Origin of the sequence: Amycolatopsis sp. MtRt-6 (genome assembly GCF_017308975.1) — a bacterium.
Taxonomy (GTDB): Bacteria; Actinomycetota; Actinomycetes; order Mycobacteriales; family Pseudonocardiaceae; genus Amycolatopsis.
Window position 1 is genome coordinate 57,672 of record NZ_JADWPD010000011.1, and the last position, 56,220, is coordinate 113,891.

Annotated in this window: 54 protein-coding genes and 1 pseudogene (1 of these 55 cut by a window edge); 24 read left to right on the forward strand and 31 right to left on the reverse strand. The window is 70.4% G+C overall.

Annotated elements, in window-relative coordinates; translation table 11 throughout:
• Positions 1-251: 251 nt before the first annotated feature.
• The 3 genes from I4Q55_RS19995 to I4Q55_RS20005 form a co-directional block, all read right to left on the reverse strand.
• Positions 252-806 (reverse strand): carboxymuconolactone decarboxylase family protein, encoded by a 555-nt coding sequence (locus I4Q55_RS19995; protein ID WP_206789670.1) that lies wholly within the window; start codon positions 804-806, stop codon positions 252-254.
• Between the two features lie 94 nt (positions 807-900).
• On the reverse strand, positions 901-1,680 hold the full coding sequence (locus tag I4Q55_RS20000; RefSeq protein WP_206789671.1) for an SDR family NAD(P)-dependent oxidoreductase: 780 nt from the start codon (positions 1,678-1,680) through the stop codon (positions 901-903).
• A gap of 70 nt (positions 1,681-1,750) precedes the next feature.
• Entirely contained in the window at positions 1,751-2,251 is a 501-nt protein-coding gene (locus I4Q55_RS20005; RefSeq protein ID WP_206789672.1) for a TetR/AcrR family transcriptional regulator, read from the reverse strand.
• A gap of 443 nt (positions 2,252-2,694) precedes the next feature.
• Here I4Q55_RS20005 and I4Q55_RS20010 point away from each other — a divergent pair, with 443 nt between their 5' ends.
• Entirely contained in the window at positions 2,695-3,498 is an 804-nt protein-coding gene (locus I4Q55_RS20010) for an IclR family transcriptional regulator (RefSeq protein ID WP_242546357.1), read from the forward strand.
• 19 nt (positions 3,499-3,517) lie between these two features.
• Here I4Q55_RS20010 and I4Q55_RS20015 read toward each other — a convergent pair whose 3' ends face one another.
• A complete protein-coding gene (locus I4Q55_RS20015; RefSeq protein WP_206789673.1) occupies positions 3,518-4,345 on the reverse strand; it encodes a fumarylacetoacetate hydrolase family protein in 828 nt (275 codons plus the stop codon).
• Positions 4,291-5,928: a bifunctional 3-(3-hydroxy-phenyl)propionate/3-hydroxycinnamic acid hydroxylase gene (locus tag I4Q55_RS20020; protein WP_206789674.1), complete on the reverse strand. Its 1,638-nt coding sequence runs from the start codon at positions 5,926-5,928 to the stop codon at positions 4,291-4,293. Before I4Q55_RS20020 ends, I4Q55_RS20015 begins: the two co-directional genes overlap by 55 nt.
• A 120-nt stretch (positions 5,929-6,048) precedes the next feature.
• On the opposite strand from I4Q55_RS20020, the gene I4Q55_RS20025 reads away from it, so the two are divergent.
• Positions 6,049-6,564, forward strand: a complete 516-nt coding sequence (locus tag I4Q55_RS20025) for a VOC family protein (protein WP_206789675.1) — start codon at positions 6,049-6,051, stop codon at positions 6,562-6,564.
• Between the two features lie 54 nt (positions 6,565-6,618).
• On the opposite strand, the gene I4Q55_RS20030 is transcribed toward I4Q55_RS20025, so the two are convergent.
• The 7 genes from I4Q55_RS20030 to I4Q55_RS20060 form a co-directional block, all read right to left on the reverse strand.
• Positions 6,619-8,061, reverse strand: a complete 1,443-nt coding sequence (locus I4Q55_RS20030) for a carotenoid oxygenase family protein (protein WP_206789676.1) — start codon at positions 8,059-8,061, stop codon at positions 6,619-6,621.
• Positions 8,062-8,069: 8 nt separating this feature from the next.
• Complete coding sequence (locus I4Q55_RS20035) at positions 8,070-9,533, reverse strand: aldehyde dehydrogenase family protein (RefSeq protein ID WP_206789677.1); 1,464 nt, start codon at positions 9,531-9,533, stop codon at positions 8,070-8,072.
• A 43-nt stretch (positions 9,534-9,576) separates the two neighbouring features.
• A complete protein-coding gene (locus I4Q55_RS20040) occupies positions 9,577-10,377 on the reverse strand; it encodes an SDR family NAD(P)-dependent oxidoreductase (RefSeq protein ID WP_206789678.1) in 801 nt (266 codons plus the stop codon).
• Between the two features lie 19 nt (positions 10,378-10,396).
• Positions 10,397-11,707, reverse strand: coding sequence for an acyl-CoA dehydrogenase family protein (locus I4Q55_RS20045; protein WP_277991934.1), 1,311 nt, complete (start codon positions 11,705-11,707; stop codon positions 10,397-10,399).
• 72 nt (positions 11,708-11,779) lie between these two features.
• On the reverse strand, positions 11,780-13,141 hold the full coding sequence (locus I4Q55_RS20050; protein ID WP_307793260.1) for an FCD domain-containing protein: 1,362 nt from the start codon (positions 13,139-13,141) through the stop codon (positions 11,780-11,782).
• 111 nt (positions 13,142-13,252) lie between these two features.
• On the reverse strand, positions 13,253-13,675 hold the full coding sequence (locus tag I4Q55_RS20055) for a nuclear transport factor 2 family protein (RefSeq protein ID WP_206789681.1): 423 nt from the start codon (positions 13,673-13,675) through the stop codon (positions 13,253-13,255).
• A 6-nt stretch (positions 13,676-13,681) separates the two neighbouring features.
• Entirely contained in the window at positions 13,682-15,163 is a 1,482-nt protein-coding gene (locus tag I4Q55_RS20060) for a carotenoid oxygenase family protein (protein WP_242546358.1), read from the reverse strand.
• Between the two features lie 244 nt (positions 15,164-15,407).
• On the opposite strand from I4Q55_RS20060, the gene I4Q55_RS20065 reads away from it, so the two are divergent.
• The 7 genes from I4Q55_RS20065 (at position 15,408) to I4Q55_RS20095 (ending at position 22,336) form a co-directional block, all read left to right on the forward strand.
• On the forward strand, positions 15,408-16,640 hold the full coding sequence (locus tag I4Q55_RS20065; protein WP_206789683.1) for an MFS transporter: 1,233 nt from the start codon (positions 15,408-15,410) through the stop codon (positions 16,638-16,640).
• Positions 16,637-17,467, forward strand: a complete 831-nt coding sequence (locus tag I4Q55_RS20070; RefSeq protein ID WP_206789685.1) for a hypothetical protein — start codon at positions 16,637-16,639, stop codon at positions 17,465-17,467. Before I4Q55_RS20065 ends, I4Q55_RS20070 begins: the two co-directional genes overlap by 4 nt.
• A gap of 14 nt (positions 17,468-17,481) precedes the next feature.
• Positions 17,482-17,970 (forward strand): flavin reductase family protein, encoded by a 489-nt coding sequence (locus I4Q55_RS20075; RefSeq protein WP_242546359.1) that lies wholly within the window; start codon positions 17,482-17,484, stop codon positions 17,968-17,970.
• Positions 17,971-18,051: 81 nt separating this feature from the next.
• Entirely contained in the window at positions 18,052-19,116 is a 1,065-nt protein-coding gene (locus I4Q55_RS49245; RefSeq protein WP_206789689.1) for a sensor histidine kinase, read from the forward strand.
• Positions 19,113-19,760 (forward strand): response regulator transcription factor, encoded by a 648-nt coding sequence (locus tag I4Q55_RS20085; protein WP_206789691.1) that lies wholly within the window; start codon positions 19,113-19,115, stop codon positions 19,758-19,760. The genes I4Q55_RS49245 and I4Q55_RS20085 overlap by 4 nt, the downstream gene beginning before the upstream one ends.
• A gap of 82 nt (positions 19,761-19,842) precedes the next feature.
• A complete protein-coding gene (locus tag I4Q55_RS20090; RefSeq protein ID WP_206789692.1) occupies positions 19,843-21,990 on the forward strand; it encodes a hypothetical protein in 2,148 nt (715 codons plus the stop codon).
• Between the two features lie 34 nt (positions 21,991-22,024).
• Positions 22,025-22,336, forward strand: coding sequence for a carboxypeptidase-like regulatory domain-containing protein (locus I4Q55_RS20095; protein ID WP_242546360.1), 312 nt, complete (start codon positions 22,025-22,027; stop codon positions 22,334-22,336).
• A 62-nt stretch (positions 22,337-22,398) separates the two neighbouring features.
• Here the strand turns inward: I4Q55_RS20095 and I4Q55_RS20100 are convergent, their stop codons facing one another.
• Genes I4Q55_RS20100 through I4Q55_RS20115 form a run of 4 tightly spaced genes read right to left on the reverse strand, consistent with a single transcriptional unit; the run spans position 22,399 to position 25,328 of the window.
• Positions 22,399-23,358, reverse strand: a complete 960-nt coding sequence (locus I4Q55_RS20100; RefSeq protein WP_206789693.1) for an LLM class flavin-dependent oxidoreductase — start codon at positions 23,356-23,358, stop codon at positions 22,399-22,401.
• Positions 23,355-23,666, reverse strand: a complete 312-nt coding sequence (locus tag I4Q55_RS20105) for a TIGR04076 family protein (RefSeq protein WP_242546361.1) — start codon at positions 23,664-23,666, stop codon at positions 23,355-23,357. Before I4Q55_RS20105 ends, I4Q55_RS20100 begins: the two co-directional genes overlap by 4 nt.
• Complete coding sequence (locus tag I4Q55_RS20110; protein WP_206789695.1) at positions 23,656-25,116, reverse strand: sodium:solute symporter; 1,461 nt, start codon at positions 25,114-25,116, stop codon at positions 23,656-23,658. Before I4Q55_RS20110 ends, I4Q55_RS20105 begins: the two co-directional genes overlap by 11 nt.
• Positions 25,113-25,328, reverse strand: coding sequence for a DUF3311 domain-containing protein (locus tag I4Q55_RS20115; protein WP_206789696.1), 216 nt, complete (start codon positions 25,326-25,328; stop codon positions 25,113-25,115). Before I4Q55_RS20115 ends, I4Q55_RS20110 begins: the two co-directional genes overlap by 4 nt.
• Positions 25,329-25,428: 100 nt before the next feature.
• On the opposite strand from I4Q55_RS20115, the gene I4Q55_RS20120 reads away from it, so the two are divergent.
• Complete coding sequence (locus I4Q55_RS20120) at positions 25,429-25,968, forward strand: helix-turn-helix domain-containing protein (RefSeq protein ID WP_206789697.1); 540 nt, start codon at positions 25,429-25,431, stop codon at positions 25,966-25,968.
• 5 nt (positions 25,969-25,973) lie between these two features.
• Here I4Q55_RS20120 and I4Q55_RS20125 read toward each other — a convergent pair whose 3' ends face one another.
• The 9 genes from I4Q55_RS20125 to I4Q55_RS20165 all read right to left on the reverse strand — a co-directional run bounded on the left by I4Q55_RS20125 (position 25,974) and on the right by I4Q55_RS20165 (position 34,379).
• On the reverse strand, positions 25,974-26,849 hold the full coding sequence (locus tag I4Q55_RS20125) for a fumarylacetoacetate hydrolase family protein (RefSeq protein ID WP_206789698.1): 876 nt from the start codon (positions 26,847-26,849) through the stop codon (positions 25,974-25,976).
• Positions 26,846-27,244, reverse strand: coding sequence for a RidA family protein (locus I4Q55_RS20130; RefSeq protein ID WP_206789700.1), 399 nt, complete (start codon positions 27,242-27,244; stop codon positions 26,846-26,848). The genes I4Q55_RS20125 and I4Q55_RS20130 overlap by 4 nt, the downstream gene beginning before the upstream one ends.
• A 10-nt stretch (positions 27,245-27,254) precedes the next feature.
• Positions 27,255-27,713: a cupin domain-containing protein gene (locus I4Q55_RS20135; protein ID WP_242546362.1), complete on the reverse strand. Its 459-nt coding sequence runs from the start codon at positions 27,711-27,713 to the stop codon at positions 27,255-27,257.
• Entirely contained in the window at positions 27,710-28,369 is a 660-nt protein-coding gene (locus I4Q55_RS20140) for a hypothetical protein (protein ID WP_206789702.1), read from the reverse strand. The genes I4Q55_RS20135 and I4Q55_RS20140 overlap by 4 nt, the downstream gene beginning before the upstream one ends.
• Positions 28,366-29,970 carry an FAD-dependent monooxygenase gene (locus I4Q55_RS20145; RefSeq protein WP_206789703.1) on the reverse strand — a complete coding sequence of 535 codons (1,605 nt, stop codon included), beginning with the start codon at positions 29,968-29,970 and terminating at the stop codon, positions 28,366-28,368. The genes I4Q55_RS20140 and I4Q55_RS20145 overlap by 4 nt, the downstream gene beginning before the upstream one ends.
• Positions 29,967-30,701: an SDR family NAD(P)-dependent oxidoreductase gene (locus I4Q55_RS20150; RefSeq protein WP_206789705.1), complete on the reverse strand. Its 735-nt coding sequence runs from the start codon at positions 30,699-30,701 to the stop codon at positions 29,967-29,969. Before I4Q55_RS20150 ends, I4Q55_RS20145 begins: the two co-directional genes overlap by 4 nt.
• A gap of 17 nt (positions 30,702-30,718) precedes the next feature.
• Positions 30,719-32,272 (reverse strand): NAD(P)/FAD-dependent oxidoreductase, encoded by a 1,554-nt coding sequence (locus I4Q55_RS20155; RefSeq protein ID WP_206789706.1) that lies wholly within the window; start codon positions 32,270-32,272, stop codon positions 30,719-30,721.
• On the reverse strand, positions 32,269-33,297 hold the full coding sequence (locus tag I4Q55_RS20160; protein ID WP_206789707.1) for an Ldh family oxidoreductase: 1,029 nt from the start codon (positions 33,295-33,297) through the stop codon (positions 32,269-32,271). Before I4Q55_RS20160 ends, I4Q55_RS20155 begins: the two co-directional genes overlap by 4 nt.
• Positions 33,298-33,383: 86 nt before the next feature.
• Entirely contained in the window at positions 33,384-34,379 is a 996-nt protein-coding gene (locus tag I4Q55_RS20165) for an AraC family transcriptional regulator (RefSeq protein WP_206789708.1), read from the reverse strand.
• Between the two features lie 151 nt (positions 34,380-34,530).
• Here I4Q55_RS20165 and I4Q55_RS20170 point away from each other — a divergent pair, with 151 nt between their 5' ends.
• The 10 genes from I4Q55_RS20170 to I4Q55_RS20215 all read left to right on the forward strand — a co-directional run bounded on the left by I4Q55_RS20170 (position 34,531) and on the right by I4Q55_RS20215 (position 44,257).
• A complete protein-coding gene (locus I4Q55_RS20170; protein ID WP_206789709.1) occupies positions 34,531-35,325 on the forward strand; it encodes an SDR family oxidoreductase in 795 nt (264 codons plus the stop codon).
• Between the two features lie 2 nt (positions 35,326-35,327).
• On the forward strand, positions 35,328-36,551 hold the full coding sequence (locus I4Q55_RS20175) for a styrene monooxygenase/indole monooxygenase family protein (RefSeq protein ID WP_206789710.1): 1,224 nt from the start codon (positions 35,328-35,330) through the stop codon (positions 36,549-36,551).
• 14 nt (positions 36,552-36,565) lie between these two features.
• On the forward strand, positions 36,566-37,084 hold the full coding sequence (locus I4Q55_RS20180; protein WP_206789711.1) for a flavin reductase family protein: 519 nt from the start codon (positions 36,566-36,568) through the stop codon (positions 37,082-37,084).
• Positions 37,085-37,109: 25 nt separating this feature from the next.
• Positions 37,110-37,940 carry a xanthine dehydrogenase family protein subunit M gene (locus I4Q55_RS20185; protein WP_206789712.1) on the forward strand — a complete coding sequence of 277 codons (831 nt, stop codon included), beginning with the start codon at positions 37,110-37,112 and terminating at the stop codon, positions 37,938-37,940.
• Positions 37,937-38,407: a (2Fe-2S)-binding protein gene (locus I4Q55_RS20190; protein ID WP_206789714.1), complete on the forward strand. Its 471-nt coding sequence runs from the start codon at positions 37,937-37,939 to the stop codon at positions 38,405-38,407. Before I4Q55_RS20185 ends, I4Q55_RS20190 begins: the two co-directional genes overlap by 4 nt.
• The gene (locus tag I4Q55_RS20195) at positions 38,404-40,851 is read left to right on the forward strand and encodes a xanthine dehydrogenase family protein molybdopterin-binding subunit (RefSeq protein WP_206789716.1); all 2,448 of its coding nucleotides are present in this window, start codon (positions 38,404-38,406) and stop codon (positions 40,849-40,851) included. Before I4Q55_RS20190 ends, I4Q55_RS20195 begins: the two co-directional genes overlap by 4 nt.
• The gene (locus I4Q55_RS20200; RefSeq protein WP_206789718.1) at positions 40,848-41,273 is read left to right on the forward strand and encodes an SRPBCC domain-containing protein; all 426 of its coding nucleotides are present in this window, start codon (positions 40,848-40,850) and stop codon (positions 41,271-41,273) included. Before I4Q55_RS20195 ends, I4Q55_RS20200 begins: the two co-directional genes overlap by 4 nt.
• Positions 41,273-42,184 (forward strand): amidohydrolase family protein, encoded by a 912-nt coding sequence (locus I4Q55_RS20205; RefSeq protein ID WP_206789719.1) that lies wholly within the window; start codon positions 41,273-41,275, stop codon positions 42,182-42,184. The genes I4Q55_RS20200 and I4Q55_RS20205 overlap by 1 nt, the downstream gene beginning before the upstream one ends.
• Positions 42,185-42,246: 62 nt before the next feature.
• Positions 42,247-42,519: a hypothetical protein gene (locus I4Q55_RS20210; RefSeq protein ID WP_206789720.1), complete on the forward strand. Its 273-nt coding sequence runs from the start codon at positions 42,247-42,249 to the stop codon at positions 42,517-42,519.
• Between the two features lie 127 nt (positions 42,520-42,646).
• On the forward strand, positions 42,647-44,257 hold the full coding sequence (locus tag I4Q55_RS20215; protein WP_242546363.1) for a multicopper oxidase family protein: 1,611 nt from the start codon (positions 42,647-42,649) through the stop codon (positions 44,255-44,257).
• Here I4Q55_RS20215 and I4Q55_RS20220 read toward each other — a convergent pair.
• Positions 44,226-44,546 (reverse strand): hypothetical protein, encoded by a 321-nt coding sequence (locus I4Q55_RS20220; protein ID WP_206789721.1) that lies wholly within the window; start codon positions 44,544-44,546, stop codon positions 44,226-44,228. The two genes, I4Q55_RS20215 and I4Q55_RS20220, sit on opposite strands and share 32 nt — an antisense overlap.
• 455 nt (positions 44,547-45,001) lie before the next feature.
• A complete protein-coding gene (locus I4Q55_RS20225) occupies positions 45,002-46,033 on the reverse strand; it encodes a ribosome-inactivating family protein (RefSeq protein ID WP_206789722.1) in 1,032 nt (343 codons plus the stop codon).
• Between the two features lie 1,008 nt (positions 46,034-47,041).
• Here I4Q55_RS20225 and I4Q55_RS20230 point away from each other — a divergent pair.
• Both I4Q55_RS20230 and I4Q55_RS20235 read left to right on the forward strand, forming a co-directional pair.
• Entirely contained in the window at positions 47,042-47,422 is a 381-nt protein-coding gene (locus I4Q55_RS20230; protein WP_242546364.1) for a trypsin-like serine protease, read from the forward strand.
• A 265-nt stretch (positions 47,423-47,687) separates the two neighbouring features.
• Positions 47,688-50,537, forward strand: coding sequence for a LuxR family transcriptional regulator (locus I4Q55_RS20235; protein WP_206789924.1), 2,850 nt, complete (start codon positions 47,688-47,690; stop codon positions 50,535-50,537).
• 342 nt (positions 50,538-50,879) lie between these two features.
• On the opposite strand, the gene I4Q55_RS20240 is transcribed toward I4Q55_RS20235, so the two are convergent.
• Positions 50,880-51,029, reverse strand: a complete 150-nt coding sequence (locus I4Q55_RS20240) for a hypothetical protein (protein ID WP_206789723.1) — start codon at positions 51,027-51,029, stop codon at positions 50,880-50,882.
• Positions 51,026-52,058: pseudogene (locus tag I4Q55_RS50595) on the reverse strand (SDR family oxidoreductase). Before I4Q55_RS50595 ends, I4Q55_RS20240 begins: the two are co-directional and overlap by 4 nt.
• 231 nt (positions 52,059-52,289) lie before the next feature.
• Between I4Q55_RS50595 and I4Q55_RS20250 the strand changes: the two are divergent.
• Positions 52,290-53,597 carry an FAD-dependent oxidoreductase gene (locus I4Q55_RS20250; protein WP_307793261.1) on the forward strand — a complete coding sequence of 436 codons (1,308 nt, stop codon included), beginning with the start codon at positions 52,290-52,292 and terminating at the stop codon, positions 53,595-53,597.
• Here I4Q55_RS20250 and I4Q55_RS20255 read toward each other — a convergent pair.
• Together I4Q55_RS20255 and I4Q55_RS20260 are read right to left on the reverse strand one after the other, a co-directional pair.
• On the reverse strand, positions 53,594-54,769 hold the full coding sequence (locus I4Q55_RS20255; RefSeq protein ID WP_206789724.1) for an FAD-dependent oxidoreductase: 1,176 nt from the start codon (positions 54,767-54,769) through the stop codon (positions 53,594-53,596). The genes I4Q55_RS20250 and I4Q55_RS20255 overlap by 4 nt on opposite strands.
• Positions 54,770-54,778: 9 nt before the next feature.
• Positions 54,779-55,972 (reverse strand): CdaR family transcriptional regulator, encoded by a 1,194-nt coding sequence (locus I4Q55_RS20260; protein WP_206789725.1) that lies wholly within the window; start codon positions 55,970-55,972, stop codon positions 54,779-54,781.
• A gap of 198 nt (positions 55,973-56,170) precedes the next feature.
• Between I4Q55_RS20260 and I4Q55_RS20265 the strand changes: the two genes are divergently transcribed.
• Positions 56,171-56,220: the 5' portion of an aromatic ring-hydroxylating dioxygenase subunit alpha gene (locus tag I4Q55_RS20265; protein WP_307793262.1), read on the forward strand. The gene runs 1,084 nt beyond the window's last position; 50 of the gene's 1,134 nt are visible here — the first part of the coding sequence; it begins with the start codon at positions 56,171-56,173; its stop codon lies off the right edge, out of view.

Genomic DNA, 56,220 nt, shown 5'->3' on the forward strand with positions numbered 1-56,220 from the left:
TCGGCTACCGGCAACCCGGCCGGGTCAGCGAGGCACCCAGGGCGGGGTGTCGTCCGGCCGGCACAGCGGATACTGCCCCCGGTCGCCGTCGAGGGCGACCAGGCGGTACTCGGCAAGCAGGGAGGCGTCGAATGCCTCCGAGGTCGGGGCGGTGGTCGTGAAGTGCAGAGACCACACCTGCCGCGACGGGCCCAATGATCGGCGCGAACGCGATCGGGAACACCACCACGGCGGTTCATCCCGGCGCTTTCTCAAGATGTCGGAATGTGCTGCTGGGAAGTCTTGTATTCGTCCACGATCGTGTTGAGCACCGAGCTGTCGTCGGGTGGGTCGATCTCCAGCTCGAAGACGGTGCTCACGCGGGCAATGAGGAAGTAGAAACCGACCATGATGACGGTCTCGACCAGTTGTCGGTCGGTGTAGTGGCCGCGTGCCGCCTCGAAGATCTCGTCCGGCACCTCGGGTGATCGTGCGGCGCTGTCGGCAAACGCGAGCAGGGTGCGCTGGGCCTCGGTGAACTCGCTGGAAGTGAGGTCGCGGGCGGCCAGCGCGTCGCGCTGGGCGTCGGTGACTCCCGCCGATCGCGAGATGGAGATGTGTTGCTCCCATTCGTACGGGGCCGAGAACGCTACGCCGCTGTTCATGATGACCAGCTCACGGTCGACCGCGGGCAGTGCCCCCGCGGCGAACTGGGCTGCGCCCAGCTTGCTGACGGCGGAGCCGATATCGGGTGAATGCCCGAGCATGCGGACGATGTTGACTGTCACCTCGTCCGAGGGAAGTTCCGGATAGCCGATACGAGCCATGGTTGCCCGCCCTTCAATTCGTGTGTGGTCGATGTGGTTCGGACCGGTCCGGAGCTCGTTCGCGTCGGCCGGTGGGCGGCTTGTGGCCAGGAGTTCAGTAATGGATCGGACCGAGCGCGCCGCCGCTGGCGATGATCGGGTCGCCGTTGAGCGCGACACTGCGCGGGCTGGCCAGGAACGCGATCACTGCGGCGACCTCGTCCGGGGTGACGATCCGGCCGATGGAGATCGTCGCGCTGAACTCGCGTTCGACCTCCTTCAAGGTCAGCCCGCGGGACTCGGCATTGGCGGCGAGCGCCTTGGTTGCGGTGTCGCTGCTGGTGGGGCCGGGGTGGACGACGGTCACGTTCACGCCACGGGGGCCCAGTTCGTCGGCGAGGTTCTTCGTCAGCGCGGCAACGGCGATGTTGCGAACCGAGCCGGTTACCGAACCGGTGCGCCGCGCGGCGATGCCGCCGACGTTGATGATCCGGCCCCAGCCGCGCTCGACCATGCCGGGCGCGAACGACCTGGCACAGCGCAGATAACCCCGCACCTTGACATTGATCTCCGCTTCCAATGCTGACTCCGCGATCACGCCGGGGTTGGTCATGGCCGCGTTGTTGACCAGGATGTCGACGCCGCCCAGTTGCTCGATGGCGGTGGTGGCCATGGCGGCTACCGAGGCGTCGTCACCGGTGTCCGCGCCGATCCCGATCACGCGTGCCCCGGTGTCGGCGGCGAGCAGAGCGGCCTGCTCGACCGCCGTCTGCGCATTGCGGCCGACGAGTGCGACATCGGCGCCTTCCTGGGCGAGCGCCCGGCCCACTGCCAGGCCGATGCCCCGGCTGCCGCCGGTGACCACCGCGCGTTTGTCCTTCAGCCTCAAATCCATGACATGTTCTCCTCAGTTGATCGACACCGCAGTGCGATGAGAGTGGCACTGTCCCGTTAGGACGGTCAATTCAGGGGTGATGGCATAGCGCCTGTAGCACCATGTCCCCATATCGGCGCCAGACTGCGGGGTCACGTTCTCCGAATCGCACCAGCTGCAGTGCCGCGCCGCACAAGAGCACACGCACGTCCCGCGGCGTGGCGTCCGCACGCAGTTTCCCGGTCGTCCGAGCGGTCTCCATGACCTCGATCAGCGGCTCCAGGAGTGGAAGGGCGGTCTGGGAAACAGCATCCGCGAGCCGTTCGGCCAGCAGGCGATCATGGGCCAGGACATCGAAAAGTTCGAAAACATAGACGCGGAACCCCTCGTAGGGGTCGGCCTCGCGCCGCGCCTTCGCTGTGCGTCGTGCGAGCTCGTCCAAGCCCAGTTGCGTGATCGACTCGAGCAAGTCCTCCTTGGTGGGAAAGCTTCGGTACACCGTTGCTTTGCCGACCTGAGCTTTCGCGGCGACCTGGGGAATCGTGACCAACGCCCCGTGTTCGCGGAACAGGTCGATCGCGGCGGTGATCACCCGTTCGTGGTTGCGGCGGGCGTCTGCCCGTCCCGGCGAGGCAGTCGCGTGCCGAGCCGGTCCGGGATTCTTCGGCGAGTTCACAGGACGAAACCCCTGCCCATCAAAGAGTCTGGTCAGGTCGATCGATGTCGAAGCCGCTCTCGCTCAGACGCCGGAAGCGACCATCCTCGGCGAAGGTGCCGAAGACCGCGATCTCGTCGCGGTTCAAAGGCATGACTCATTGCGGGAATCCTCACGCCAGGAGCTCAAGTGGACCCGTGGGTCCGGTTCGATGGTAGCGGACTCACGGGTCCGTTTTGAGGAGGGTTCCCGTGTCGCTCGTCACATGGGGTCGTTCGCGGGCAGGCGGCGCGGGGTGTGCAAAACTCGGCGAGATAAGCCCTGGTTGAAGGTTCGGCGCCCAGGCAGCTTGTGCCGGATTTTCAGCTATGCTGTCCTGTATGCCAGGACAGGTGTCGAGCGGCGGGCCCGCAGCTGCGGGCCATTATCGCGAACGCAATTCGACGGCCGACCGAGCCTTGGACATCCTGGGGTTGTTCTGCGACACCCGGCTGTGCGTCAGTGCCCAGGAGGTTGCGCAGGCGCTGGGTACCGCGCGGTCGACGGCGTACCGTTACGTGCAGAGCCTTGTCGGAGCGGGTTTCCTCGAGGAAGCCCCGGCCGGCGGCTTCCGGCTGGGTCCGCGCGTGCTGGAGCTCGGCCGCCTCGCCCGGCGGAGCTACGGTCTCTCGGACGTGGCGCTGCCGATCATGCTGGAGCTCTGCGAGAAGCTCGGCGAGACGGTGTTGCTCACCAGGCGTGCCGGGGCCCATGCGATCTGCCTGGAGCGGGTGGAGGCCGATCATCCGGTCCGCATCTCGTACGAGCGGGGCAGCACGCTGCCGGTCAACGCGGGCGCCTCCGCGCTCGTCCTGATCGCATACCTGCCTCCCGCGGAAAGCAAGGCGCTGCTGAAGCGGGAGCGGCTGCAACAGTTCACGCCGCGCACGCTCACCAAGGTCGAGGATCTGCTGGCGCGGCTCGAGTCGATCCGGGCGGACGGCTACTGCGTCGCGCGCGGGGAGCTGGACGAGAACATTCTGGGCGTCGCGGCTCCGATCGTCGATGCGAGCGGCGCGGTGACCGCGGCTGTCAGTGTGGCAGCCCTCGAGACCCGGGTCCCCGACGAACGGTTGCCCGAGGTGGTTGCTGCCGTGGCCGACGCCGCGGCCCGCGTCAGCGACCGGCTGGCCCTCGCCGGCTGAGCGGCGGAGGTGGGCGCGGTTAGACCGTCTCCGCGAGGACTCGGTTCTCGATCTTGCCGATGCCGGTGACCTCGACGCTGATCTTGTCGCCGTCCTTGAGGAACAGCTGGGGGTCGCGCCGGTATCCCACGCCGCCGGGTGTCCCGGTGAGGATGACGTCGCCCGGCTCGAGGTTCGTGAACTCCGAGACGGTGCTGATCAGCTCGGGGATCGAGAAGATCAGCAGGTCCAGCGGGGAGGACTGGACGACCTCGCCGTTGAGCATGGTCGTCAGTGTCTGGGACGCGATCTCGACCTCGTCCGGGGTGACGACGACCGGGCCGAGCGGGGTCGAGTGGTCCCAGGCCTTGCCCTGCAGCCACTGGTGTGTCTTGTACTGGTAGTCGCGCATGGTCACGTCGTTGGCCACGCTGTAGCCGAGGATGTGCGAAGCGGCGTCCTTCGCCGGGATGCGGCGGCCCGCCCGGCCGATCACCACGGCGAGTTCGCCCTCGTAGTCCACCTGTCCGGCTTCGGGCGGGAGCAGGATGTCCTCGTGCGCACCGATCAGGGCGGAGGCGAACTTGGTGAACAGGACCGGGTAGGTCGGCAGCTCGCGCTTGGACTCGTCGACGTGGGTCAGGTAGTTGAGCCCTACGCACACGACCCGCCGCGGGTCGGCGATCGGTGCGAGCACCCGTTCCTCGAGCGGGAACCGGCCGGCCTCGTCGCGTGCTGCCGAAGCCAGGCGGTCGATGCCGGTGGTGGCGTCGATCGTGGTGATGCCCTCCAGCGGAGTGACGATCCCGTCGGTCACCTCGCCGATGCGGGTGTTGCCGTTGTCGTCGTAGTAGCGGGTGAGTCGCATTTCTTCTCCTTGTCGTCGATCCACTGGCCCAGCCATGCGCGGACGTCGTCCCCGTCGCCTGGAGTCCATGAGGCTGCGATGAGCCGGTCGGGGCGGATGAGCAGGAACCTGCCGCGGTAGGGCTCGAACTCGCGCACGAGGCCGCCGTCCACGTCGACGAGCACGCGGGCGTTCGCCATCGCGGTGGGGAGCGTCTGGCCGACCACGACGTGCAGGCGTCGGGCACCGGTCATGGCGCAGACGGACTCGGCATCGCTCCACCCTGCCGCGGGGACGTCCACGCCGATCGTCGTCCACCCGCGACCGGCCGGCTCGTCCAGCATCCGGACCTTGCTGGTGGCGGCGTCGAACACGCGTGGCTGGGCCACGGCGGTGCCGGCTCCGAGGTCGCCGCTGCGCATCAGCCCGGCGGCGATGGTGTTGGCGGGCCGGTAGCGCATCTGCTCCAGGTAGTTGCGCCCGTCGTCCGTCTCGAGCATCCGGCGGATGATCCGGTCCCGGCCGGTCGCCAGCCGTTTCGAGGTCGTCATCACGACGCGCCCGAGGCGCTCGGAGACGCGGATGGTGGCGTCCACGTGCGGTCGGCGCTCGGCTTCATACGTCGAGAGCACGCGCTGCTCAAGAGTGCCGCCGAGGACCCCGGCGATTTTCCAGCAGAGGTTCGTCGCGTCCCGGATTCCCGAGTTGAGCCCCTGGCCGGCGAAGGGGGGCATCATGTGTGCCGCGTCGCCCATCAGGAAGACGTTGCCGCGCCGCCACTCGTCGGCGTTGACCGCGTTGAACCGGTAGACCACCGCCCGCTGCACCTGGTCCGGCCTGATGGTCCGATGTGGACCGAGCAGGCGCTCGATCAGGGCGAAACCGGGGTCGGGGCCGGGCTCTGCCTCTCCGGGGTGCAGGGCGAACTCGTAGCGGCACCGCCCGTCCAGGCCGGGCACGATGACGTGCGGCCTTTCCGGGCAGCCGTGGTGCATCGCGTACCGCTCGGTGCGGGTGTCCTCGAGGGTGTCCACGACCAGCCAGTTGTCCTGATAGGACCGTCCGGTCATGTCGATCCCGAGCAGGGTGCGGACGGTCGAGCGCCCGCCGTCCGCCGCGATGAGGTACCGCGCCCGGACGCTACGCGCGATGCCCGCCACCTCGGTCACGGCGCAGACCCGGCGCCGGTCCTGGGTGACGTTCACGACGCGCGCCCCGAACCTCAGATCCACGTGCGGGTTCTCGGTCAGCACGGTGCGCAGCACCTGCTCCAGTTCCGGCTGGGCGAACGGGTTCTTGAAGGGGAAGCCGAGGCGGTACGGCGCCGGGCCGGAGGCCTGGAACAGCCGGCGCCCGTCGTGTCCGAAATAGACGGTGCCGGTGCCCGGCACGGCGATGCGCATGATCCGGTCGGCGATCCCCGCATCCTGGTAGGTCCTGAGTGACTCGTCGTCGATGCTGATCGCCTTCGGCTCGGCGACAGGTTCGGCCTGCGCCTCCAGGACGATGACCGACACGCCCCGCGCTGCCAGCAAGGCCGCGGCCGTCATGCCGACCGGCCCGGCCCCGACGACGATCACGTCGGCGTTCGGCTCTTCGCGCACTACGACACTTCCTTGTCTCGACAAGCAGGATGCGTGTCTCTCATTACAGGACTTGCCCTCTCTTCGTGTCAAGCCGTACGTTCTGTTTGTCAGTCCATATGTCCTGAAAAAGGAGACACCATGTCGATCGTCGAACTGGGCCACACCGGCTTCTGGGTGGAGGATCTGGCCAAGATGCGCGACTTCTACACCCGGGTGCTCGGCCTGACCGTGACGGACGAGGACGAGGAGCTCGGCATCGTCTTCTTCTCGTCCCGCCCGGAGGTCGAGCACCACGAGTTCGTCCTGGCGAACGGTCGGACCGCCCCAGCGGGCTCGCTGCTCACCCACCAGGTCTCGTGGCGGGTGGACTCCCTGGAGGCCATCGTCGAGTACCACAAGCGGTTCCGGGCCGAAGGCGTCCAGGTGCAGCAGGAGGTGACCCACGGCAACGCCATCGGCATCTACTTCTTCGACCCCGAGGGCAACCGCAACGAGGTCTACCTGCGCATCGACAAGGACGTGCGCCAGCCGTTCCGGAAGTCGCTGAACCTCGACCAGGACCTCGAGGCGATCCTCGCCGAGGCCGAGCGGCTGCTGAGCGACGGCGGCGCCGCCTACCAGCCGGTGACGACGCAGCCGGATCCGGCCAGGTGACGTACCGACGGTTTGGGCCGGGCCGTGTTTCACGGCCCGGCCCGAGCGATCCGATCAGCCTTCGTTCCGCCGTGCGACGGCTTGATCGAGCGTCGCCTGACCGGCCCAGGAGCCGTGGAACCCGAACGGAACCCGGCTCGGGAGCATGACCCTGGCCAGCGGTTGGCGGACCAGCTCCGCGGCGTCGTGGACGAGCAGTTCGGTCAGGTCCGTCTCGCGGTTCCACCACAGCGAAAGCAGGTAGCCGTCGTCCTCGCCGATGGCGTCGGCCCGGCTGACGAAGACCGGTTCGCTGGGGCTGGTGAGCGGCCCAGGGCCCTCGACGACGACGGTGGTGTCCCGCAGGTAGTCGTGCTTGGCCAGGCCGTCGCTCATGATGTCGCGCGAGACGCCCCGGGTGGTGACGAAGTACCCGTACCGGTGGCGCCGCCCGGTGTAGTCGTCGTTGATCTTCGGGAACTCGCCGGCGAGCCCGCTGACCCTCTCCTCCTTCACGGTGCCGGTGGCCAGGTTTATGGTCCAGCGGTGCGGGATCGCGGGCGGGAACCACGAGTGTGACGAGGGTGGGGTGTCGAGCTGGTCGGCGGGTGTGCCGAGCCGCGTGATCCGGTGCCCGTCGATGATCAGGCGGCCGTTGTCTTCGTAGGCGTTGTAGAAGTGCGTGTTGGCCCAGTGCCCGCCCACCTCGTGCCACGTGACGGTGTGGGTGCGCCGGTCCAGCAGCACGATCTGCACGCCGTGCGGCAACGATTTCTCGTCCCACACCACCCCGGGCTTGCCCTGCATGATGTAGTCCAGCCGGAACTGCGCCGGGGTGACGAAGAAAACCGCGTAATTGTCGCTGACCGCGAAGTCGTGCATCAACACGGGGACCTTGATGTCGAAGCTGTGGCTGTCGATCACGGTCCCGGTCTTCGCGTCCGCCCGGAACCACGTGATGGTCGGCCCGGTCGCGGCGAAGAACAGCATGTCGCCGCCGGCGGGGTCGATCTTGTAGTGGGCGGTGCAGAGAACGTCGATGCCGCCGTGGAAGTCATAGGTGCCATACGTTTCCAGGGTTTCGGGGTGCATCGAGTGGGGCAGCCCGCCTTCGAAATAGACCAGCAGGTGGTCGTCGAAGAGGCCCACGTTCGTGTTCGCGACGTTCTTGCCCGGCGGGGCGCCGGGCGGGAGCGGGCGCGGGTTTCCGCCGTTGGCGAAGCCACTGTAGACAGCTTCACCGCGGGCGACCTCGAACCTCATCGAGTCGGTCTCGACCCAGCGGGTGCGGTAGGCGGCGCGGCCGTCACGCAGGTAGATGCCGCATACCATGCCGTCGCCCTCCCACCAGTGATACCGGTCCAGATCCAGCGGCGCGAAACGCGGGTTCGAAGAGATCCGGAACAGCGCCCCGGCGAGATCTTCGGGAATCTGCCCCTCGACGTCCAGGTCGTAGGCCTCGCTCTCCTCGGCCCACGGCGCGAACGGTCCGGCCAGGAACTTGTTGTCGGTGTCCACGTGAGTCCTCAGAAGGGGTAGGCGGGGATCTCGCCGTGGACGGTCACCCACTGCAGCTCGGTGAAGGCCTCGAGGTTCGCCGTGGCGCCGCCGTGCCGGGAGCCGTTGCCGGACTCGCCGACACCGCCGAACGGGACGGTGGCCTCGTCGTTGACGGTCTGGTCGTTGATGTGGACCAGACCGGTCGGGATCCGCTCGGCCAGCGCCAACCCCTTGGCCACGTCCCGCGTCAGGATGCCGAGGGAGAGCCCGTACTCGGTGTCGGCGGCGAGCCGGGCCGCCTCGTCGAGGTCACCGAACGCGACCACGGGCGCGACCGGGCCGAAGATCTCCTCGGCGTAGGCACGGGCCGTCAGCGGGACGTCGGTGAGCACCGTCGGCCGGTAGAACAAGCCCTCGTAGGCGCCGCCGGCGGCCAGCCGCGCCCCGGCCGCCACACTGTCGGTGACGATGCCGTGCGCGGCCAGCAGCTGCCGCTCGTCGATCATCGGACCCACCGCCACCGGGCCGCCCGCCGGGTCACCCACCGGCGCACCGTTCGCCCGCTCGACCAGCAGTTCGGCGTACTGGTCGGCGACCGAGGCATGCACCAGGTGACGGCTGGAAGCCATGCACACCTGTCCGGCGTGGTGGAAGGATCCGAACGCCCCGGCGGAGGCCGCCTTCTCCAGATCCGCGTCATCGAGGACGATCAGCGCGGAATTGCCACCGAGCTCGAGGTGCACCCGCTTGAGCCGCTGCGCCGCCGCCGCCGCGATCGCCTTGCCCGCCCGGGTCGAACCGGTGAACGCCAGCACCGGCACACGCGGATGATCCACCAGCGCCGCACCCACCTCCGCACCACCCGGCAGCACGTGCAGCACGCCTTCGGGCAGACCGGCCTCCTCGAACACACGCGCGATGGTGACGCCGCCGCAGATCGCAGTACGCGGGTCCGGCTTGAGGACGACCGCGTTACCCAGGGCCAGCGCCGGGGCGAGCGCGCGCATCGCCAGCACCATCGGCGCGTTGAACGGGGAGATCACACCCACCACGCCGACCGGGCGCCTGCGCGAGAACGACAGCCGCTGCTCCACCGAACGCAGCACCTCACCGTACGGCGCGGCGGCCAGCGCCGCCGCCTCATAGCACTCCTCGGCCGCGCCGTTGGAGGTCTGGAAGGCCGCGAACCCCGGGTGCGTGCCCGCCTCCCGCACAATCCACTCCGCAATCTCCTCCTGATACTCCTCGAAAATCTGTCCCGCCCGGCGCAGCACCCGCGCCCGCCCCGCGTACGGCAACGCAGCCCACTCGGCCTGGGCCCGCCCCGCCCCAGCCACCGCACGGTCCACATCGGACGGAGCCGCCGCGCCGACCCGCCCCAGGGTCTTGCCGGTGGCCGGTTCCGTCGAGTCGTACACCTCACCGGAGCCTTCCACCCACCCGGAGGAGAAAATCCGCCCCTGCCAATCACCGGAATCAAGAAGAGCCATGATATTCCCTTTCACGTCGTTGTGCGGTTTGGATGGCCGGCGGTCAGTCGGTTCCGCCGTCCACCACCAGGTTCACGCCGGTGACGAAGTCGGCCCGCGGGCTGGCCAGGTAGCACGCGGCGGCGGCGATGTCCTCGGGGCGCCCCACACGCCCGGTCGTCTGCTGGAAGACCTCCACGGCGATGTGGCGCTCGTTGGCCCGCCATCCGCCGTCGAGCCGGAGTTCCGCGGCGATGTCGTCGAGTTCCGCGGCCGAGCCGGGGGTGTGGATGATCCCGGCGCTGATGCAGTTGGCCGTGACGCCGGTGCCGGCCAGGCTCCTGGAGAGGCTGCGCGTCAGGTTGATCTCCGCGGCCTTCGCCGCCTGGTAGTCCGGGAAGTGCGGCGGCTGGTGCAGGGCCACGGCGCTGGCGATCTGGATGACCCGCCCCCAGCCGCGCTCCGCCATGACCGGCGCGAGCCGGTTGATCAGGGTGGCGGTCGAGACGACGTTCAGCTTGTACGTCTCGAGCCAGGAGCCCGGCGGGGTCGCCAGCCAGCCGTTGCGTTCCCAGCCGCCGTACCGGCCGCCCGCGTTGTTCACCAGGATGTCGACGCCGCCCGAGGCGAGGATCTGTTCGCAGGCCTCCGCGGCTTCCGACTCGACCGTGAGGTCGCCGAGCACCTCGTCGGCCCGTCCGCCGTGGTCGCGGATCGTGGCGGCGGTCTCGGCGGTGCGCTCTTTGTCCCGGCCGTGCACGACGACGTGGGCGCCCTCGGCTGCCAGCATCAGGGCGATGCCGGCGCCGATGCCGGAGCTGCTGCCGGTGACGAGGGCGCGCTTACCGGAAAGTCCGAGGTCCATCTGGGTTCTCCTGCCCGGTTCAGGCGACGGGGACGGGGATGGCGGTCTGGGCGGTCTCGGCTGCCTTCGCCACACCCGGCACCGCCGCCATGCCGTCCGTGAAGGGCGGTTGCCCGAGCAGATGCCGCCCGCTGATCTCGGCGGACGGGTCGAGCCGGGTCGAGCCGTGCGTCAGGGCGACGCGGACGTCGCGGGCGAAGCGCTGGATCGGGTTGCGCAGGCTGACGGTCGAGGAGCCGAGGGTGAGCTGAAGGGTGTCGATGGCCGCACCGCACACGTTCCCGGCGTGGACGAGGTCCATCATGATCGCGGACTCCTCGGCGGCCGTGAACGGCTCCCGGGCCTGCGCCTTCCGGTCGATGTGGTCCGCCCGGCCGAACAGCAGGCATTCCGCGGCGTTGATCATCGCGTGCGTCTTGCCCGCGGCGACCTGGACGGACGGGGTGGCGGCCAGCGTGTCGTAAGGCAGGTTGAACGGCTTTTTCCGGCGGGACTGGTCGAGGAAGCACTCGAAGGCGCCCTGGGCCATCCCCAGCGTGACGGCCATGGTCTCCAACGCGGGAATCAGCATCTGGCCGCGTCCGTCGAGCTGGTAGCCGAGCCCCTCGTAGTGCTCGTGAAGCTGATCGAGGCGCTCCGGCATCCGGGCCAGGTCGGCGACGCGCTGCTCGGGAACGAAGATCTCCTCCGTCGTCCGGACGCTGTTGCTCGACGAGCCCCGCAGGCCCATGACGTGCCAGTCGTCGACGATCTCGTACTGGCCCTTCTCCAGCAGCGCCATGGCCCGCAGCACCGAACCGTGGCCGGTCGGCACCTCGATGCCGACGACGACGTACGCGGCGTGCTTGCAGCCGCTGCCGAAACCCCATTTGCCGCCGGCGGGGATCAGATAGCCGTCCGGGACGCGGCTCGCCTGCTGGATCCGCTCGGAGAACAGCGATGCGCTGGCCACGACCGGCCCCGGCCATTCGAGCGACCGTGCGTAGACCTCGCGGACGGCGTCCTCGGGGAACGTCAGCATGACCCGGGCGAATCCGCTGGCGATCATCGCCAGCCACGCCGCGGACCCGTCGCCGGTCGCGACCGCGGCCACGATCTCGGCGAGGTCGCGGGCTCCGAGGGCGTAGCCGCCGAATTCCGTCGGCACCGAGGCGCGGAACAGACCCGTCCGGTGCAGCGCGTCGAGCGTCGCCGGGGGCAGACAGCCGAGTTCCTCGCCGGCCGCAGCGTTTTCGCGGATCAACGGAACGAGTTCGCGCACCTCGTCGCGGATGCGGCGCCCCTCGGGCGTGCTGAAAGGTGACTCGTGAACAGACGGTATTCCAACCATTTTTTGCCTTTCGAAGCCGCTTTTCTCTGATGCTAGAGTCGGGCTTCCCGGGAAAAAAGACGGTGGAATTCCTCAGAGATCGGCGTCGGGCAGGCCGTGCTCTGCAGTGAGCAGCATGTGGCGGCACTCGGCGAGCGTTTTCAGTTTCACCGCCTGGAGGCGCTCGGCCTCCGCGGGGTCGCCGCGGCCGATGGCACGCAGGACGTTCTCGGTGGACCGGGCGTACAAATCGATGACCCAGGACGGCGCGTACAGCTCATCGCGCATGCTCCACGACAGATACGCCTTGATGCCGTCCACGAAAAGGGACAGCAGGGCATTGTGCGCGAGCCGGTTCTGCACTCTCTCGATCGGCTGGACGGTGGAGATCGGCGCCGCCTGGGCCGGTTCGCGCAGCCGGTCGTAGGCCGCGTCGAGCAGGGCGGCGTCGGCCGGACCGGCCTTGCGCGCCGCGAGCTCCGCCAGCTCGATCATCAGGCCGCCCAGCGCCCGCGCGGTCTGGTCCCACGGTTCGCCACGGGCGGCGAGGTGGATGCACAGCTGGCGGCTGAGCGGTCCCGAACTGGGGCAGCGGGTCATCAGGCCGCGCCCGCGCCCGGGCAGGGGCACCGCGGTCTCCGCGTCCTCCATGATGCGGATGGCCTGGCGGATCACGCTGCGATCGACGCGGAGCCGCTCGGCGAGATCGAACTCGTTGCCCAGCGGCCGGCCCTTGACCCACTCGGCCGGGGTGATTTCCGACATCAGTTCGCGCACGATCCGGAACGCCGGTATCCGGAGCTGGTCGAGCGGTGCCGGCACCCCCGTGCCGGACCAGCTCGCCGATCGGCCCAGCGTTTCGCGCGCCGCGGCACGCAGCAGGACGCGGGTCCGCCGCGCGGCCTCGTCGCCGCGGCCGCGCTCGAGGTCGCGGATGATCAGCTCCGGAGCGGCATCGGCTCGGTCCAGGCCCATCGACGGCAGCAGCGGGGCGATGATGTCGCGCAGGCGCCGGAGCACGCCGCTCCCGCTCCCCTCGATGACTTGGGCGGCGAACTGCTCGATGTCCGCGCCGGAGGGCGTCGCACCGGGTCGGTGCGCACCGATCAGACGCACGGCCGTGACATGAATGGCGACCCAGGCCTCGACGATTTCCGGCAGCTCGATGCCGGTGAGGTGCGCGTAGCCGCCGACCATGACCCGCAGGTGGGTTCCGGACGGCTTCGCGACCGCGAGACCGCCGCGCGGGCCGCGCCGCACCTGGAGCGCTTGACGCGCTTCGAGCACGCGCGCGGCTTCGCGCATCACATCGCGGCCCACCCCGTAGTGCGCGGCCATCTCGGCCTCGCTGCCGTAGACCCGGCCCACCGGCCAGCCGTCCCGGATGAACCGCTCCTCGATGTCCCGGGCCACGAGCAGCGGCAGTTTCGTCTGCGCCTCCTCGGCGCCGACCACGCTGGAATACAGGTCGGAGATCGTCGGCCCGGGCTTCGCGTCCGCACCCGGCCGGGACGGGCGGCGGGAGACCTCGATGCTGCTCATGGCCGCCTCACTCCGTTCTGCGATCTACTCGGTACTCACCGGAGCGCCGTCCCAATGTTCGGCGAGCTTGCCGTCCTCGACGCGCCACATGTCGAACCAGTAGGACCGGTAGGTCTTGCCCGGATGCCGCGGGTCGGGCAGGTCCCGGCTGATCATCATCACGACCTTGTCGCCTTCGGCCACCATAACCGGAGGTTCGGGTGCGGGACGCATCGATTCCCGCGCGTGCCGTGCCTCCTCGGTCTTCGTCCAGGCGATGATCGCGTCCGCTCCCGAGGCGATGTTCGGGTTGTGCTGGACGTAGGTCTCGGTGAGGTAGGCGCGTGCCTGCTCGGAGGTCGCGGGATCGGTCAAAAGCGACATCATGGTCAGCACGGTCTCCTTGTGCGCCGCGAGCTGGGCCGCGACGGGATCGGTGATCGGTGCTTCGGTGTGGTCGACGGTCATGGCGGGCTACCTCCAGGTGGGGATTTCGGCGCCGTCGAACCACGTGGCGTGGATGCCGAGGCGCATGCGGACGGGAAGCCGGAGCCGGGCGACCGGCCCGCGGGCGAGGTCGAGCGTGTCGAGGATGACGAGCTCGCTGCGCCGCTCCAACGGCCAGTTGAGCGTGGCGATCAGGTAGCCGTCGTGTTCGGGCGCGTCGGCGGACTTGGTGAAGTACACCGGGTCCTGGAACGTCGCGGCCGGCCCCGGGAACCAGTCCTCGCGGGTGCCCGCCTCCAGGTCGAAGTGGCTGAGCTGGTTGAACATCACCGGGTAGGGGCGGCCGTTGACGTCCGTGGCGAGCTTGCCGCGGTCCAGGGTCGGCACGAACATGTGCCGGTACGGCCTCAACTGGCGCCGGGGGTCGATGTGTGGCCCCTCGCCGTTCACGATCGCCAGCACCTCCCGCTCCACCAGGTGCTCGTCGTCGGCGCGGTAGTCGATGCGCCAGCGCACGTGGCGCGTGGTGAGGCCGTCCGGGCCCATCGGCGCGCCGTTCTTGTCGGGCACCACCGGGGCGAAGCCGTTGCCGTCGGTCTCCAGCAGGTCGAAGACGATCCTGCCGTCCTCCTCGTAGGCGTTGATCGTGTGGCCGGGGAACGCGTGCGGCGCCTGGAACCAGCGCACCTCGTCGGCGCTCCCGTAGCGGGGCATGACGCCGAAGACCTGCGGGAGGTCCGCGTCGTAGACGAAGTGCGGGCCGCCGGCCTTCAGCCGGTCGAGATCGCTGGTGATCGGCATGATCGGAAACAGCATGTAGTTCTCGGTCAACGCGCAGTCGTGGATCATGGCCGAGTACGGTGCCTCGAACCACGCCTCGTGGGTGACCTTGCCCGCGGCGTCGATCACGTAGTACGCGATGTCCCGGGTCGTCTCGCCCCGGGCCGCGTAGCCGAAGCCGAACATCTCGCCGGTGTCCGGGTCGAACTTGGGATGCGCGGTGAAGGTGTGGCTGGTGATGGCCCCGTACGCGTTCCAGACCCCTCGGGTCTCCAGCGTGACCGGGTCGACCTCGTAGGGCAGCCCGTCCTCTTTGGAAGCGAGCATCCGGCCCGCGTGCCAGTAGATGGCGGTGTTCGCGGTGGTCCGGTCCTTGCCGGCGACGCTGGGGTCGTCGGAGAACGGGTCCCGGTAGTTCCCGAACAGGGGTCGGCGCGCCTTGCGCTCCAGTTCGAACCGTTCCGTGCGCACGTAGCGTGTCCGGAAGTCCACGCAGCCGTCCTTGATCCGGAACGCCCGGACCGCGCCGTCCCCGCCCGCCGCGATGGTCATCGGGTAGAGCACCGGGACGTCCGGCAGGTACACCTGGTCCGGCACGGCCTGGACGAACAGCCCGTCGATGTCCGCCGGCACCTCGCCCTCCACGACTTCCAGGTCGAACACCTCGAGATCGAACCGGCACGGCTCGTCCATCCCCGAGGTGAGCTCCGGCGGGAAAGCCTTTGCCATGACGCCGTCTCCTTTGACTGACCTGGGTGGTACGTGCCGCTCCCTGCGGCTTGCGTCACGGTAGGACGCATCCTGGAGTCAAACCAGACGGCGGATTGGAGTCCCGGCGCCCCCGGGTTTCGCCGCCTTGTTTGGGCGAGTACCCCACCTACCATCGTGGAGCACGGTCGCCCCACGACGAAGTGGCAGGAAAACAATGGCGAAATCACTGCGTATTCAGGCTACGGTAGCCACGTTCATCTGCATGACATTCAGCATGTCCGGTATTTTCGTGGGCTCTTTCTCGGTCTTCCTGCCCGCGGTCTCGCAGGCGATGCACTGGGGACTGCCCGTCTTCACGCTCGTGTTCACCGTTTCCCAGTACGTCACCGCCGCGGCCTGCCCGCTCGGCGGCCGCATCATCAGACTCGTCGGGGTGCGCATCACGGCCACCACCGGCGTGGTGTTGTTCGCGGGTGGACTGCTCGCCCTGTCGCAAATGGACTCGGCCGGGCCGCTCTACTGGCTGGGCATCGTCTGCATCGGGCTCGGCGCGGGCCTGTCCGGCCCGGTCGTCTACGCGCGGGTCGTCTCGTCCTGGTACGACGCGAACCGGGCGCTCATGCTGGCCCTGGTGACCGCCGTCGCGGTGCAGCTGTCACAGACGTGGGTCGCGCCGGTCGCACGCTGGCTGATCGACATCCACGACTGGCGGTTCGCCTTGCGTGTGCTCGCCCTGGCGGTGCTCGTCTGCGCGGGCGGCGCGGCGGCGTTCCTGCTCCGGCTGAACCCGGCCGAGCCGCTCGGCGCCCCGGCCACGGACGGTGCCGACCCCGCCACCGTCGCGGCAGCAGACGCGGGAGCTTCGGGGACGAAGGCGATGCGCACGCGGACCTACTGGGCCCTGACCTTGGCCGACTGCCTGGCGGCGGGGGCGCTGGTCGGCACCCAGACCCACCTGGTTCCCTGGCTGGCGGGCCGCGGGGTCTCGGCGGACCGCACCACCATCCTGGCATCGGTGCTGGCGTTCTCGGGCATGGCCGGCGTGGTGTTCTGCGCGTTCTTCGCCGACCGCATTCAGTCGCAGCGCTTCATCGCCGCCCTGTACCTGATTCCCGTCGCCGGCACGATGCTCCTGTTCTTCTCCGGGACGTCGTTCGCTCTCCAGTTCCTCGGAGCCGTTCTCTCCGGGGTCGCGCTGAGTACCGTGACCATGCTGCTGCCGTACCTGGTGACCCGGTACTTCGGCCTCAAGGCGTCCGCGGAGATCTTCGGCTTCAGCCTCGGGCTCAACGTCGTGAGCATCGGGACGGCGACCCTGCTCATCAGCGACGGTTTCGACGCCACCGGCAGCTTCACGGTGCCCATGGCGCTGGTCATCGGCGCCACCGTGGTCGCCTTCCTGCTCATGGCGACGCTCAAGCCCTTCACCTACACGGTGTCGCGGCCGCCGGCGCGCAGCGAGAGCGCCGTCCTGGCTTCCCCGGCCGAGCGATGACCGCCGCGCCCGTCCAGGAAGCCGAGCGGATGCTCCGCGGACACGGTGATCGCTTCCTGGAGAGCCTGGTCCGCCACGACCCCGGCTTCACCCGGTGGAACAGCTCCTTCCGGGTGACGGAGAACGCCGTCGAAATCAAGCTCGGCGAAGGGCTCTGGGAGACGGCCGGCGACTTCCTCGGCTTGCAGACGTTCGTCGACGTCGAACAGGGGCAGCTCGCGACGACGGGAGTCGCGGTCTGCGCCGGGCAGCGCCGTCCGTTCGCGCTCCGGCTCAAGGTGGTGGACGACGCGGTGAGCGAAGCGGAGTTGCTCGTCAGCACCGACACGGCCGGGCACTTCGCCGACGTCGACCGGCTGCTGGCCCCCGACGTGCTCTACGACGCACCGGTGCCGCCCGAACGAGCCTGCGACCGGGACGCGCTCGCGGCGGTGGCCGGCGGCTACTGGTCGGCCCTCGGGGAGAGCGACGGCAGCCTGGCGCGGATCGGCTACCGCTGCGACCGCTACGACAACGGCAAGAAGGTGACGAACACGCTCACGACGCTGCTGTCACCCGACGCGACGGTGCACACCGTCGCCAGCTGCCTCAACCAGACCCGAGGGGCCAGGCCGACGGTCCGCGGAGGTCACTTCCCCGTTCTCGATCCGGCCCGTGGCGTCGCCGTCAGCACGGTCATGGTCGATTTCCACCCGGTTCCGGACAGTCCGAGACCCGACAACGGGACGTTCTACATGGTGGCGGTCTTCAAAGTGGTCGACAACGAGATCCGCAGCATCGACGAGATCCGGGAGATCCTGCCGCTCGGAACGCCGCAGGCATGGTGACGAAGGAGAGGCCCATGGCAGTCAGTCCGAACGCGTCGCGCGAACTGCGCGACGCCTACGGCCACACCGCGTCAGGGGTGGTGGCGGTCTGCGGGCTCGTGGACGGCGAGCCGGTCGGGATGGTGGCGAGCTCTTTCGTCCCGGTCTCCCTCGACCCTCCGTTGGTCTCGTTCTGCGCCATGCGCACTTCGCGCACGTGGAGTGTGCTGCGCGCAGCGCCGGGCCTCGGCGTCAGCGTGCTGGGGGAGAACCACGGCGACCTGTGCCGCCAGCTGTCCGCCCCGGTGGGGGACCGTTTCGCGGGCATCCGCTGGGAGGCGGGGGAGTCCGGTGCGGTCTTCCTGCACGAGACGGCGCTGTGGCTCGAATGCTCGCTCGACGCCGAGGTGGATGCGGGCGACCACGTGATCGCCCTGCTGCGTCTGCGACGGGTGACTCCGTTCCCTCGGATCCGGCCGCTGGTTTTCCACCGCGGGCGTTTCGAAAGGTTGGCGCCTGCATGAGATCGTTTGGAGGTCGCCCGGTTCGCCGGGCGAGTCCGGGTGGCAAGCGAGTCCTTCCGGCCGGCTGTCAAACTGGTGGCCGTGGACAGTTCCGTTGTCGAGTGGTTCGGGGCCCGGTGGCGTGGTCTCGGCCGACGCAGCCGGGAGCTGATCGTCGATGCGGCGGTCACCGGGATCTGCGTCACGCTGGGTGTCGTGCTGGCGGGCGGGGCCGAGGAGGCGTGGTGGAACGCCGGCGCTGCCGCCTTGCTGGGGGCGCGACGGAAGGCGCCCTCGGCGGTGCTGCTCGCGATCGCGGCGCTCGTTCAGTTCTCGCCCTCCGACGCCATCGTCGTGCCGATGTGCGCCCTGTACGCGGTCGGCGCCTTCGGGCGTGTGGTTCCCGGCGCCCTTGCGGTCGTCGCGACCGCTGTGGTGTTCGCGCTGCCGGCGCCGGATACACCGGATACTGATGGCACCCTGTTCGTGGTCGAGGTGGGGGTCCAGGTGCTGGTGCCGCTCCTGGCAGGCGCCTACGTCCGCCGTTCCCGGCGGCTGGCGGCGATCCAGCGGGACCTGGTGCTCACGCAGGAGCGCGACCGGATCGCCCGCGAGATGCACGACGTCCTCGGGCACAAGCTCAGCCTCATCGCGCTGCACGCCGGACGGCTCGAACTCGGCGGCGCCGCGGACGCCGAGACCGCGCGGCTGCTGGGCGGGACCAGCCGCGCCGCCATGCAGGACCTGCGGCAGATCCTCCGGGTGCTCGACGCCGAACCGGTCACAGTGGACAACCTCATCGACTCCTCCCGCCGCGCGGGCTTGCGCATCGAGTCCAATTTGTCCGGTGACCTCCACGAACTTCCTCCCGAACTGGCCGACGTCGTGCGGCGCGTCGTCCAGGAGGCGCTGACGAACGTGCACAAGCACGCCGGACCGGTGGACGTCGTCGTCGAGTTCCGGGTGGTCGACGGTCGGGCGAGGCTGCTGATCCGCAACTGTGCCCCGGAACGGGCGCCGAGCACGCGGGGCACCGGCACCGGCCGGGGGCTGCGCACGCTGGCCGCGCAGGTCGCGGCGCGCGGAGGCCGGCTGACCTGGGGCGCCGACGCGGACGGCGGCTTCGAGGTCGCCGCGGAATTCCCGGCGATGGTGGGTGCCCGGTGATCTCGGTGGTCGTCGCGGACGACGAGCAGCTGATCAGGGCCGGGGTCCGGGGGCTGCTGGAGACGGCGGGGGACATCAAGGTCGTGGCGGAAGCCGGGAGCGGGTCCGAAGCGCTGCGGCTGGCGCACCGCCACCAGCCGGACGTCCTGCTGCTGGACATCCACATGCCCGACGGCGACGGCCTGGCCACGGCCGAACTGGTGGGCCGGCACGTGCCCACCACGGCGGTCGCCATGCTGACCGCCTTTTCCCACGATCGGTATGTCCTGCGCGCGCTGCACGCCGGCGCTGTCGGGTTCCTGCTCAAGGACACCGAACCGCGGGTGTTCCTCGACGCCGTGCGGGCGATCGCCGCCGGCAAGGGGTACCTCTCGCCGCAGGTGACCTGTGCGGTGCTCGCGCGGTTCCGGGACCGCGACCCACGGCGTGCCGAACGCGCCCAGGCCCGGCTCGCCTTGCTGACCGCCCGCGAACGGGAAGTCCTGCAGCCGCTCGCTCAGGGCCAGTCCAACGCGGAGATCGCCCGTACCTGCCGGATGGGCGAGGGCTCGGTCAAGGCACACATCAGCCGCATGCTGGTGAAGCTCGAGTGTGCCAACCGCGTGCAGCTGGCGCTGATCGCCTACGAGGCTGCCGAAAGCTGACCGGCCGTTCGTCGGGTACGGACTGGAGGATAGTTACATTCGACTGCGCGGGAACGCGCGATCGTGAAAAGTCGAATTCGTGATGAGCGGGCGGCGCCTTCCCAGCCTGCGGGCGCCTTGGGTCGCCGGGCTGATGTCGTTCCTGGTGCTGGCGTCCGCCGCGGGAATCTGCCTGTCCCGGACTGGGGATTCCGCTCCGGTTCCCCAGTCGGTGCTCGACAGCAGACAGGAAAGCATGGAGGCGGCGCAGGAGGCGATTTCCCGGTCACTCGACGGCGGGATGGGCAGCCTGGCGAAGATCGCCGCGGTCGTCGACGAATCGATGAGCCGGCCGGACCGCGCTTTGCCGATCCTGTCCAAGGGCCGGACCTGGAAGTCGCTCTACGTCGTCGATCGGGCCAGCCGCGTGGTCGTGGCCCAGGTCGGTGCCCCGGCACAGCCCGCGGTTCTCGGCGATCCGGCCCCCGGTGAGGCCGGTATGCGGCTGGCCCAGGTCGGCACCGGACGACAGATCGTGGAGTACACGCCGATCGGCAAGGCGGCCGACGCGAAGTACCTGCTCGTCGGGCATTTTGATCCGGACCGGCTCGGCGAGCTGCTCGCCGCCGCCGGGCCGGAAGGCGCTTGGCTGCTGGACAAGTCCGGCTCGGTGATCGCCGGCCCGGGCAACCGCAAGCCCCCTCTGGGAGTCATCGATCCGGGGCTGGAGCCCGGCGCAGCTTCCTCCGGCAGCCGGGCTCAGCACGGTGCCGGCCAGGAGGAGGTGGTCGCCTGGGCAGCCATGGGTGGCAAGCCTTCTTCGACCGCGCTCGGCTGGACCGTGGCGTCGGAACAGGCAACCACCGAGGCGACCGCGCTCACCGAGACGGCTCACCGGCGTGCCGTCACGGTCGGCGCCGGGCTGGCTGTGCTCACCGTGATCGTCTTCGCAGTCCTCCACCTTCTGCTGTTGCGGCCGATCCGGATGCTCAGCCGCGTCGCGGAGTCGTCCCGCCGCACCGTGCCGAAGGCACCGAAGTACGGGGAAGCCGGACGCATCGCGCTGGTGCTGACCCGCGCCCGGGCCGGGCATTCGGGACGATATCGTCCGCTGGCCCTGCTGACCTGGTCCGCCGGCGCCGCCCTCTTCCTCGGCGCTGCGGCCACCGTCGCGATCGTTCCGTCATTCCAGCCGGTCGACGCGGTCCCGGCGGGCGTCGCAGCGGAACAACAGTCGCGATCGTCACTGGCTGCTCACCAGGTGCAAACCTTGCTGGACAGCGGCATAGCCGACCTGACCGCCGTGGCCACGGGAGTCCGGATGTCGAAGGACACCGAAACACCGGCGACGCTGCTGTCCCGGCTGATGTCCACCCGGGACCGGTATCGCGGCGTCGCCCACCTCGCACCGAACGGCGAGCTGCGAGCCAAGGCCGGAGAGGACGTCGACGCCGCGGCGGTCAAGGCCGCCGACGAACCGGCTCTCGCGGTCGACACCCGGCAGGGCGGCTCACCGCGGGTGTTCGTCTCCGCTCCCGTCACCGGCGAGAACGCCGGCCGGCTGATCGCCGAGTTCGCCCCGAGCGCGTTCAGCGGACCGCTGTCGTTGGCAGGACCCGGCAACACCTGGCTCCTCGACGCCGACCGGAAGGTCATCGCGACGACCGCCGCGTCCGGACTCTCGAGCCGCCCGGACCTGGCGCCGGCCGTCCGGGATGCCGCCGGCGGGCCGGGCCACGCGCTGCGCGAGGTGGACGGCGGGCGGCACCTGGTGAGCTGGGCGCCGGTCTCCAGCATCCTGCCGGCCGGCCTCGCGGTCGTCACCGACCGGCCGGAAACGTCGCCGACGCCGGCCCACCCGAACGAACAACGCGAGATGATCCTGCTCGGGGTGCTGATCGCCGTGCTGACCATCGTCATCTTCGCCTGGCTCTACGTGGTGGTCGTCAGGCCGTTGTCCGCGCTGGCGGAGGTGGCGGGGCGACTCGGCCGTGGCGATATCGGCGTCCCGGTGATCGTCCGTGGTTACGACCAGCTCGGCCTGGTCGCGCGCGGCCTGGAACGGATCCGGCGCGACCTGATCCGCTCGATCGCGACGACACCACCCGCCGCTCGCCGCGCGACGCCTCGCCCGCGGTCGAGGCCGGCGACCGGCACCCACTCGCGCGCCGCCGCAGCGCCGCCCCCGCCCAGCTCGCGGAGGACGCCTCGATCACCCGCGCAGACGACCATCCGGCGACCGAGGCGCTGACCCGCCGCGGCTGCGGACCGGACGCCACCGCGGCATGGGGTACTTCGCCGCGGCGACCGACGGCGACGACATCCAGCCGGTCGAGGACTTCTCCATGCCACCGGCGGCGGACACCCCGCGCGGGACGCTCACCGGCACGGTCACCGACCAGGACAGCGGTGCACCGATCGCCGGGGTCACGGTCGCCTTCGGCGGGCACGCTTCCGGCTTCGCGGGCGGGCTGGTGGCCACCACGGCCGCGGACGGCACGTACACGATCTCCGGAATCCTGCCCGGCACGTCCACGCTCGGCTGCTTCTTCATCAGCAGCACCGAGCTGGCGGTCTACGGGACGCCTGCGGCGTAGGCGCGAGCCCGGCACTTTCACGTGAAAGTGCCGGGCTGCCGATGTCCACAAGTTCAGTCGGCTCACCGCAGCAATGGCAGGACCCTGCTGCCCAGCAGATGGACACCGTGGTCGTCGGCCAAGCCGTGTGGCGGCCCGAACTCCACCCGCCCCGCACCGGCGGCGATGAGCGCCCGGGCCTGCTCCGCGACCTCCTCCGGCGTTCCGGCGAACGCGAACCGCGACAGCAGGTTCCGGGGGATCAGCTCGCCGGCACCGGCCTCGTCGCCCTGGGCGATCCTGTTCTGGAGCGCGGGCATCAGGTCTTCGGGGAGGTCCAGCGTCGGGTCGAGTCCGGCGACCACCGCCACGTATTTGGCCACTTCGGTGCGTGCCCGGGCTCGGGCCCGGCTGCCGTCCTCGTCCACGACCGTGACCGCGCCGACGACGATCCCGACGTGCGGTGTGCCGATCCGGTCGCGCATCACGCCCACGACAGCCGGGTTCGCGGTGCCGCCGATCTTGACTTCGTCGGCGATTTCCCCGGCGAGTGCCGCGGTCCGGGCGCCCCAGGTGCCGATCAGCACCGGGACGTCGGTCCGCTGGGGCCGGTAGTTCAGGTGCGTGCCGGGGGCGAGCCGGAAGACCCGCCCCGCATAGGGTTCGCCGGCCAGCAGGGCGCGGATGAACCCCGTGGCTTCCCGGAGGTGCTGCAGCGGCGCCGGCTGGCCCACGCCGATCTGCCCGAGCCAGCTCCCGCGCGCGAGCCCGAGGTAGGCGCGGCCTCCCGACGCGAGGTCCAGCGCGGCGAATTGGCCGCCGATCTCGTAGGGGTGCTGCGTGTACGGGTTCCAGCACGCCGCGCCGAGCCGCACCCTGGTGGTGACCGCGGCCATCTCCAGCAGGGGGAAGATCGGCGGCTGGTCCATCAGGTCGCCGAACACCGACAGCACGTCGAACCCGGAGTCCTCGGCGGCGACGGCGAGCCGGGCGTAGTCGCCGGGGCGTTTGTCGCTGCGGAAACCCAGCCCGAACTCGGTCACGTGAGGTCCCCGGTCGCCAGCCGGCACCGGCCGATCCGGTCGATCCGCATGATGACGCGTTCTTCCGGATCCGGGCAGCACACCAGGTTGTCGCGGTCGAGCCAGTCCCCGGTGGGCAGGTCCCGTTGCTTGGCGGGCAGCAGCGGGAGCACGGCCTGCAGCGCGTAGACGCAGAAATGCTTGCCTTCCGGGATGCGCAGGTGGGAGCTGTCGACGAGCTCGAAGTAGTCCCCGGCCGCCATCCCGCATACCGATCGGCCTTCGATCCTCTCCACGGTGACCCGCAGGTCATACAGCTCAGTGTGCAACGGCTTTCCCTTCCTTGGCAGGTGCATTCCGCCGCGGGAGCACCAGGCTCACCGCCACCACCACGACAGCGTTGATGATCAACGCGATCAGGCCGGGCTCCCACTCCGTCATCCTGGCCGCCCAGAAATCTTTCGCGAACGGCGCGAGCAGTGCCACGAAACCGGCAGTGATGCCGAGTACCACGGCCACCGCGGACGTCCGGCGCCAGAGGAAGGCGAGGAACACGCCCGGCGCGAGCATCCCGATCGCCGAGTAGGCCGACAGCAGGATGTCCACAAGGGACTGCTGCCGGCCGAGGGTGAGCCAGACGGCCACGAGCGCGAAGGCGGCCATCGACGTCCTGGACACCAGCAAGGTGGCCCGGTCGGACATCCCCGGCCGGAACGGCAGTACGACGTTGCGCGCGAACAGCGAACCGGAGGTGAGCAGCAGCACCGAACCGGGCGCCAGCGCGAGCAGGAACGCCGTCCCCGCGACGAGCCCGACCAGCCAGGCGGGGAACTTGTCGGCCACGAACTGCAGCAGCGCGGCGTTGAGGTTGCCGCCTTCCGGCCGCGTGTTCGCGATCAGCGCCGCGAAGCCCAGCATGATGATGAAGAAGTAGGCCAGCGAGTACAGCGGCTGCCAGATGGCGTTGCGCCGGATCGACGTGCCGGACGCGGCCGAGTAGGAGACCTGGAACAGGTGGGGGAACACCCAGTTGCCCAGCGCGACGTTCAGCGCCGAAGTCATCAGCCACACCGACGTCGTCGGCGACGACGGATCGAGCCCAGGCAGCTTGCCGATACCGGGGTGCTGCTGCTCGGCGATCCGGAAGATGTCCAACGGCGACGCCGCGCCCACCTTGCTCGCGGCGGTGACGGCCAGGACCACCACGACGACGACCATCAGCACGTCCTTGACACCGGCGGAGAACGCGGCGGACCTCAGCCCGGCCAGCAGCACGAACATCAGCATCAGCACGGCACCGATGACCACGGCGAGGTCGGCCGAGACCGTGCTGCCCAAGGTCAGCCGGACGATCAGGCTCAGGCTGACGAGCTGGATCTGGACGTACACCACGAGGGCGGCGATGCCGACGATCGCGGTGATCACGCCGAGCCAGGGCGCGGAGTACCGCTCGGCGAAGAAGTCGGCCTGGGTGATCAGGCCGTCCCGGCGCCCGGCCTGCCAGATCTTGGGCATCAGCCAGTAGCCGATGGCGTAGCTCAGCGAGACGCTCGTGAACGCGAGGTAGGCCGGAGCGCCGAGCGCCCATGCGTAGCCGGAGATCCCCAGCACGGCGAAGGTCGTGTACACCTCCCCGGCGTTCATGAACCAGAACAGCAAGGTGCCGAACCGGCGGCCGCCGACCGCCCAGTTCGTCATGTCCGCCGTGGCGCGCCGGCCGAACGCCAGCGCACCGGCGACTGTGCCCAGGACGATGACCAGCGCGATCGTGAGGATCATGACGCATCCTCGTCGGTCACGCCCGCCCGCTTGTCCAGCCGGAACACCAGGGCGATGACCAGGCTCGTGAACACGACGCCGAGCATCTGCCACAGCATCGGAAACGGGACGTGCAGTGGTGCGTACGGGATATCGTTGACCACCGGGATCAAGCCCACCTGCCAGACGAACGGCAGGACGAGCAGCCAGCGGTGTTTCCGGGACGAAGGCATGATCACTCCCAGCCGTGCAGTGTGACTGCACGAGTGGTAGGACTGTAGGTGAAATGGCCCGGATACTCAACAGGGAAGCCAGGTGAGGTGTGCAGTGGCAATGCACAGTCTCGGATCCCAGCTGAAGACGCTGCGGACCAGGCACGGGATGAGCCTGCGCGACCTGGCCGCTCGCTCCGGCGTCTCCGCGACGATGCTCAGCCAAGTCGAGCGCGGAGTGACCGAACCGAGCCTGTCGACCCTGCGGCGGCTGGCCGAAGTGTTCGGCGAGTCGGTGGCGTCCCTGTTCGACTCGTCGCCCCCGGCCGTCTGGATCAGCCGGCCCGGCACGCGATCCACACTGGCCGGCCCCCGCGGCCTGGTCCGCTACGAACGCCTGACCCCGGGCAACGGTCAGCTCGAGGTGTTGCGCGCGGTCCTGCCGCCGGGCACCGCCACCAGCGAGGAACCGTGGGCGCACGCGTCCACGGAATGCGCGTACGTCGTTGCCGGAACACTCACCGTGCAGATCGGCGATGCCACCCACGAGGTACTGGCCGGGGAGTCGATCACGTTCGACTCCAACCGGCCCCACCTCTACCGGAACTCGACCGGTTCGCCCGTCGAGTATCTGGTCTCGATCACGCCCCCGTCTCCCTAGTGGTGCTACGGCTGTCCGCTGAGGTCGGTCGCGACAACCCGGTTGCGAAGCTCACCGAGACCGCTCACGAAGGTGACGACCTCGTCCCCGGACGCGAGGAACACCTGCGGTTCGCGGGCGTTGCCGATTCCGCTGGGGGTTCCGGTGAGGATCACGTCGCCGGCCCGCAGGGTCATGCCCCAGCTCAGTTCGGCGATGATGCGCTCGAAGCGGAACGCGACCTGGCGCGTGGAGGCCTCCTGCAGGACCTCGCCGTTCAGGGTGCAGCGCACGGTGAGGTCGTACGGGTCCGCGACCTCGTCGGCCGTGGTGATCCAGGGGCCCAGCGGCATGGTCGCGTCGATGCTCTTGCCCTTGAGCCATTGGCCGCCGTGGCGGCGCTGGAGGTCGCGCTGGGACACGTCGTTGGCGACGCACAGGCCGAACACGTGCTCCCAGGCCCGCTCTTCCGGGATGGACCGGCCGTCCTTGCCGATGATCAGCGCGACTTCGGCTTCGTAGTCCCACTTGGCCGAGATCGCCGGGTCGAACGCGATGTCGTCGTGCGGGCCGATCACCGTGTCCGGGCCCTTGGTGAAGAACGTCGGATGCTGCGGCCGGTCGACCGGGTCCTGGCCGTCGCGTTTCCCCCGGGATTCCTCGAAGTGGTCCCAGTAGTTCCAGCCCGTGCACAGGATGTCGCGGTTGAACCGGCGCAGCGGTGCGACGATCTCGACCGCGTCCAACGTGACGCGCGTGCCGTGGCGCAGGTCCACCAGGTCGCCGCGGACGACGTCGTCGAGCGTCGGGGCCGCGGCGGGCAGGATCGTCACCGTGCCTTCCTCCGGCTCCACCGCGCCGAGGTGGTCCCTGCCGTCGACGCGGACCGTGGCCAGCTTCATCGCGCGTCCTCCGGGAGGACGGCGATCGCGTTGATCTCGATCAGGTAGTCCTTGTTCACGAACTTCGAGACTTCGACCATGGTCGACGCGGGGGCCACGCCGGTGAAGTACTGCCGGCGCACGGCGTGGATGGCGTCGAAGTCCTCCATGTTGCGGACGTAGACGTCGACACGCGCGATGTCGTCGAGCGCGCCGCCGGCGGCCTTGACCGCGGCTTCGAGGTTCTGGCACACCTGGTGGGTCTGGGCGCTGACGTCGCCGACGCCGGTGACGCCGCCGGTGGCGTTGCGAGCGGTCATGCCGGAGATGAAGACCAGTCGGCCCGCGCGGGTCGCCTGCGCGAAGTGTCCATTGGGGACGGCCAGGTCCGGGGAGACGATTTCCTGTTTGGGCATGGGAGTTCCTTCAGCGGGCGTCGGCGGGGTCGTCATACCAGTCGGGCTGGGTCGGGTAGTGCGGGCCGTCGTAGATCTCGAGCAGCACGGACTCCTCGTCGGCGTGCGTCGGGCCGTGCTCGGATCCCTTGGGGTTCCAGTAGAAGGCGCCTTCGGTGAGGGTGATGCCGGTCGGCACGTACGTGTAGCGGCCCTTGAGGCAGAACATGAACTGGTTCGACGCGTGGGCGTGCCGGGACGGAATGCCCGCGCCCTTCCGGAACCGGACGAGCGCGATCGACGCGCCGGTCTCGTCGTCGCGCCAGAGCATCTTGTGGGACAGGCCGTCCAGGGTCTTGTCGATCCAGTCCAGGTCGTGGGTCTGGACGAGGATCTCCCGGAAGCGGCTGAGCGCGCCGGATGCGCCGACGCGAGCGCGGTCGGCGGCTTCGCCGGAGTACGCGGCGGGGGCCGAGAGGTTGGTCGTCATCGGTTCTCTCCCAGGTATTTCAGCTCGATCAGGCGGCTGCGGTAACGCGTCGGCCCGACGTTGACGAGGGTCTGGACGCCGCCGGGCTCGCGGTACCGGACGTCGCCGGGTGCCTCGGTCTCCACCGGGCCCGGCCCGTCGGTGGTGTCGATGCGGGTGTCGGAACCATCGAGGGTGATCACGACGTGCGGGTGCCGGTGCCGGTGGCCCGCGAGCGAGGCGCCCGGGTCGAGGACGATTTCCCACGCCCGCACCAGGTCGGTTTCGAACACGACGTGGTGGCCGACCGGCTCGGCGGGCACCGGGGCGGCTCGTTCGCCGAGGTCGAGCAGTTCGACGAGCCGGTTGCGGTACCGGGTCGGGCCGACGTTCGTCAGCATGTGCACCGGCGACGTCGGCCGGAAGATCACGCCGCCGACGTGCTCGTCGACGAACCGGGGCGGCGAGCCGTCCAGCCAGTCCATCCGCCCGGGTGACGCTTCGAGGTTCACGACCAGGTACGGGTGGTGGTGCAGGTGCCACGGCTGCGACTCGCCGGGCTCCAGGGCCACCTCCCAGACGCGCACGTGGTCGTTGACGAGGAGTTCCGTCTGGCCGATTTCGGCCAGCACGACCGGCGTTCCGTCCGGTGCGTGCACGGTGGTTCCCGCGGTCACGTCAGGGCTCCTTCCGCCGGGACCCGGCCGGTGATCCGCGCGTGGGCGGCTCTGAGCGGGTCGACGTCGATGGTGGGGTCGAAGGCGGCGATCGCCGCCACGTGGCCGTCCGGCCGCAGCAGCACCGCCGTGTCCGGCCAGACGCCCAGCCGCCGCATGGCTCGCGAACCGGGGTCGAACAACGCGCGGTCGCGCAGGGGCGAGTCCAGCGGGGCGTCCCACCGGCTGACCACGACGCGGCGCAGTCCGGGCGTGTCGTCGGCGGGCAGCCGCGGGGTGCGGCGCGCGTCGGTGAAGTACAGGCCGACGAACGTGTCGGCGCAGAGGTCGTGCGCGTGCACGGCGCCGTCCGGGCCGAACAGGCGGACGTCCGGCAGCCGGTCGCCGGCCCGGAGCGGGCGCGGCTCCTCGCCGGTGGCGATCATCGACCAGTCTCCGGTGCCGTCGACGTCGAGGCGGACGCCGAGCAGGGAGCGGGTCACCGCGACGCCCCAGCCGCCGCCGGCCATGGCGGACACGCCGTCGTCGCGGCGGTCCATGTAGGCGCGGGCCGCTTCGGCCATCTCGCCGGAGCCGCGGACCGCGACCGGGGCCTGCTCGCGCTCGTAGCCGTCCAAAAGGGACTCGTCAGCCCAGCCGCGGAGCACCCAGGCCAGCCGCCAGGGCAGGTTCGACGCGTCGAGCACCCCGGTGTTGAGGCCGAGCGCCCACATCGGGGTGATGAGGTGGGCGGCGTCGCCCATCAGGAAGACGCGGCCGGCGCGCCAGCGGTCGGCGACCCGGTGGTGCACGGGGTAGACGTTGGTGCCGAGCACGCGCAGCCCGTCGACATCGCCGATGAACCGCTTCGCCTTCGCGGCGAGTTCGGCCCGGTCCGGCTCCGGCGCGCCGGGCTCCAGCGGATACAGGAACCGCCAGCAGTGCGGCTGCCGCACGAGGATCATCCACTCGGCGGGGTCGCCGAAGTAGGCGAGGTAGGGGTAGTCGCGCGGATTGGCGACGTCGAGGTCGGCCTCCAGGTCGACGAGCATGTACCGCTGGTCCAGCGTGTGGCCTTCGACGGTGATGCCGAGCTGTTCCCGGGTCTGGGACCGGCCGCCGTCGCAGGCCAGCAGGTACCGCGCAGCGACCCGCCGCTCTCCCGTGGGCGTGTCCAGCCGGAGCGAAACGTGGTCGTCGTGCTGGTCGAAGCCGGTCATCCGGTGTCCCATGTGGACGACTCCGGGGGCGAGCTCCTCCAGCCTGCGCCGCAGCACCGGTTCCAGGTGGTGCTGCGGGATGTTGACCACGAAGGGAAAGCGCGTGTCGTCACCGAGGAGGCCGGTGTGGACGCTCGCGCGGGCGGTGCCGGTGGCGCGGTCGATGTCGCCGATCTCGTCGATCCGCAGTGACGCGCGCAGCACGTCGTCCACGGCGTCGTAGCGGTGCAGGACTTCGAGGGTGCGGGTGAGCACGGTGCCCGCCTTGGTGTCCAGCGACAGCGTCTCGTCCTCTTCGAACACCACGACCGGGATGCCGTAACGGACCAGACCCAGCGCCGTGATGAGCCCGATCGGACCGCCGCCGACGACCGCGACCGGCAGGGATTCCTGTTCGCTCACAACGCCTCCTGCGCGAACGCCCGGTCGCGGGTCAGCGTGGACCCGGTCATCGTGGCCGCGTCCGAGAGCAGGAAGAGCAGGCAGCCGACGACGTCCTCGGGGGTGCCGATCCCGGTCGTCGCGGCCCAGTGCTCGCGTTCGCCGCCGGCCGGGTTGGCGGCGCGGAACTGGGGTGTGTCGATCACGCCGGGGAAGATCGTGTTGACCCGCACGCGGTAGTCGGCGACCTCGGCGGCCAGGGATTTCGCGAACGACGTCAACGCGCCCTTGCTCGCCGCGTAGGCGGAAGCCTGGGCGCGGCCGGCGTGGGCGAGCCCGGAGGAGAACACGACGATGCTGCCGGCCCGGCGGGCGATCATGCCGGGCAGCACGGCCTGCGCGCACCAGACGACGCCGTCGAGGTTCACGGCCAGGGTCTGCCGCCACGTGTAGGGGTCCATGCCGACGACGTCGCAGCGCGGCTGGATCGCGGCGCCCGCCACCAGTGCGTCGATCCGGCCGTGCCGGAGCAGGACGGTGTCGACGGCATCCTGCACGCGCTCGCGGTCGGAGACGTCGACGCGGTGCTGTTCGATCCGGTCGTGGCCCTGGAGGTCCGGGGCGTGGACGACGTCGAAGACGATGGCCGTGCCGCCGCGTTCGGCGAAGGCCCGGGCGGTGGCGGCGCCGATGCCGTGGGCGCCACCGGTCACGACCAGGACCTCGTCCTGGGCGTCGAAGGTGGATTTCATGGCTCCTCCTGGAGTGGTCAGCGGTGGCGGAGCAGGCGCTGGGCGACCAGGTGACCCGAGCCGCCGCCGAGGCCTGGGCCCGGGTGGGTCGAAGCACCGATGTGCCAGAGACCGGGCACCGGCGTGGCGTGCCGGGCGCCGGCAGGCGTCGGGCGCCAGAGGAAGTTCTGGTCGAGCTCGGCCGAGCCGCCATACGGGTCGCCGTGGACGGCGTTGACGTTGTGGGCGGCCAGGTCCACCGGCGTGACGACGTCGATCGCGCGGACGAGGTCCGTCAGCCCGGGGCAGTGCGCGGCGACCTTGTCGAGCACGCGCTGCGCGAACGCCCGGGCCAGCTCGGGCGTCCAGCCGCCGGTGGTGTCCAGCTCGCCGGCGGCGTCCCCGGCCGGCGCGAACGGCACCTCCTGCAGCTGGAGCCACAGGGCGGCCGCACCGGCCGGCACGCGCGCCGGGTCGAGGACGTCCTGCCGGCCCACCACGACGGTCGGTTTCGCGGGCAGCAGCCCGGCTTCGGCCTGGGCGCAGGCGATCCCGGTGCTCGCCGAGCCGTCGGCGAGGTGGATCAGCGGGACCTCGGCGAGCCGGTCCTCCCGCCACCGCGGCGGCCCGGAAAGGGCGACGTGGATCTGCATCGCGCCACGTCCGTGGCGGAACCGCTCGGCCTCGCCGGTGAACCGGCCGTCGACCGCGCCGGGTGGCAGCAGGTCGCGGACCAGCGCGGTCGGGGTGCAGGAAGCCAGCACCGTCTTGGCCTTCAACCGGCGGCCGCCGGCGATGACGCCGACGGCGCGCTTGCCCTCGACGAGGATGTGCTCGACCTCCGTGCCGGTGTGGACTTCGACGCCGAGTTCGGCGAACAGCTTGCCGAACGCGTCGACCAGCCGGGCCGAGCCGCCCGCCACCACCGGCAGGCCGAAGCCGTGCATGGTCGCGGCGAGCACCGGGACCATCAGCCCGCCCCCGGCGTGGTCGGGGGACAGCCCGGCGTGCAGCAGCCACGGCGTCCACAGGTGGTCGACCTCGGGCCCGCGGAACTCGCGACGGCAGAACGACCGCCCGCTCGTCACCGCGTCACGGAGCAGCCGCGTCCGGCGAGCCAGTTTCGCCCCGGCCCGCAACGCCGCCACGGACTTGAGCTCGGACGCCATCAGCGTGCCGAAGGGTTCCGCGATCTCCAGGAAGCCGTTCAGCGCGGCCAGGTACGTGTCCCGGTCGCGGCCGTCGGCGAAGCGGGCGGCGGTGCGCTCGGGGTCGCGGTGGGCGTAGGTCGTGCGGCCGTCGTCGGCGACGCTGGCGGTCACCCAGCCGTCGGTGTTGCGGTACTCGAGGCCCAGCCGGTGTAAGTCGTCGCCGAGCGCCGCGTAGGCGGGGCCGGAGACGAACAGCGGGTGCCACGACGAATACGTGTCGTGCACATAGCCGGGCAAGGTGCGTTCCTCCGACGCGATGAAGCCGCCGAGCGTGTCGTTGCGCTCGGCCACCGCGACCGACCAGCCCTCCCGGGCCAGCTCGGCGGCGGCGACCAGGCCGTTGATGCCGGAACCGATGATGACGGCGTCGTACTCGATCATCGCGCCCCCACCTCCTCCGCCAGCGCGGCCCGGACCGCCGGGGTCAGCCGGATGCCTTCGGCCCGCGCCTGCTCGTGCCGCAGGGCCTCCAGCTCACCAGGCAGGTAGACGCGGTCGTACCCCGGCGCGACCGGCGAGGCCGCGAGCCGGTCGGCGAACGTCCGCATCCGCTCGTGGAAGCCGTCGCCGAAGTGGGCGGGGTCGAGCGCGAGGAAGAAGTGGGCGCAGTCGTTCGGCACGGCCGTGTCGGCGTAGAGCCCGGCCACCTCCGGGCCTGACGCACCGCCGGAGAGGACACCGGTGAGGACGTCGACCAGCACGGCGAGGCCGTAGCCCTTCGGCCCGCTGGCAGGCAGCAGCATCCCGGCCAGCGCGGCGACCGGGTCGGTGGTGGGGATGCCGTCGGCGTCGGTGCTCCAGGTCGCGGGGATCGTCCGACCGTCGGCCGCGGCGAGCCGGATCTTGCCGAGCGCGGCTTCGGACAGGGCCATGTCGAGGACGATCGGCGCGCGACCGGGAACCGGGGCAGCCAGGGCCAAGGGGTTGTTGCCGACGACCGGCGCCGCGCCACCCGGGGCGGGCATCAGCGGCCGGGTGTTCGCGGCGGCGACCCCGATGCAGCCGCGCGCCGCGGCGGCGAGGGCGTAACGGAAGGCGCCACCGAAGTGGAACGCATGCCGCACGGTGACGGCACCGATGCCGTACTGCTTCGCCTTCTCCACCGCCAGCCGCATCGCCTGGTCACCGGTGAGCTGCCCGAGCGCGTTACGACCGTCCAAAGTGGCCACAGCACCGACGTCGGAGACGACGACCGCGGTTTCCTCCGTGCTGACCGAGCCGCGGCGGATCCGCTCGAGGTACATCGGGACGAGCATCGTGCCGTGCGAAGGGATCCCGCGGGCATCGGCGTCCACAAGGGACTCCGCCACGACGCGGGCGGCAGGTTCGGACAGCCCCGCGGCGGTGAAGATCCGGGCGATTTCACCGGTCAGCTCCTCGATCGGCACCGGGTCGGTTGCGTCCACCGTGCACCTCGCTCCTTCGTCGGCCGGGTCGTTCCGGCAAACGGTAGGAGCGCGGAGAACGGGCGGCTATCCGCTCAGCGAGGCCGTTAGCCGCGCAGCGTGGCCGACGGCGATTCGCCGAACCGCTGCCGGTACTGCACCGAGAAGCGGCCCGCGTGCAGGAAACCCCACCGCACGGCGACCTCCGTGACGTTCGTCCGGGCCGGGTCGGCGAGCCGCAGCTCCTCGTGGACGCGCCGCAGCCGCACCTCGCGCAGGTGGTTCATCGGCGTCGTGTCGAGGAACCGCCGGAACCCCTCCTGCAGCGCCCGCACGCCGAGCCCGACCGCCTCCGCGACGTCCTCCACGGTCAGCGGCTCGGCCGCGTGCGCCTCGATCAGCTCGACGGCCTGCTTGATCACCTTGGGCGCGCTCGGCAACGGCTCGCGGTGCAGCACCGAGCTGTAGTTGTTCGGCTGGGCGAGCAGGAGCTGGCTGAACAGCAGCCGCTGCAGTTCGGTCATCGCCAGCGGCTCGGCGGGGATGCCGCCCTCGGTGTCGACCTCGCGGCGCAGCAGGTCGACGACGTTGCGCCACGACCGCACGGCCTGCTGGGACATGTCCATCCCGAGGTCGAACCGCAGCGGCCGGGCCAGGGGCTTGCCGAGCATCCGGCTCAGGTGCTCTTCGAGACCGGCGCGGTCGATCCAGACGATGAGCTGCGGGTTGTCCGCGCCCCACCGCATGACGAGGTCCTCGTCGGGTGCCGGGACCGACGCGGTCAGCGGGTCGGACACCACGGACTCCTTGCCGCAGGTGATCTCGGCGCGGCCGGCCAGGGGCATCTGGACCAGGAAGAAGTCCTGCAACTGCCCGGGCGCGATGCGGACCTCGGCGCCGTAGTCGAGGTAGTGCAGCCCGACCTGCCCGAGCCGCACGGAGTGGAAGCGCGCGTCGACACTGCGCCGGCCGTCGAGCGGCACGAGCTGGTGCGTGCAGAAGGCGCGGGCCACCAGCTCACGAGCTTCGTCGACGTCGCGGGTGCTGAGGTGCTCGCCGTGCGCGAGGGGCAGGACGGCACCCGGTTCCGCCTGGTCGGTCATGGGTCACCTCCGCTGACCCGTAACTATCCGCTTTCCGGGCGCCCGACGCGACAGGTGACCGCGCAAAACGCACAGCGGCCGCGCCGAGCGGATAGCTGAGGCCGCCGTCACAGACCTACCTTCCCTGGCAACCCGGACACAGGGAGGTGCCATGCAGGGACTCGCCGGACGGACCGCCGTCGTCACCGGCGGCGCGACGATCATCGGCCAGGCCGTGGTGCGCGCGCTGCACACCGCCGGCGCCAGGGTCGTCATCGCCGACATCGACGACGCCGGCGCCAAGGCCGTCGCCGCCGAACTGGGTGACGACGTCGTCGCCGTGCCCACCGACATCACCGACGACACGGCGATCGGCCGGTGCGTCGAAACCGCGGTCGACCGGTTCAGCGGCATCGACATCCTGGTCAACCTCGCCTGTTCCTACGTCGACGAGGGTGCGGACTCGACCCGCGCGCAGTGGGCGCAGGCCCTGGACGTCAACGTCGTGAGCGCGGCGATGTTCGCCCAGGCCGTCCGCCCGCACCTGGCCGCCCGCGGCGGCGCGATCGTCAACTTCACGTCCATCTCGGCCAAGGTCGCCCAAACCGGGCGCTGGCTCTACCCGGTGAGCAAGGCCGCGATGGTCCAGCTGACCCGGAACATGGCCCTCGACCTGGCCGGCGACGGCATCCGGGTGAACTCGGTCAGCCCCGGCTGGACCTGGTCGAAGGTCATGGACGAGCTCACCGGCTCCGACCGCGCCCGGACCGACCGGGTCGCGGCCCCCTTCCACGTCCTGCGCCGGGTCGGCGACCCGGAAGAGGTCGCGAACGTCGTGGCCTTCCTCTGCTCCGACGCGGCGTCCTTCGTCACCGGAGCCGACTGGGCCGTCGACGGCGGCTACTCGGCGATGGGTCCCGAACAGGCCGTCCCGGCCATCCCCCAGCTCAGCGACCCACGGAGGTAGCGATGCGCACGATCACCATCGTCGGCGCCGGCCAGGCCGGGCTCCAGCTCGGCATCGGCCTGCTCGACCACGGCTACGACGTCACGATCGTCTCGAACCGGACCCCGGACGAGATCCGGGCCGGCAAGGTCATGTCCAGCCAGTGCATGTTCGGCGGCGCCCTCACCCGCGAACGCAGCCTGGGCCTCAACCGCTGGGACGACGCCTGCCCACCGGTCGAGGGCATCTCGTTCACCGTGCCCGACGGCAGCGGCGGCAAGGCGATCTCGTGGGCCTCGCGGCTGGACGTGCCCGCGCAGTCGGTCGACCAGCGCGTGAAGATGCCCGCCTGGATGAACGAGTTCGAGCTGCGCGGCGGCAAGCTCGACTTCACCGACGCCGGCGTCGAGCACCTGGAGAGCTACGCACGGTCGTCCGACCTGGTGATCGTGGCCGCGGGCAAGGGCGACATCGCGCGCCTCTTCGAGCGCGACGCCGAGCGGTCGACGTACGACGCTCCGCAGCGGTCGCTCGCGCTCACCTACGTCACCGGGATGCGCCCGCGCGAGGAACACTCCGCCGTCTCGTTCAACCTCATCCCCGGCGTCGGCGAGTACTTCGTCTTCCCGGCGCTGACCACGAGCGGGCCGTGCGAAATCATGGTCTTCGAAGGCGTCCCGGGCGGCCCGCTGGACTGCTGGCGCGACGTCCGTTCCCCCGCCGAGCACCTCGAGACGTCCTTGCGGCTGGTCCGGCAGTTCCTGCCGTGGGAGGCCGAACGCTGCGGCGACCTCGCCCTGACCGACGACAACGGCGTGCTCGCCGGCCGCTTCCCGCCCACCGTCCGCAAGCCCGTCGGCGTGCTGCCGTCGGGCGCCACCGTGCTGGGGCTGGCCGACGTCGTCGTGCTCAACGACCCGATCACCGGCCAGGGCTCCAACAACGCGAGCAAATGCGCCACCTCGTACCTGTCCAGCATCCTCGAACACGGCGACCGGCCGTTCGACCGCGAGTTCCAGCAGCAGACCTTCGAGCGGTACTGGGACTACGCGCAGTACGTCGCCGGATGGACGAACGCCCTGCTGGCCCCGCCCCCGCCGCACGCGCTGGAGCTGCTCGGCGCCGCCGGGGCGCACCCGCGGATCGCGCGCCGGTTCGCCAACGGCTTCGACGACCCGCGCGACTTCTTCCACTGGTTCATGGACCCCGCGCTCGCGCAGGGCTACCTGGCCACCGTCACGGCCTGACCCGGAGGACTGCCATGACCGCCATGACGGAGCTGCCCACGTCCCGCGAGTTCGGCCCGCGCGAACTGCGCTCGGCCCTCGGCCGGTACGCCACCGGCGTCACCGTGATCACCGCCCGCGCTCCCGGCGGGCGCCGGATCGGTGTCACCGCGAACTCGTTCACGTCGGTGTCGCTGGAGCCGCCGCTGGTCTCCTGGTGCCCGGCCAAACGCGCGCCGAGCCTGCCCGACCTGCAGCGGGCGACGCACTTCGCGGTCAACGTGCTCGCCGCGGACCAGCACCACCTGTCCGGGCAGTTCGCGACCGGCGCTCCGGACAAGTTCGCCGGGGTGGCCCTGGCAGAAGGCCTTGGCGGGGTGCCGCTGATCGAGGGCGCGCTGGTCCGGTTCGAATGCCGGACCGTGCGCTGGGTCGACGCCGGCGACCACCTGATCTGCCTCGGCGAGGTCGAGCGCTTCGACACCGGCGACGGCGAGCCCCTGGTGTTCCACGCCGGGGCGTACCACGTGGCCGCACGCCACCCCGAGTTCTGAGGCGGTCCCCGTGATCCTCCCACCCGTGCGGTACCTGCGCCCCGCCAGCGCGGCCGAGGCCGTCACCATGCTGTCCGACGTGGCCGGAAGCGTCGTGCTCGCCGGCGGGCAGACGTTGCTCAACATGCTGAAGCTCGACCTCGCGCAGCCGTCGGCGCTGGTCGACGTCCACCGGATCGACGGGCTCCGCGGGGTCCGGACCGCCGACGACGGCACGCTCGTCGTCGGCGCGGCGACGACCTACGCCTCGCTGGCCGCCGTGCGCGGCCACCCGGTGGCCGACATGGCGGCGGGCCTGGTGGACCGGCAGGTCCGCAACCGCGGCACGATCGGCGGCAACTGCTGCCTCAACGACCCGACGAACAACTTCCCGCCGCTGCTCTCGGCGCTCGGCGCGCGGTTCCGGATTCTCGGACCCGGGGGTGAGCGGGTACTGCCCGCTGCCGAGTTCTTCCTCGGCACCCTGGCCACCGCGGTCCGGCCCGGCGAACTGCTCACGGCGATCGAGATCCCGCCGTTGCCGTCGAACGCTGTCGTCGCGCACGAGCACCTGCAGGTCGGGGCCGATTCGTGGGCACTGGCGCGGGCGGTCGTGCGGCTCGACGTCGTCGACGGCGTCGTCATCGACGCGCGTGTCTTCCTCGGCGCTGTCTACGGTTCGCCGCTGCGGCTGCCCGAGGTCGAACGGCACCTGGTCGGAGCGGCGGTGACGTCGTCGCTGGCGGACGTGGCCGGAGCGGTCCGAGACGTCGACGCCGCCGACGACGTGCACTGCTCGGCGGCCTACCGCCGGGAGATGGCCGAAGTCCAGCTACGGCGGGCCCTGCTCGCCGCCGTGCAGAGGAGCACCCGATGACCAGGGACATCACCGTCACCGTGGACGGCAAGCCCGAGACCGCCGCGGCCCAGGACCGCACACTGCTGGTCCACTGGCTGCGCGACACGCTCGACAAACGCGGCCCGAAGATCGGCTGCGACACCGGCAACTGCGGCGCCTGCACGGTGCGCTGGGACGACACGCTCGTCAAGTCGTGCATGGTGCTCGCCGTGCAGGCCGACGGCGGAACGGTCGAGACAGCCGCGTCACTGTCCGAAGAGGACGGTTCGCTCAACCCGCTGCAGCAGTCGTTCAAGGACCACCACGCCCTGCAGTGCGGCTACTGCACGTCCGGAATGCTCATGACGGCGACCGATTTCCTCGACTCCGGCGAGGAAGTCACCGAGGAGACCACCCGCCGGGCGCTCAAGGGCAACATCTGCCGCTGCACCGGCTACCACAACATCGTGTGCGCCGTCCGCGCCGCCGCCGAGGAGCGCCCGTGACCACCGAACAGATCGCGCGGCCGGCCACCCGCAGGTTCACCGGGAAGCCGATGCCGCGCAAGGAGGACGACCGGCTGCTCAAGGCCCAGGGCGAGTTCGGCGACGACACCCCGGTCGCGCATCTCGGCTACCTCGCCTTCGTCCGGTCCCCGTACGCGCGCGCCCGGATCACCGCGATCGACGTCTCCGCGGCCGAGCGCGTCGACGGCTACCTCGGCTGCCTGCTGCCCGAAGAGGTCGAGACACTCACCGACCCGTACATGGAACTGCAGGGTCCGCCCGGCGACGCCGAAGTGGACCGCTGCCTGGCCTCCGGCGGCACCGTGCGGTTCTCCGGCGAGCCGGTCGTCGCGGTGGCGGGCGACTCCCGCGAGGCCGCACGGGATGCCGCCGCCGCGGTCGTCGTCGAGTACGAGCCGCTGCCGCACGTCGTCGACGCGCGTGAAGCCGTCCGTGAAGACGCGCCGCTCGTCCACCCGCAAATCGGGTCGAACATCGCCTTCGACACGCTCTACGACTGGGGCGACATCGAGTTCGCGCTGGCGAACGCCGACCACGTCATCGAGGTCGACGAGCTGCACTTTCACCGGTTCTCCTCGACACCCCTGGAATGCAGCGCGATCACCGTCGAGTACGACGCCGGCGTCGACACGTTCACCTTCACCGGCGGATTCGCGACCCCGCAGCTCGCGACGTTCAACCTGGCCGTCGCCCTGCGGCACCCGGCGAACAAGCTGCGCGTGCTGAGCAAGGACTTCGGCGGCTCGTTCGGCGTCAAGCTCAACACCCACATCCCCGCCACCGCCGCGGCGTTGCTGTCGCGCAAGCTCAGCCGGCCGGTCCGCTGGACCGAGACCCGTTCCGAGCAGCACCTGATGGGCGGGCACGGCAACGAGCGCTGGTTCCGGAACGTCAAGATGGCGCTCCAGGCCGACGGCACCGTCCTCGGCCTGACCTACGACGCGCTCGACGACGTCGGCGCCTACACCCGCTACGAACCGCTCGGCGGCGTCATCTGGACCCAGGTCGCCAACGCCTGCTACCAGCTCAAGCACCTCAAGGTGCGCTACCGGTCGGTCTACACGAACAAAGGCCCGGTGCACCCGAACCGGGGCTACTCCCGGATGCAGCACCTGTGGCTGGTCGAGCGGATGATGGACATCGCCGCGCACCGGCTCGGCTTCGACCCGGTCGAGTTCCGCCTGCACAACTACGTCCAGCCCGACCAGTACCCGTACACCACGGTCAACGGCTGCGTCTACGACTCCGGCGACCTCCCGCTGTCGCTGCGCAAGGCCCTCGACCTCATCGACTACCCGGGAGCGCGTCGCCTGCAGAAGGAGGTCGCCGGTACGGGCAAGCGGATCGGGATCGGCATCGGATCCACCTTGGACTCCGGGACGAACAACTTCGGCCAGGCCCGGCTGCTCAACGCGCACCTGCCCTTCGGCGGCAACACCGAGGGCGGCCTGGTGAAACTCGGCGCGGACGGGTCCGTCTACGCCACCACCGGCGGCGTCGCGTTCGGCCAGGGCCACGAGACCACCGTCGCGCAGGTGGTCGCGGACACGCTGGGCGTCGGCTACGACGACGTCCACGTGCAGCGTGGCAGTGACTCGGCGTTGTCGGCTCAGACCGGCTTCTCGGGCTCGTACGCGTCCCAGTTCGCGGTCACCGGCATCGGCGCGATCCTCAACGCCACCAAACGGCTGATCCGGGAGATCTCCCTGGTCGCCGCGGCCACGCTCGGCTGCACACCGGAAGAGATCGAACTCGCCGACGGCACCGCCCGAGTCGCCGGTGACCCGGAACGCGCGCTGCCGCTCGCCGCCGTCGCCGGGATCGTCCACTTTTCCCCGGCCGACCTGCCCGCCGACGTCGCCGAAGAGGTCGGCCTGGTGGCCAGGTCGGTGTACCGGGCGCCGTTCGAACTGCCCGACCTCGACCGGAAGTACGGCAACCTCACCCTCACCTACGCCACCCAGATCCACGCCTGCGTCGTCGAGATCGACGAGGCGACCGGGCACACGAAGCTGCTGCGGTACGCGATGGTCGACGACTGCGGCACCCCGATCAACCCGATGGTGATCGAGGGTCAGGTCCACGGCGCGACCGTGCACGGCATCTCCGCCGCGCTGTTCGAGCACTTCGCCTACGACGGCGACGGGCAGCTCGCCGCCGGCAACTTCTACGACTACCACGCCGCCACCGCGCTCGACCTGCCCAGCTTCGCCTACGGCAGCGTCGTGAGCCCGTCGCCGTTCACCCCGATCGGCGCCAAGGGCATGGGGGAGGGCGGCGGCGCCCCGCTGCACGCGCTGAGTGCCGCCATCCAGGACGCCGTCGGTGACCACGGCATGGTGCTCGAATCGTTCAACCCGCCCGAACGCGTCCTGGCGCTTCTGCGCGGCCTCGACGCGGAGAAGGTCAAGGTGTCCCGATGAAACTGACCGGCCGGTTCGAAACGACGGCGAGTGCCGCCGCGCTGCTCTCCCTGCACGGCGGGACCGAGGCGCTGGCCGCGGTGCCGAGCCTGAGCGAGGTCCGCTTGGACACCTCGGGCACGCTGCGCGCCGTCTTCACCCCGCGCAGCACTTTCGTGCCGATGCCGTTCGCGGTCACCATCGCGGTCCAGCGAACCGGCTCGGCGGGCGCGGTGCTGTCCGTGCACGGCACCCGGGGCCCGACTGCGCTGGACGTCCAGCTGAGGCTCGAGTTCACGCATTCCGGCACGGCCACGGTCGTGTCCTGGGCCGCCGATGTCGCCGTCCGCGGGCCGGGCGCGACCGTCGGCCAGCGGGTCGTCCGCGACCTCGTCGCGGCGGCTCTCGACGAAGTCCTGCGCGACACCGCGGCGGTGGCTTGATGACGTCGATCGACCTGCACGTCCACCTCGCTCCTCGCGGCCTGGATCCGCTGGGGCCGCCGTTGCTCCAGCAGCCCGGCGAGGCCGTGGCCCACCTCGACCGCGCGGGCCTGGACGAGGGCGTCGTGTCCATCCCGCCGTCGTACTTCCGGCAGCCCGCCACGGCGGAGTGGGTGCGCGCGGTCAACGACGGGATCCTGCGCGCGGTCGACGGGCGGCCGCGCCTGCGACCGCTGGCCTACCTTCCCTTGGAGGAGCCGGAACTCGCGGCCGCCGAGTACGACCGCGTCCGGACCGAACCGCGGTTCGCCGGGGTCTGCGGTGCCGCGGGCGGCCGCTCCCTGTCTCTCGCGGACGCCCGATTCAGTCCACTGTGGAAAGTCCTGGACACGGACTCGCGGCTGCTCCTGCTGCATCCCGGCGCGTCGCCGGACGAGCGGCTTTCCCCGTTCTACCTGCACAACCTGCTCGGCAACCCGGTCGAGACGGCAGTCGCGGCCGCGCAGCTCGTCTTCGGCGACGTCCTCGCCACCCACCCGGGACTGCGGGTGCTGCTCGTGCACTGCGGCGGCGCCGTGCCCACGGTCGCGGGACGCTGGCAACGCGGCGTCGACACAGCCCGGCCGGGCGTCGCGCCGCTGACCGAGAACCCCCTCGTCGCGTTGCGACGCGTGTTCGTCGACTGCCTCGCCCACGACCCCGCGCTCGTGGACCAGGCCGTCGCGGTGTTCGGGGAGGACCGGATGGTGCTCGGCAGCGACTGGCCGTTCGCGATGGGCGCCGACGACCCGCGTGGTCAAGTTTCCCACCGCGGCACGGAGTTCGTGCGGAAGGTCGCCTCGGCGAACGCGGCTTCCGCGCTGGCGTCGCACAACGGACAGCCGGACGCGCTCAGCGGATATCGGCAGTGACCCCGGTCACCTAACGTCGGTGGGGTCAGCAGCCCAGCGGACGAACCGAGTGGTGATCCACCATGACGAACCCCCAGCTCACCCACCGAGCCCACGCCATCCTCCGCGCGACGGCGTGCGGCCGCGTCCACGTGTCGCTCAGCTGCGAACCGGACGTCTTCGTCGACGGTCTGGCCTTCAGCGACCAACCCGGCGCCCGCGCCCTGGTCCACGCCGGGCTGATCAGCCCGGCCAGGCCCGGACGGATCGGCGAGCAGGTCCCGGCGAGATTGACCGACACCGGCCGGGGCGTCCTGGCCGACGCCGGCTTCGGCGCCCGGGGCACCGCTGCCTGAAGGCAGGCCGTGGCACGGTCCTCACACCTTCGGGTTGTGTCAGGTGGCATGACCCGGAAGGTCCACCCGGCGACCTTATGATCTTCCCGTTCATCGGGACGATGTCTGTTCCGTCGCCCGGAGAGGAATGCCCTTCTTGACCGCACGTTCAATCGCGCCTCGATCGCGCATTGTCCGCTTTGGAGCCCTCGCTGCCGGGGCCGCACTGTTGTCCGCTTGCCTCGCGGGGTGCGAGAGCGGCGGGCCGCAGCCGGGGACCGGCGGAAAGGTGCCGGCTGCCGAGGAGCAGGCGTCCGGCATGGTTCCCGGCGCCGCGCTGGCGGATCCGCCCGACCTCAATCCGGCAACCCCGGGGGACCTGACGGTCGAGCTGACGGCCGTTCAGCAGGAGGTGATGATCTCGGGCAAGAAGGTGATGGCGGAGACCTACAACGGGAGCCTCGTCGGGCCGACGCTGCACGTGGTGCCCGGCCAGCGGGTCACCCTGAACCTGGTCAACAAGCTGGGCACGTCGACCAACCTGCACTTCCACGGGCTGCACCTGTCCCCGGAGGGGAACGCGGACAACATCTTCCTGTCCGGCAAGCCAGGCCGGACTCTGACCTACCAGCTCGACATTCCCGCGAACCAGCCGCCGGGGACGTACTGGTACCACGACCACGACATGTGCCCCAAGAGCGGCCAGTCGATGCCCGGGATGACGATGCCCGCCGACCCGGCGAACGGCCGCTGCGACGGAACCGAGAGCCAGATCGGGGCCGGGCTGTCGGGAACCATCATCGTCGGGGACAACCGCGAATCGCTGCCGCCCGCCTACCGCGGCGTCACCGCGCACACCCTGGCACTCAAGGACGCCCAGCTCAAAGACGGCAGTTCGATCGTCTACCCGGACGGGGTCCTCGAGCCCGCCTCGGCGACGGTTCGCCTGGTCAACGGCCAATACCAGCCGACGCTGACCATGGCGGCCGGGGAAACCCAGTTGTGGCGGATCGCCAACGAGGGCTACGCCATCGCCTACGACCTCCAGCTCGACGGCGGCAGCTTCACGATCGTCGGCCAGGACGGAAACCCCTCCGCGGCACCGGCTCAGGTCAACCACCTCCTGCTGCCACCCGGCGGACGTTTCGACGTCCTGGTGACGGCCGGAGCCCCCGGATCGACCTGGCTGCGAACCCTGGCCTACTCGACCGGCCCGACCGCCGACAACTACCCCGACACCACCCTGATGAAGGTCGACGTCCAACAGGGCGACGGTGCTGGACCCGCGGGCATGAGCGCCTCGCCCCAGATCGCCGGGCCGCTTCCCGGATCCCTGCCCGATCTGTCCGGTGAACCCGTCGCCCGGTCTCGCAGCGTGGAACTCAACGACGACGGCGGCAACAACTTCTCCATCAACGGCAAGCTGTTCGACATGCAGCCGACGTTCGCGGAACCGGCCGCACTCGGCACGGTCGAAGAATGGACGCTCACGAACACCAGTGGCCAGAACCATCCGTTCCACATCCACACCGCACCGTTCCAGGTCCTCAGCGTGAACGGTGTTGCCCAGCCGCCTGCTGATTACCGGGATGGCGTGACCGTTCCCCACGCGGTCGACGGCGTGGCCGGAAAAGTGGTGATCCGGATCCGCTTCAGCGACTTCACCGGGAAGTGGATGTTCCACTGCCACATCACCGGCCACGAGGACAACGGCATGATGGGCTACGTCAACGTGAGTGCCGCCGGCGGCACTGGATAGGCTTCCTGAATATGGCCGCCGGGTCGTCGGTGGCGCGCTGCTGTTCCAGGCGCTGAGCAACGCGTTCGGCGACCACTACTACGGCGGCCCGGACCCCGGCGGCTGGAACGACGGCGACGTGTGGTGAGTGACCGCCGCGGTGCTGCGGAGGCCGGTGAGGCAGCGACGTCGCCTCATCCCTGGTTGATGCCCGGACCACGATCACATCTCCAGCGTCCTCGACCCCCTCGATCGACAGCGCCGAAAGCCCCGAGAACACCGCACCGACCATGTCCGCCATCTCAGCCACAAACGATCATGGCAACCCCGCAACCCCGTCCGACCCGGGGACCCACCGAACCACCACCGAAAGTGCGCCAGAGCCGCTCGTTTTACAGTCCCCTGGTGGGACGACTGGGCCGACCTCATCCGCCCGTGACCCCACACCCGGTGCCCGCCGCGCTCCCACCCGGCGGGCACTGGGTCACCTCCCTCGCTGTCGTCCGGCTGCTGATCAAGGCGATGCGGTGAAGGGAGCAGGCGGACCGCGCGAGATTCCCGCTGCGCTCGTCGCAGTGCGCTTTGTCACCGTGAGGCCGGGCGGTCGTCCCGTGCTCCACGATCGCGCCCAGCCCGGATGTAGTGGTCGTCCGACGACTGTCAGGGTCACTCGCGGGTGGGAATGCTCGGCTTGGCCGCTCTTCGGCTGACCCGGTGGGCACGACGGATCTCCCCAGGGCAGCCCCTGGGGAGATCTGTTCGTTGTCACTGCCGGCGACCGGGGAAGCCCTTGACGAGGTTGAACACCAGCCCGTAGTCGGCCATGGTGATCAGGAGCCGGCTGGCGATGGAGCCGTCCGGGTTCCGCCAGAACCCGGTGAACGCGTTGCCAGGGCTGTCCTGCGCGTTGTTCTCCAGCATCCAGTCGAAGCGCTCACTCATCTGCCCCCAGTTGTTCTCCATGTCGACGAGCTGCGACGGGATGTTGGTGTTGAACTGCCAGTTGTCCGCCGACCGGTCGGCGAACCCGCCCCAGCCGATCGTGTCCGAGATGCCACGGAACCGCGTGGCTTCCGAGATGAACTGCACCAGCACGAGCAGCGCCTGCCCGATGAGTTCCGGGTGGTTGAAATCGGCGTTCCAGAGGTTGTCCGCGGAAGCGCTGACGACGTCCTGGTTGAACCGCGCTGTGTAGCGCGAGCGCCACTGGCCGGGGTTGCCGAGGTTCGCCATCCGTTCGATTCCGTCGTAGGACGGCGTGTCCAGGGCCTGGTGGATGTTGCTGCCGCCCGGGCCGTTGGCTTCGGTCCAGTTCCCGAGGTACTGGTACGTGCCATTCCGGTCGAACCAGCCGAGGACGTACATGTCGGAGCGGCGCAGCCGGATGCGAACCTGATGGCCGTTCCGGGACCCGACGACGACGTCCAAGGAGCCGCTGCGGTTCCACGGGTCGGTGTGATCGATGGTGTTGCTGGAACCCGGCACATAGTTGTTGTAGACGTTCATGGAACGACGGATCGCGTTGATGAAGCCGAAGTAGTCCCACCGGCTTCCGTTCCACCAGAAGATCGGGGTCTGGTCCTGGACCAGCTTGATGCTCGGGCTGCTACCGGGGACACCGCCGGCCTGCACCGTGGGTGTGGCCGGGATGTGGACCTCGGAGACGAGGGTCGCGACGGCGAGCGTCGCCGCCAGGAACGTCGTGGGGAGGAGCCTGCGGAACGCCCTCGCGGGCGCGGGCTTCTTGACGGAGGTGACCGCCGGTTCAGCGGCCGTCGTGACGTCGGGGTGGGACATGGTTCTCGAACTCTCCAGCTGTTTGGGGACCAGAGACCGATGTCTGCCTCTGGAAGCGTCCGGGACTGACGCTTGTGGACGGCATTGACGATGCGAGCCTGGGCAGGTCGAAACAATGGGGACGCATTTCAGTGGGTAGCTGCGCCCAATAGATGGGCAGAACCGATGACGCCTGCCCAGCCCTGATTACTGCACGTGACCGACCGGGGGCAGGGTGCCCGCAAAGGACGGTGATGCGGAGGCCGACCGGCAGTTCCTCGTCGAGAACTCCCGCATGCCGCTGCTCAGCCGAGCACCAGCGCACCAGGTCAACCAGACCTTGGGCAGCCCCGGCGGCGCCCTGCCACTGTCAGTTCCGTCCGAATGCTCACGGGTTCTCGCTACATAGGTGGCCCGGGGTCCAGCCGGGTTTGACCGAACAGCTCACCGACGGTGACAAAGTCGTATCCGGCCTCTTTCAGTCCATTGAGGATTCGGTGCGGCCGCGACCGTCGTGGGGCGGATGTCGTGCATGAGCACGATGTCGCCGGGGTTTTGACCCGATCAGGGACGGATTGGGCCACTTTCTCGCTGTCGCGGATCCTCCAGTCGAGGGTGTCCACACTCCGCATTGCCGTCGGCCGGTCCAGGACGCCGCGTACCGTGTCGTTGATGGCTCCGTGCGGGGCCGGACGATCTCGTGACCGTCCACAGTTTCGGTCTTCGGGGCCGTCACCGGAGGAGTTCTCGAGTTCGACCCCGATCACGCTGTCCGACGCGGCCGGGAAGCGGAAGCTGATGTCGGTCTCCGGACCTGCCTGCGCGGGGCAGGGTGAATCATCTCCGTCGCCGTGGTCCTCCGGCTTCCGGCCAAGGTGGCTCGCCACCTTGCTCAGCAGGGTCTCGTTGAGTTCTGGGACAAAGTCATGCCGGACCTGGCGACCACAGCTCCTTGATCAGGAACTACGAAGAAGGTAACGGGGGGCAGTGGTCGGCGGGGCGCCCGCACAGCGGGTGGAGGATATCGCGATGCTCAAGCTGGATCACCCGGTCAACGTGCAGCCGATCCAGTTCGCCGGACACGCAGGCCGCCCCGGGGACCCGGTGACGCTCTATGGCTGGGGCGCCGACAAGCCCGACGGGGACACCAGCGACCTGCCGAAGCGGCTTCAACAACTGCACACGACGGTGCCGGCACCGGACCAGTGCGCCGACGCGCAGCAGTCCGCCGGGGAGATTTGCCACGACAACCCGCACGGCACCGACGGCCCCGGCGGCGGGGACTCCGGCGGCCCCGCCGCCGTGGTGGACGGAGTGCCGCAACTGGTCGGCACCTGCAGCCGCGCCGCCGACGAGTACCTGGGCGTCTCGCCGACCGCCTACACCAGTTCGCCGGACTTCCGGACCTAGATCTACGACACGGCTCGCGGCGTGTCTGCGGGCGTGTAGTGCACGTGCGCCGCGCCCGGGCCTGGTGGTGCGCTGTGAGGCAGCAAGCGTGCGGGCCTCCGACGCGAACAGCGAGTCGATCATGGTGTTTCCGCTCCGCTTGCACGGTGTGGAGTGAGCGTGATCGCGCCGTCGGCCTCTCGAACGATCCAGACGATGCGGGTCATGCGCAGGCCGAAGGCAATGGGGAACGAATTTGAGTGGGTAGTATGCGCAAAAGATGGGTATGCGGGAGGGCGGTGACACGGTGGATCGGAATGCCGGATTTGGCCGGGGTTTCGCATTCGTCGGCCGCCGTCACGAACTAGGGCAGCTGGTCGACGCCGTCCGGCGCGCGCCGGCCGTGGTCGTGGTCGAAGGCGATGCCGGCATGGGTAAGTCCCGGCTGGTGCGTGAGGCCATCACGATCCTGGAGCGGGAGGGGTGGCGGGTGGTGACCGGCTTCTGCCACCCGCTGCGCGAGCCGTTACCCTACGGGCCGGTGGTGGAAGCGCTGCGCAAGGTCGGCCCCTGGCTGCCGGGTGCCGAGCTGCCGCCCACAGCCGGTGCGCTGGCACCGCTGCTCCCGGACCTCGCCGGCCTGCTGCCGCCCGCACCGTCGACACCGGACGATCCGGGCGTCGCCCGGCACCAGCTGATCCAGGCCGTGCGGTCGGTGCTCGCCTCGCTCGGCCGGGTGATTGTGGTCGTCGAGGACCTGCACTGGGTCGACGACGCCACCCGCGAGCTGCTCCTGATGCTGGCCCGCGACCTGCCCGGCCACCTCGCCCTGGTGCTGACCTGGCGCGCCGAGGACCGGTCCTGTGTGCTCGGTGGCGCCTGCCGCCCCACGGTGATCCGGCTGGCGCCGCTGACCGAGACCGACGTCGCCGAGCTGGCCGGGGCCGTGCTCGGTGCCAGGGCCACGCCGGAGCTCTGTGCTGTGCTGCACCGCCGCAGCGAGGGGTTGCCGCTGGTCGCCGAGGAAGATCTGCTGACCTTCCGCCACCAGGAGCGGCAGGACGCCGCCGCGCTGGAGCACGCCGACGTGCCACTGGGACTGCGTGCGGCGGTCACCGAGCGGCTCGTCGCCCTGTCACCGGCCGGGGCGGCGGTGGTCGAAGCGGCGGCCGTGCTCGCCGTCCCCGCCACCGAAGCCCTGCTGGCGGAGATCGCCGGGCTGGATCCCGAGCAGGGCGCTCAGGGCATCATCGACGTACTGGACGCCGCCGTGCTGAGGGAGGTCGGCACGGGCCGATACGGCTTCCGGCACGTGCTGGCGCAGCAGGTCGCCTACCGGCACATCCCCGGCCCGCGTCGCATCCGCCTGCACCGGCGGGCCGTCGAGGTGTTCGAGACCCACGATCCGGCGCCGCTGGTGCAGGTCGCGCACCACACGCTCGCCGCGGGTGACCACGAAACCTGGCTCGTGCGCGTGGAACAAGCGGCCGACCAGGCCGTGGCGCTCGGTGACACCGGCACCACCGCCACCCTCCTGCGCCAGATCCTGAACCGGCAGGACATCGGCGCCGACCGGCGGTCCAGGGCCGCGCTCGGGCTCGCCAGAATTGCCAGTGCCGGCGTCGACTACGCCGCGACCGCCTCCGTGCTCACCGCCGTGCTCGCCGACTACCGGCTGCCGGAGGAGATCCGCGGCGAGATCCGCCTCGGTCTGGGGCTGATCATGCTCAACCTTGCGGGCGACCCGGCGGGTTTTTGCGAGCTCGAACGCGCCGTCGACGAGCTGGGCACGCTCCCGCACAAAGCGGCCAGAGCCATGATCGCGCTGGCACTGAACGAGTACGACGGTGCCGCCGCGCACGCGTGGGAGTGGCTCGACCGGGCCGAGCAGGCCGTGCGTGACAGCACTGACGAGCTGGCCCGGACAGATGTCCAGGTCACCCGGCTCATGCTGATGGCCAGGGCCGGCGATCCGGCCGTGTGGCCGCTGGTGGACCGGCTGCCACGCCGGGACGCGGCCGAGCCCGTGCTGCGTCGGATGTGCCAAGCGCTGTACAACCTCAGCGAGGCGGCCCTCCAGCTCGGCCACGACCGGCGCGCCCGCGCCCTGATGCTGGAGAGCCAGGACCTGGCTGCCCGCACGGAGAACGCCCCGCTCGAGTGCCTCACTCGGGTCAGGCTGCTGCGCGCGGACTGGCTGGCGGGTCGCTGGGCCGGTCTGGACGAGCAGTACGACGTGCTGTGCCGGACCTATCCCGACGTCCGGCAGGCCGACCTCGACCGCGCCCTGTATCGGGGGCATCTTGCGCTCGCCCAGGGCAAACATTCCCAGGCGCTTGAGCACTTCGCCGCCGCCGGGCGTGGACGTGAGACGTCCGAGGCGGACGTGAGCATGAGCATCGCCGCCGGCCTCACCGCGGTGCGACTCGCACAGAAGGACCCGCGGGCGGCATGGGCGAGCGCCGAACCAGCGGTGACCATGCTGCGCCGGCTCGGCAGCTGGACGCGAACCACGGGCCTGGTCCCGGTCGCGGTCGAAGCCGCACTGGCCGATGGACACCGCGAGGAAGCCGAGCGGCTCGTGGCCGATGCCGCACGCGGGGCACGGGGCCGGGACGCTCCCGCTGCCACGGCCGAACTGGAGCTCGCCACCGGACTGCTCGTGCGGGACAGCGCACCGGCCACCGCCGCCGAGCACTTCGCCGCGGCCCGCGCCGCATGGCAGGACATCGGCAGGCCCTACCACGCAGCACAGGCCGCGGAACACCTCGCGAACGCCTTGGCGCCCTCCCATCCCGAGGACGCGGCCACGCATCTCACCGACGCCGCGCGTGTCCACACCGGACTCGGCGCGATCGCGGATGCCTTGCGCTGCCAGCACACTCTGCGTGCGCTGGGGGTCGAGGAATCAGGCCGGCGCGGACGCCGGGGGTACGGCGACGAGCTGTCACCCCGCGAGCTGGAGGTCGCCGAACTCCTCAGCCGCAGTGCCACCAACTCCGACATCGCCGAGACCCTGTTCCTCTCGCCCCGCACGGTCGAGAAACACGTGGCCCGGATCCTGGCGAAGCTGGGCACGGACCGCAAGGGCGTCCGCACCACTCTGTCCCGTCCGGACGGCCCCGCCCGCACCTGAATGGTCCAGTTCGTTGCTCGCCTTGGCGACATGGCCGGCAGGGCTGCTGGCCGCGACGGCGACGGCCCCGCGTGTCCCGCCTATCGATCAGGCGGAGTTGTTGAGATCGATGGTATGCAACTGGAACGAGAGCACGCTCAGCCCGCGGACGTTCGGCGTCGCCGCCGGCACCAACTCGCCGATCTGGTTGCGCGTCGCTGGACTCGACCGCACGCGCCACGCCCAGCAGTACGCGAACCGGACTCGCGTGATTCACCCGAGTCCGGTTCACCTTCCATTGTGCCTCGCATGCTCCGCGAGGTCTTCAGTGGCCCGAGGGGTTCGGATTTTCGTTGACGCCGCTCACGGAGCGGACCTGGGAGTGCCGCGGATCCGGTAGGCGGACTGCGTCGTGGCGCCGGCGGGGAGCCACCAGGACAGCCGTGGCCGGGCGAGACTGGTGCCCAGCGGGTTTTCGAGGTGCTCGACGCGCAGGTGAGTGGGTGCGGTCACTGGTGGGTTCCGCCGTCGACGCGGATTTCGGTGCCGGTGATGAACGACCCGTCTTCGGAGGCGAGCATGGCGATCACACCGGTGACGGACTCGGGCGGGGCGAAGCCTTCGCCGATGGCCGGCTGGAGCTTGCCGAACAGCTGCCAGTCGACGTCTTCGGGCAGGTGCTGGATCGTGGTTTCGGTGATGCCGCTGCGGATGCTGCCGGGGGCGACGCACACCGCACGCAGGCCTTGCTTGGAGTACTCCTGCGCGATGGCGTGGGTGAACGACTGAATGCCGCCCTTGCTGGCCGGCGCGGGTGACCAGGAACGTGCCGGTCAGGTTGACCTCGATGATCCGGTTCCACATCTCGAGCTCGCACTCGTGGGTGTGAGCGCCGCGGAGGATGCCCGCGGCGTTGACGAGCACGTCGAGGCCACCAAGCAGGTCGATGCTCTCCGCGACGACGGTCTTGACCGCCGCCTCGTCCGAGATGTCGAGCACGCGGGCGGTCAGCCGGTCGCTGTCGGCGCGGTCAGTGGTCTCCTTGAGGCCGCTTTCGGCGACGTCCACCGCAACGACGTGCGCGCCCTCGGAGAGAAGGCGCAAGACGGTCGCCTGGCCGATCGCGTCGAGGACGGTGTCGACGCGGGTCGGGTTGACGTGCGAGCTGCCGCCACCCTGGAACCGTGCCTCCACGGCGAACTCGCCGATGACGGCGACCCGGGTTTCGGGGGTGCCGGTCGCGGGCGTGACCCGTTCGGTGAGGGCGAGCACCCGCTGCACGCTGCGGTCCACCACCGCTTCGTCGAGTTCACCGCGCTGCACCGCCGCCATGATCTCGGCGTCGGTGACCCCACCGCTGCCCGGCATTTCGAGACCGGCTTCCAGGGCGGCGACCCGGTCGCTGACGGCCCCCAGTCGGAGACGACGGCGCCCTCGAACCCCACTCGTCGCGCAGGACCTGGGTGAGCAGCTCTTCCGCACTCTCCAGCAACACCACAGCACCGCACCTGCAATCCCTATGACGCCACATAGCAGCGTCATAGGGACACCCCTCGCCGACAAGCACGCCTGGAACAGCGCCACGCCTCGGCGTCCGTAGCGCGGTCTCTGGCGCGGCGGCCGGTAGACAAGGTACTCGATCGCGGAGCGTACGCGGCAGGCCGCCGCCGTGATCGGGACGACCTCCTACAGGTGTCGGAGAACTCCTCGGCAAGCTTCGGCAGCGACCTGAAGCCGGTCGTGTGACGGGTCGTGACACTGCAAGGACGACCGGTGGGAAGGAAGTCGAGCATGCGCGCGGACGTCGTGGTGATCGGGGCGGGGGTGGTGGGCGCGTCGGTCGCCTTCGAGTTGGCCAAGGCCGGATACGGCGTGGTCGTCGTGGACAAGGCGGCCGGTGTCGGGCACGGCTCGACCAGCGCGTCGAGCGCGGTGGTGCGCTTCAACTTCTCGACCGCGGCCGGTGTCGACGCCGCCTGGGAGTCGCGGGCCTGCTGGGAGAGCTGGGCGGATCACCTCGAGCTGCCGGCCGGCCACGACCTCGCCCGGTATGTCCGGACCGGGCTGGCGATGCTCGACGTCGACCTCGCGCCGCGGAAGACCTACCTCCCCCTGTTCGACGCGGCCGGGATCCCTTATGAGGAATGGGATTCGGCCACGCTGGCCGCGCGGGTGCCGGGGATCGACGTCGGCAAGTACTGGCCGCCCAAACGCGTCGACGACGACGCTTTCTGGAAGGACGCCGAGGCGACGCTGGGCGCGGTGTACACGCCCGACGGTGGTTACGTGAACGATCCGCAGCTCGCCGCGCGGAACCTCGCGGACGCGGCCGCCACGCGCGGCGCCGAGTTCCGGCTGGGCCGCGAGGTCGTCGGCATCGACCGGGGCGAGCGGGTCACCGGTGTCCGGCTCGCCGGCGGGGAACGGCTCGCGTGCGCCATCGTGGTGAACGCGGCCGGGCCGTGGTCGAGCCGGGTGAACGCGCTCGCCGGGGTCGGCGGGGACTTCACCGTGGGGCTGCGGCCGATGCGGCAGGAGGTGCACCACGTGCCGGCGCCGGAGCCGTTGCGCACCAAGGGGATCTGCTTCGCCGACATGGATCTCGGCACCTACGTCCGCCCCGAGACCGGCGGCGGTCTCCTGGTGGGCGGGACCGAGCCGGAGTGCGACCCGGTGCAGTGGCTCGACGACCCGGACGCGCTGAACCCGAACCCGACGCAAGCGGTGTTCGACGCGCAGGTGACCCGGGCCGCGCGGCGGCTGCCGGAGCTGGCGGTGCCGAACCGGGCCAGGGGAGTGGCCGGTGTCTACGACGTCGCCGACGACTGGACGCCGATCTACGACCAGAGCGATCTCCCCGGGTTCTACGTGGCGATCGGGACCAGTGGCAACCAGTTCAAGAACGCGCCGGTCGTGGGCCGGTTCCTCGCCGCGATCGTCGAGCAGGTCGAGAACGGCCGCAGCCACGACGAGTTCCCGGTGCGGTTCCACGCCCCGCACACCGGCGCGGAGATCGATCTGGCGGCTTTCTCACGCCGGCGGCCGCTCAACTCCGGCAGTTCCGGCACGGTGATGGGTTAGAGCGCGAAGACCGGCGTGAACGACGGGTCGGTGAGCGCCGGCCGGTCGGCTGCGAAGGGGGCGATCGGGTAGCGGGACCGGCCCGCGACGACGAGTTCGGAGAGGATCTCCCCGAACAGTCCGGCGAACTTCCCGGCGTGTCCGGCGCCGATCCCGACGACGACCCGGGGGTGGCCGGGCATGGTGTCGAGGACGAAGTTGCGGTCCGGGGGCATGTCGTAGACGCACGTCTTGCTGTACAGCTCGAACCCGGCCGCATCCGGCAGCCGCTCGCGCAAAAACCCTTCCAGCAAAGCGGTTTCCTCGGGTACGGGGTCGAACGACCGGGTCGACGTGGTGACGAACCGGCCGGACATGTCGCGGGCGATCTTGACCGCGACCTCGCCGTGGATCGGGAAACCGTAGAACAGCGTCGGACCGTACCAGCCCCACACCGGGAACACGTCGGGAGTGAACTGCCGCAGTGCCTTGGGGACGAAGTAGGCGACCTGTTCCTGGCTGACGGTGGTCCGCCAGGTCTGGCCGGCCCCGGCGAGGACCGAGTCGGTCCAGGCTCCGGCCGTGACGACCACATGCCGGGCCAGCAGCGAACCGGAGCCGGTGTGGACCCGCACGGCGTCGTCGAGGCTTTCGAGGCGGGTCACGGTGGTGCGCGGCCGGAACGTCACGCCGGACGCGGCGGCGAGCGCGCGGTGGGTCTGCCCGGCCTTGCCGATGTCGACGAGTCCCATGTCGGGCTGGAAGGTCACCGTGGCGGGCTCGTCCACCCGGAACTGCGGATACCGCTCGGCGAGCAGGGCGTTGTCGCCCGCCTCGAAAGGGTGGCCCTGGTCGGCGAGGATCTTCCGGTACCGGCCGATCATCTCTTCGCCGACGGTTCCGCGCAGCCCGATCTCGACGCCGCCGGTCCGCAGCAGGACGGCTTGGCCGCTCTCCGTCGCGAGCCGGTCCCAGTTGTCGTACGCCGCCTGGGTCAGGCGGCCGTAGGCGTTGTCGTGGTAGCTGTGCCGGATGGCTCGCGAATGGTCCTGCGAGGCGCCGTTGCCGTGGCCGAGGTCGAACTGTTCGAGCACGACGACGTCGGTCTGGCCGCGCTCGGCGAGCCAGTAGGCCGCGGCGCTGCCGAGGGCACCGGCTCCGATGACGACGGTCTGCGCGTCCGCTGTGGTCATCGCCTGACCCTAGGCCGACGGCGTCGCGTGCCGACTCGGGCGATCGTCGGGGTCCGGGGCGGCGCCGTGCGACAGATGTCGGATCGACACGAGGTCGGCGAACGTCAGGGCCATGTGCAGGCGCAGGCGGTCGTCGCCGCGGGCGAGGTCGAGGCCCAGGAGGCGTTCGGCGTTGGCGAGCCGCCAGTAGAGCGTCGTGCGGTGGATGTGCAACGCGGTCGCCGTCTTCTGGGCGTTCGCGCCGTGGTCCAGGTACGCGCGGATGGTGGACTCGTACATTTCGTGGCTGCCGTCCCAGAGCGCCGACACGCCGGGGCAGAGCCGCTCCAGGCCGTCCGCGGTCCGCGCCAGGTGCTGAAAAGCGGCGTACGGACCGAGATCGGCCCAGTCGGCCAGGCCGTCGAAGGTCGTGACGGCTTCGGCGACCTCCGCGGCGTATCGCGCGTCCGCACCGGCGTCCCGGACCAGCCCGAGGGATCCGACGCCGCCGCGGAGGCCGATGACGGACCCGGGCGCGGCCGACCGCAGGGCGCGGACCACGAGGTCACGCCGGGATTCGCGGGTGATCAGCACGAGCTCGGTGCGGGCGGAGCCGCACACCACGGTCCGCCGTCCCGCCCGGCGCCGCACGTCGCCCGCCAGCCGGCGGAGGTCTCCGGGCGCGCGGACCACCCCGACGACGTAGGGTGCGGTGCCGTCGAGGACGTCACGCATCCGCTCGGCAGCGCGTTCGCGCACCCCGGCGTCGGGTCGCAGAAGGTCGTCGACCAAACGGCGCGTCGACTCCGTCTCCTCGGTTTCCTGCGCGAGCCGTTCGCCGAGCAGCCCGCCCACCTCCGCCGCGCACGTGACCGCCTCGCCGACCTGCTCCTCGGTGAGAGCGGGATTGTCGATGAGCCACAGGTAGCCGACGTGGTATCCCTTGTCCACCAAAGGAATCGCCAGCCGGGGGAGCGTGCCGAGCTCGGCGTTGGCCGGGATGCGGACCGGGCCGCGGGCCTGGCTGAGCCCGTGTTCGGTGATCATCGCCCGGATCGGGTCGCTCGTGCGCCGCTGGAGCACGGCGTCGATCCGCGACTGGTCGACCTGGCCCAGCTGGGCGCTGACGGCGAGCGGGCGCAGCGCCGGGTCGTCGACGATGACCGACCGCCCGAGGCGCTCGGCCAGCTGTTCGACGACGAGTTGCAGGCCGTCTTCCAGCATGTTCGCTCCTCACTCCTACATCTGTCGAAGCTACGACAGCGGCGGGCGGGTGGCCAGCCGGGCGCCGTCACGAAACCGTCTCGGCGCGCGCTCCTACATCTGTCGATGCCGGGGGCGGTAACTCCCGACTTCTGCCGGACGTGCGTGAATTCGCGCCCTGCCTACCGTTTCCGGGTCGTCCACAGAACGGGAGACACCGTGTCCACCACCCGAGATTCCGTCCTCATGCCGACGCTGGGCAGCCACTA

Bases quoted from the DNA above. Each gene is read 5' to 3' on its own strand.
- I4Q55_RS19995 (WP_206789670.1), bottom strand. From the start codon at position 806: ATGGCTCGTATCGGCTATCCGGAACTTCCCTCGGACGAGGTGACAGTC.
- I4Q55_RS20000 (WP_206789671.1), bottom strand. From the start codon at position 1,680: ATGGATTTGAGGCTGAAGGACAAACGCGCGGTGGTCACCGGCGGCAGC.
- I4Q55_RS20010 (WP_242546357.1), top strand. From the start codon at position 2,695: ATGCCAGGACAGGTGTCGAGCGGCGGGCCCGCAGCTGCGGGCCATTAT.
- I4Q55_RS20015 (WP_206789673.1), bottom strand. From the start codon at position 4,345: ATGCGACTCACCCGCTACTACGACGACAACGGCAACACCCGCATCGGC.
- I4Q55_RS20025 (WP_206789675.1), top strand. From the start codon at position 6,049: ATGTCGATCGTCGAACTGGGCCACACCGGCTTCTGGGTGGAGGATCTG.
- I4Q55_RS20035 (WP_206789677.1), bottom strand. From the start codon at position 9,533: ATGGCTCTTCTTGATTCCGGTGATTGGCAGGGGCGGATTTTCTCCTCC.
- I4Q55_RS20040 (WP_206789678.1), bottom strand. From the start codon at position 10,377: ATGGACCTCGGACTTTCCGGTAAGCGCGCCCTCGTCACCGGCAGCAGC.
- I4Q55_RS20045 (WP_277991934.1), bottom strand. From the start codon at position 11,707: ATGGTTGGAATACCGTCTGTTCACGAGTCACCTTTCAGCACGCCCGAG.
- I4Q55_RS20055 (WP_206789681.1), bottom strand. From the start codon at position 13,675: ATGACCGTCGACCACACCGAAGCACCGATCACCGATCCCGTCGCGGCC.
- I4Q55_RS20060 (WP_242546358.1), bottom strand. From the start codon at position 15,163: ATGGCAAAGGCTTTCCCGCCGGAGCTCACCTCGGGGATGGACGAGCCG.
- I4Q55_RS20065 (WP_206789683.1), top strand. From the start codon at position 15,408: ATGACATTCAGCATGTCCGGTATTTTCGTGGGCTCTTTCTCGGTCTTC.
- I4Q55_RS20070 (WP_206789685.1), top strand. From the start codon at position 16,637: ATGACCGCCGCGCCCGTCCAGGAAGCCGAGCGGATGCTCCGCGGACAC.
- I4Q55_RS20075 (WP_242546359.1), top strand. From the start codon at position 17,482: ATGGCAGTCAGTCCGAACGCGTCGCGCGAACTGCGCGACGCCTACGGC.
- I4Q55_RS20090 (WP_206789692.1), top strand. From the start codon at position 19,843: ATGAGCGGGCGGCGCCTTCCCAGCCTGCGGGCGCCTTGGGTCGCCGGG.
- I4Q55_RS20095 (WP_242546360.1), top strand. From the start codon at position 22,025: ATGGGGTACTTCGCCGCGGCGACCGACGGCGACGACATCCAGCCGGTC.
- I4Q55_RS20110 (WP_206789695.1), bottom strand. From the start codon at position 25,116: ATGATCCTCACGATCGCGCTGGTCATCGTCCTGGGCACAGTCGCCGGT.
- I4Q55_RS20115 (WP_206789696.1), bottom strand. From the start codon at position 25,328: ATGCCTTCGTCCCGGAAACACCGCTGGCTGCTCGTCCTGCCGTTCGTC.
- I4Q55_RS20120 (WP_206789697.1), top strand. From the start codon at position 25,429: ATGCACAGTCTCGGATCCCAGCTGAAGACGCTGCGGACCAGGCACGGG.
- I4Q55_RS20125 (WP_206789698.1), bottom strand. From the start codon at position 26,849: ATGAAGCTGGCCACGGTCCGCGTCGACGGCAGGGACCACCTCGGCGCG.
- I4Q55_RS20130 (WP_206789700.1), bottom strand. From the start codon at position 27,244: ATGCCCAAACAGGAAATCGTCTCCCCGGACCTGGCCGTCCCCAATGGA.
- I4Q55_RS20135 (WP_242546362.1), bottom strand. From the start codon at position 27,713: ATGACGACCAACCTCTCGGCCCCCGCCGCGTACTCCGGCGAAGCCGCC.
- I4Q55_RS20150 (WP_206789705.1), bottom strand. From the start codon at position 30,701: ATGAAATCCACCTTCGACGCCCAGGACGAGGTCCTGGTCGTGACCGGT.
- I4Q55_RS20155 (WP_206789706.1), bottom strand. From the start codon at position 32,272: ATGATCGAGTACGACGCCGTCATCATCGGTTCCGGCATCAACGGCCTG.
- I4Q55_RS20165 (WP_206789708.1), bottom strand. From the start codon at position 34,379: ATGACCGACCAGGCGGAACCGGGTGCCGTCCTGCCCCTCGCGCACGGC.
- I4Q55_RS20170 (WP_206789709.1), top strand. From the start codon at position 34,531: ATGCAGGGACTCGCCGGACGGACCGCCGTCGTCACCGGCGGCGCGACG.
- I4Q55_RS20175 (WP_206789710.1), top strand. From the start codon at position 35,328: ATGCGCACGATCACCATCGTCGGCGCCGGCCAGGCCGGGCTCCAGCTC.
- I4Q55_RS20180 (WP_206789711.1), top strand. From the start codon at position 36,566: ATGACCGCCATGACGGAGCTGCCCACGTCCCGCGAGTTCGGCCCGCGC.
- I4Q55_RS20190 (WP_206789714.1), top strand. From the start codon at position 37,937: ATGACCAGGGACATCACCGTCACCGTGGACGGCAAGCCCGAGACCGCC.
- I4Q55_RS20200 (WP_206789718.1), top strand. From the start codon at position 40,848: ATGAAACTGACCGGCCGGTTCGAAACGACGGCGAGTGCCGCCGCGCTG.
- I4Q55_RS20205 (WP_206789719.1), top strand. From the start codon at position 41,273: ATGACGTCGATCGACCTGCACGTCCACCTCGCTCCTCGCGGCCTGGAT.
- I4Q55_RS20210 (WP_206789720.1), top strand. From the start codon at position 42,247: ATGACGAACCCCCAGCTCACCCACCGAGCCCACGCCATCCTCCGCGCG.
- I4Q55_RS20215 (WP_242546363.1), top strand. From the start codon at position 42,647: ATGCCCTTCTTGACCGCACGTTCAATCGCGCCTCGATCGCGCATTGTC.
- I4Q55_RS20225 (WP_206789722.1), bottom strand. From the start codon at position 46,033: ATGTCCCACCCCGACGTCACGACGGCCGCTGAACCGGCGGTCACCTCC.
- I4Q55_RS20230 (WP_242546364.1), top strand. From the start codon at position 47,042: ATGCTCAAGCTGGATCACCCGGTCAACGTGCAGCCGATCCAGTTCGCC.
- I4Q55_RS20235 (WP_206789924.1), top strand. From the start codon at position 47,688: ATGCGGGAGGGCGGTGACACGGTGGATCGGAATGCCGGATTTGGCCGG.
- I4Q55_RS20255 (WP_206789724.1), bottom strand. From the start codon at position 54,769: ATGACCACAGCGGACGCGCAGACCGTCGTCATCGGAGCCGGTGCCCTC.
- I4Q55_RS20260 (WP_206789725.1), bottom strand. From the start codon at position 55,972: ATGCTGGAAGACGGCCTGCAACTCGTCGTCGAACAGCTGGCCGAGCGC.